Source organism: Paraburkholderia caffeinilytica (assembly GCF_046030355.1).
Lineage (GTDB): Bacteria > Pseudomonadota > Gammaproteobacteria > Burkholderiales > Burkholderiaceae > Paraburkholderia > Paraburkholderia caffeinilytica_B.
Map to the genome: position 1 here is coordinate 1 of NZ_JAQQCQ010000024.1, position 57671 is coordinate 57671.

Sequence of the window (57671 nt, forward strand, 5' to 3'; positions counted from 1 at the left end):
CCCGCACCCGCACCCGCACCCGCACCCGCACCCGTAAAACCCGCCGCCCCCTTCGCACCCGAGCCGGCCGCCGACAATCCCATCGGATGTTGCTCACCAGCAGCGCGCCGACCCACCTGCGATACGCCGTCACTAGCCGCGGTGACGGTCGTTCCTGATCTCGTTGTCGAACCGGCTGCAGATGCGGCCGCGCGCGACGCCGTTGCCGGCTCACGCAGCCATCCGGCCGGCGCAACCGGCTCGGTCGGCATCCATGCAGCCCTGTCGGCGTTCAGCGAGGGTGTCGGCGTCTGCGTCTGCATCGGCACTTGTGGCCGTGACATTTGGCGCGGCGGCGCCGAGGCGGACGTGCGCAACACCGGCTCCGCCTGTGCGGGTTGACTGCGCGTCTTCACCGTACCCGCGCGCCAGCCAGCCCCAGCGCCACGCGCCGCTGCGTCCCTAGTCGCTGTCGCACCGGCAGCACTGGCCGCACCAACAGCGCCGGCACCCGCAGCCGTCCCGCGGCCGTTCGCCGGCGGCCGCCAGACGGTCGGACGCGCATAACGTCCGTGACTTCTGGGCGCCATCGTATTAGTGGAAGGCGACATGTGCGACGGCAAACCTTCATCGACGCTGCGATGACGGCGCGCTTCCTCGTCGCGTTTGGCGAGGCCGCGTGACAGACCCAGGCCGAATGCACCATCGGCCCATACGGCGACGTCGCGCCAGCGGAAGTCGATCAACCAGGGCAAGCTGATCACGAGCAGGGCAAGCGCCGCGAGCGGTGTACCAATGTGCCCGAGCAGATGACCGAAGCCCGCCGCCAGCGCATGGCCGAAGCCCGCCGCCAGCGCATGGCCGAAGCCATTCACACCAGCCGCGCCGATCAACGACGCCTCCAGCGTGCAGCTTGCCACCATCGCACAGACGAAGCCCAGCCAAAGGCGGATCGTGCCGGGGCCGCGCAAACCTGCGCCGCCTGGCAGCACCGACTTGACGAGGCGCCACAAAAGAGGAATGAACCAGACGGCCGACCCGCCGAACCAGCCGAAAACTACCGTGTGCATACTAGACATCAACGAATGACGGACGCGCAAAAACGCAATCCGTCGAGTTTAACCGGCGAAGCCCGATACTCGATACTTCGACGGCCGACGCAAGTATGCCTGCGTCAAATGGGAAAACAATCAGCCTTACCGCCGCACTGACCAATCCGGCCGATCCGCGCACCAATCACTTGGCGCTGCGGTCGAACGTGAGCGTGTCGCCGTTATCGAGCACCAGTTGCATCTGCTGTGGCGCGCGCATCTGCACGCCGGTTCGGTCGATATGGTTCAGCGCGTCGAGATACGAGTTTTCGATCTGTCCGCCCGGCGTCATGCACGCCATGCGTGTGCTGCCCAACGTGCCGAAGCTCAGCTTGCCGTCCTTCAGCGCATACGAGCCCATGTAGCGATTGCAGCCGGAAAAGCCGCTGGCGTGGCGCTGGCCTTTGTCGGTGGAGAGCACGAGCGTGATCGGCGCGCCCTGATCCGCGGCCGGAATCGCGCGGGCCGTGCCGTCGGCCTGTTTCCAGCCGGTGAGTACCCAGCTTGTATCGTCGAGCAACTGGGTGGCGGCTGGATTGAACGGGTCGGGCGGTGCCGCTTCCGAGTCGGGATGCTTTGGGATGGCGCACGCGCTGCATAGCGCGGCGACGCTCAACGCGGCGATGGCGGTGCGCATATAAGGGATGAAGCGCGCAACACGTCGCGCGGAGGAGCTTTGGAGCATGACGTCGTTCCTCTTCAAACTGGCGAAGGCGTAAGGGTAACGCACTCGGCACGCTGCACGCGAGCGCAACGGCGGTTCGGGGCGCGCATGTTAACATCGTGTTCTACCCAATCCCACCCTCATCCGACTTTTATCTGGAGACCCCATGCAGATCGGCCAACGGATCGGCACGCCCCTTTCTGAATCCGCCACGCGCGTCATGCTGCTTGGCGCCGGCGAGCTCGGCAAGGAAGTGATCATCGCGCTGCAACGGCTGGGCGTCGAAGTGATCGCCGTCGACCGTTATCCGAATGCGCCAGGTCATCAGGTCGCACACCGCGCGCACGTGATCGACATGACCGACCACGCCGCGTTGCGCGCGCTGGTTGAACAGGAGCGCCCGCACCTGATCGTCCCCGAGATCGAAGCGATTGCAACCGACGCACTCGCCGCGATCGAAACCGATGGCCTCGCCGAAGTCATCCCGACCGCGCGCGCCACGCAACTCACGATGAACCGCGAAGGTATCCGCCGTCTGGCCGCTGAAGAACTCGGTCTGCCGACTTCGCCGTATGCATTCGCCGATTCGCTCGAGGAACTGCGCGCGGGCATCGCCAAGGTCGGCTATCCGTGCGTCGTGAAACCGGTGATGTCGTCGTCGGGCAAGGGGCAGTCGGTGCTGAAGAGCGACGCGGATGTCGAAGCCGCCTGGCAATACGCGATGGCGGGCGGCCGCGTGAATCATGGTCGCGTGATCGTCGAAGGCTTTATCGACTTCGAATACGAAATCACGCAACTGACCGTGCGCGCGATCGATCCGGCGAGCGGCGAAGTCAGCACCTATTTCTGCGACCCGATCGGGCACGTGCAGGTCGCGGGCGATTACGTCGAATCGTGGCAGCCACAGCCCATGAGCCCGCTCGCGCTGGAACGTTCGCGTGAAGTGGCGCACAAGGTGACCGCGGCGTTGGGCGGCAGGGGCCTGTTCGGCGTGGAACTTTTCGTGCGTGGCGATGACGTATGGTTCTCGGAAGTGAGTCCGCGTCCGCACGATACGGGTCTGGTCACGCTGTGCTCGCAACGCTTCTCGGAGTTCGAATTGCATGCGCGCGCGATCCTCGGTTTGCCGGTGGATACGGCGCTGCGGGCGCCGGGGGCGTCGGCGGTGATTTACGGTGGTCTGGACGAAACGGCTATCGCTTTCGAAGGTGTCGCGGCGGCCCTGGCCGTGCCGAATGCGGATCTGCGGCTTTTCGGCAAGCCGGAGAGCTTCGTCAAGCGCCGCATGGGCGTGGCGCTGGCGACCGGCGAGAGCATCGAGGAGGCGCGCTCGCGCGCGAAGCAGGCCGCGACGGCGGTGCGGCCTGCTTCCACGAAGTAACGCGCGTTGGCGGGTGCCGCGGATGGCCGCAGCACGTTGCCAGGCGATGCGAATCCGTCAGGCAGTCACCGCGCGTTTCGCAAGCTCGTTGCGCGCGGAATCTGATTCATTGAAGCTCATTGAAGTAGAGGGATGTATGACCCTGGAATCCCGCAAGAACACGCGGCTTGGAAGGCTGGGCCGTCTTGGCGCACTCGGCGTACTGTTCGCGCTGTGTGCGGGGATGACGGGGTGCGGCCTTGCCGCTGCGCCGTGCCGGGTTGCGTCGGCCGGGTTGAAGATCGTGCCGCTGGTCGGGCACGTGGCCGCCGCGCCGACCGACGCGTGCGCCGACGTGATCGATCCATAAGCCATCCACGACCGATTCACGATGGAGTCCGTCAGCGCTCCGGAGCGCGACACAGCCGCAGCCGCAATCACGGCCGCAATCGCAGCGAAAGGCGCGCGGCCCATGCTTGATGTGCAACAACGATCGAGGCATCGAATGAAGAAATGGCTTGTTGCAGTCACGGCCGCCGCAGGTCTTGCAGCGCTTTACGGCAATGCGTGGGCGGCGCCATTGAACCTCGCCGAAATTCAGGCGAAGAATCGCCAGACGCACAAATACACCTGCGCGACCGGCAAGATTCTGCAAGTGACCTACTGGAACACCGCGAACGGCCAAAGCTTCGCGCTCGTGCCTGTAAAAGGCCAGCAACTGCTGTTCGTCAACACCATCTCGGCGTCCGGCGCGAAGTATCAGGCCGGCAGCTATACCTGGTGGACCAAGGGCCCGCGCGCCGACCTGTACGACGCGACAGACGGTGAAAACGCCCCGCCGATGCTGTCCGACTGCGTCACCATCAATCGCTGAGCATGATGCGGCGGCTTTCTTCAAACACGCCGCCTGCCTCATCCGGTCTTTGTTTTTGCCTCTGCCTTGCGGCGCTGCCCGCCTGCGCACATCCTTTCCGTTCGAGTAGTAAGCTGTCCGGCGTGGCATCCGCTGCGTCGGCATGCCATGCCGTGCGCCGCATGCATCGCGTAGGTTGCCTTTGCCGTCGTCTTCGATCGTCCGATACCGGACTTCAACGGGCGGGCTCATGGCCCGTGTCCGTTTCATCAAGCGAGACCCTCCATGAAAGCATCGGACCTGTTCGTCAAATCGCTGGAAGCCGAAGGTGTCGAGTATGTGTTCGGCATTCCTGGTGAAGAAAATCTCGATCTCCTCGAATCGCTGCGCCGCTCGAAAATTCGTCTGATTCTGACGCGTCACGAACAGGCGGCCGGCTTCATGGCCGCCACGTATGGCCGACTTACCGGCCGTACCGGTGTGTGTCTGGCCACCCTCGGGCCGGGCGCGACTAACTTCGTGACCGCTGCGGCGTATGCCCAACTAGGCGGCATGCCAATGTTGATGGTGACCGGGCAAAAGCCGATCAAATCGAGCAAGCAGGGGCATTTTCAGATCGTCGACGTGGTGCGGATGATGGAGCCGCTCACCAAGTACACGCGGCAGATCGTGTCGATCGCCAACATTCCCGCCGCGGTGCGCGAAGCGGTCCGTCAGGCAGAGGAAGAGCGGCCCGGCGCCGTACACCTCGAATTGCCCGAAGACGTTGCTCACGAAGAAGGCGACGGCCATCCGATTCCGAAGAGCTTCAGCCGCCGTCCCGTCGCTGAGGAAAAGGCCGTGGCGCGCGCGGTGGAGGCGATTACGAAGGCCAAGCACCCTTTGCTGATGATCGGCGCGGGCGGCAACCGCAAGACCACCACCAAGATGCTGCGGGAATTCGTCGACCAGATCGGCATTCCCTTTTTTACGACGCAGATGGGCAAGGGCGTGATCGACGAATCGCACCCGATGTGGCTAGGCAATGCCACCTTGTCCGACGGCGACTTCGTGCATCGCGCGATCGACCACGCGGATTGCATCATCAATGTCGGCCACGACGTGATCGAGAAGCCGCCGTTTTTTATGCGTAGCGGCGATGCGGGCGAGAAGACGGTGATTCACGTCAATTTTCTCGGCGCGGAAGTCGATACGGTGTATTTCCCACAGATCGAAGTGGTCGGCGACATCGCCAACGCGGTGTGGCAGCTCAAGGAAAGTCTCAAGGAGCGTCAGGAGCATTGGGATTTCACGCGCTTCAAGGAGATCAAGCAGCACTTCGAAGCGCATCTGGTCAAAGGCCAGCACGACGACCGTTTCCCGATGTACCCGGTGCGGATCGTCAACGACGTCTACGAAACCACGCCGGTGGACGGCATCGTGTGTCTGGACAACGGCATGTACAAGATCTGGTTCGCGCGCTACTACCGCGCGCACGAGCCGAATTCGCTGTTGCTCGATAACGCGTTGGCGTCGATGGGCGCCGGCGTGCCGTCGGCGATCGCGACTAAAATCGTGCACCCGGACCGCAAGGTCATGGCAGTGTGTGGCGATGGCGGCTTCATGATGAATTCGCAGGAACTGGAAACGGCCGTGCGGCTGAAGCTCGATCTGGTGATCCTGATTTTGCGCGACGACGCGTTCGGCATGATCCGCTGGAAGCAGGAAAACATGAACTTCCCGGACTACGGCATGACGCTGAGCAATCCGGATTTCGTCTCATATGCGGAGAGTTACGGCGCGAAGGGGCATCGTATCGAATCGGCTGCGGAATTCGCGCCGTTGTTGCGCGAATGTTTCACGACGCCGGGTGTGCATGTGATCGATCTGCCGATCGATTACTCGGACAACGAGCGCGTGCTGAATCGTGAGATCAAGCGGCTGAGCGCTCAACTATGAATGAATAGTGCGGCTGTAGGCAGCAACGGGGCATAGCCCTTGCTGACTGCGTGGCTGATGTCAGACTTTGGATCAAGGAGAACGCGTCATGTTGAACAAGACTTACCCGTACTACCTCGCCAATGTTGCGGTAGCCGCCAACACCGACCTCGAAGTCACGGATAAATTCAGCGGTGAAGTGGCGACCCGCGTGGCGATGGCGGACGCGGCGGCAATCGACAAAGCGATCGGCTATGCGGTCGACGCCATGCCGGCCTTGCGCGCGTTTCCGCCGTTCAAGCGCCAGGCCGTGCTCGAACACTGCGTGAAGCGGTTTCGCGAGCGTTACGACGAGTTGGCGCTCGCGCTGTGTATCGAAGCCGGCAAGCCGATCAACGACTCGAAAGGCGAGGTCACGCGTCTGATCGACACGTTCAAGGTGGCGGCGGAAGAATCGGTGCGCATCGACGGCGAGATTATCAATCTGGAGATTTCGCCACGGGCGAAGGGCTATCACGGCTACGTGAAGCGTGTGCCGATCGGTCCGTGCTCGTTTATCTCGCCGTTTAATTTTCCGCTCAACCTGACCGCGCATAAGGTCGCGCCGGCGATTGCGGCCGGCGTGCCGTTCGTGTTGAAACCGGCGAGCCGCACGCCGGTCGGGGCGCTCATCATGGGCGAAATCCTGGCGGAAACCGACCTGCCGAAAGGCGCATTCTCGATTCTTCCGGCGCATCGCGACGGTGCCGATCTGTTCACCACCGACGAACGTTTCAAGCTGCTTTCCTTCACCGGCTCGCCCGCGGTGGGCTGGGAACTGAAGAAAAAGGCCGGCAAGAAGAAGGTGATTCTGGAGTTGGGCGGCAACGCGGCCGCGATCGTCGACGGCGATCAGGGTGAGAAGCTCGACTACGTGGTCGACCGGCTCGCGTTCGGCGCGTTCTATCAGTCGGGGCAGAGTTGCATCGGCGTGCAGCGGATTCTGGTGCACGCGAAGCTTTACGACGCGCTGCGCGAGAAGCTGATCGCCAAGACGAAGTCGCTGGTGATGGGCGATCCGAAAGACGAAAAGACCTTTGTTGGGCCGATGATCTCCGAATCCGAGTCCAGACGTCTCGCCGGCTGGATGGACAGTGCGGTGCAGGCGGGCGCGAAGATCGTCGCGGGCGGCAAGGTGGAGGGTGCGATGTTCGAAGCCACGCTGCTCGAACACGTGAAGCGCGACACCGATCTGTATCGTAAGGAAGCCTTCGGCCCGGTGGCGATTCTGGAGCGTTTCGACGATTTCGACGCCGCGCTGGCTACCGTCAACGACAGCGACTTCGGCCTGCAAGCCGGTGTGTTTACCGACTCGCTCGCTCACGCGCATCGCGCGTGGGATGTGCTCGACGTGGGCGGCGTGGTGATCAACGACGTGCCGTCGTTCCGGGTCGACAACATGCCTTATGGCGGCGTGAAAGATTCCGGGCTTGGGCGCGAAGGCGTGCGCTACGCGATCGAAGATATGACCGAGATGCGCTTGATGGTGATGCGCGAAACCTGGTGACGGGCGGTGCGACGGCGCATGACAGGGATGGGGGCGCGTTCTGGGCCTCTTTCAGATCTTCGGGGCCCGGCGCGGTGTTCGGTGTCCGGGCGCCTGCATCGGACGCCCCGCTGCAGGGTTGGGGCGAACCGGACTGTCATGCATCTGTCGCATGCACGGACTACGCTCGCCTGCGAAGCGTTCCGACCCTCGGGGGCGGTCTTGCGGGTGCCGGCGCGGACGGCCCCGTGAGCGGCTCACCGTCCGGCTTTCGCCGACGTAAGCAGAAAGCCGGCAGATGCGCCATGAGTGTTTTTGCTGAAGTGCTACAATACCGGCCTTTCCGGCGGGTGTTTCCGCCGGCCGGAGCCGGCCGCATTTTTCCCGTGATACTGACGGGTCCCGTGCGGAACGCCGTGGCTCCGCCTTCATCCTGATGCCCTCTGCGGTTCCGACCGCTGCCGCGCGCACCGCGCCAAGCGCATTTTTAGCGAAAGCCACCATGTCCGACACAGCCGTCACGCCCAGTACTGCGACTTTTGATCAATTCGGTCTCGCGCCCGACATCCTGAAAGCCGTCAAAGAATCGGGCTACACCATCCCTACGCCGATCCAGGCGCAGGCGATTCCCGTCGTGCTGGCCGGCCGTGACATGATGGGCGCCGCGCAAACGGGCACCGGCAAGACCGCGAGCTTCTCGCTGCCGATCATCCAGCGCTTGCTGCCGCAGGCCAGCACGAGTGCCTCGCCCGCCCGCCATCCGGTGCGCGCGCTGATCCTCACGCCGACCCGCGAACTCGCCGACCAGGTGGCGGCGAACGTGCAGTCGTACGCGAAGCACACCGCGCTGCGCAGCGCCGTGGTGTTCGGCGGTGTCGACATGAATCCGCAATCCGAGCAGCTGCGCCGCGGCGTCGAAATTCTGATCGCCACGCCGGGCCGTCTGCTCGATCACGTGCAACAGAAAACCGCCAATCTCGGCCAGGTGCAGATCCTCGTGCTCGACGAAGCCGACCGGATGCTCGATATGGGCTTCCTGCCGGATTTGCAGCGCATCCTGAATCTGCTGCCGAAGGAACGTCAGACGCTGCTGTTTTCGGCCACGTTCTCGGGCGAAATCAAGAAACTGGCCGCCACGTATCTGCGCGACCCGCAGACGATCGAAGTCGCGCGCAGCAATTCGACTGCGACCAACGTGACGCAGATCGTTTATGAGGTCGCCGAGGGTGACAAGACCGGCGCGGTCGTCAAACTGATTCGTGACCGCAGCCTCAAGCAGGTGATCGTGTTCTGTAACAGCAAGATCGGCGCGAGCCGTCTGGCGCGAAGTCTGGAGCGCGACGGCGTGGTCGCCACGGCGATTCACGGCGACCGGACCCAGAATGAACGTATGCAGGCTCTGGACGCGTTCAAACGTGGCGAGATCGAGGCTTTGGTGGCGACCGACGTCGCCGCGCGCGGTCTGGATATTGCCGAGTTGCCCGCCGTGATCAATTTCGATCTGCCGTTCAATGCGGAAGATTATGTGCACCGGATTGGACGTACCGGGCGCGCTGGCGCTTCCGGTGATGCGTTGTCGCTGTGCAGCCCGAATGAGCGTAAGCAGCTTGCCGACATCGAGAAGCTGATCAAGCGGCCTTTGGAAGTGCAGCATCTGACTGTCGATACGCCGGTGCGGCATCACCACGAAGAGCGTGCGCCGCGGCGTGAGCGTGTTGAAGGCCGTGCAGAGGGGCGCGACGAGCGAGGCGGCCGCCGGCGTTCGGGCGCATCGTCTTCAGGTTCGTTCGACCGTCCGCATCACCATCGCGCCCAGCCTGTGGATGATTTCTTCCTCAAGCCTTATGAGCCTTCGGCGGCTTCTGTGAGGAAGGTTGAGGAGGCGGCTGCTTCGTCTGCTGCTGCTCCGCAGAAGTCTTCTTCCAAGCAGCCGTTGGCTGCGTTGCTCGGCGGGTTTGGGATGCCGAGAAAGTCTTCGTCGTCTACCTGATTCCCGGTTTTTTGCCGTGTTGTTTTTAGCGTTTCTTTTCTGAGCGGTTTACAGGCGCTGCCTCTGTTCGGGGCGGCCACTACGCCTCGCCGCCATCACACTCGCAGGCCCGTGCGCTGCGCCCATGCTGCCGTCGCGGCAGCATAAAAGCGCTCTAGCGTCGTAAGCGCAGTCCCGTCCAGTTCAAGATCCAGATGACGCGCGGCTGCGTTCAGCGCTTCAAGCGATTTGTCATTGTCCAGCGCGGTCGCGCCGTTCTGCTTGCTGAGCTTTTCGCCCTGATCGTTCGTGACCACCGGTACGTGCAAATACGCCGGCGTTGGTACGCCCAGACAACGCTGCAGATAGATCTGTCGAGCCGTTGAATCCATCAAGTCCGCACCTCGCACGATGTGCGTAATGCCCGCGTCCGCATCGTCGACCACCACCGCCAGTTGGTATGCCCACTGGTCGTCGGCGCGCTTCAGGACGAAGTCGCCGACTTCGGTGGCGAGGTTCTGTGTCTGCTTGCCCTGCCAGCGGTCCTCGAATGTGATCACCGCAGCGTTGCCGTCCGGGACGCGCAGGCGCCAAGCGCGTGCTGGTTTGCCATGCAGCCCGTCGCGGCAGGTGCCAGGGTAGGCGAGCGTGGTATTGCGCGCGTGCGCATGCAGCAGCGAGTCGGCAATCTCCTTGCGCGTGCAGCCGCATGGATAGACGAGGCCGGTCGCCTTCAATTGCTCCAGCGCTTCCTGATAGCGCGCCATGCGATGGCTTTGCCAGACGGGCGGCTCATCTGCCTGCATGCCGAAACGTTCGAGGGTCGACAGGATGTCCTCGGCGGCGCCCGGGACGGTGCGAGGTCCGTCGATGTCTTCGATGCGCACAAGCCACGCGCCACCGTGCGCGCGGGCGTCAAGCCAGCTTGCGAGCGCGCTCACCAGTGAGCCGAAATGCAAGGGCCCGGTAGGCGACGGTGCAAAGCGTCCACGATAGGTCATGGGTTTGGTCGCCGCGATCGCGCAAAGGCGCTTGCGCTTATCACGCGGCGTGAGCAGCCTTGCTGTCCGGATGGCATTCCGGACACGTCTTGCCCGCCACGTACATCGGCGATTGTTGTGCCTCGGGCGTCACCACCGCGCGGCAGCCGAAGCATTGCACGGTTGCGGTGGGTTCCAGTTGGGGATTGAGTGCGGTACGGTAATCGAAGACGAAGCAGTCGCCGTGATAATGTGCGCCGCCGACTTCCTCGAAATACTTCAGGATGCCGCCTTCAAGCTGGTACACATTTTCGATGCCGACTTCCTTCATGTGGATCGCCGCCTTCTCGCAGCGAATCCCGCCGGTGCAGAACGACACCACTGTCTTGCCTTCCAGATCGGCGCGGTTCTGCTCGATCACTTCCGGAAACTCGCTGAATTTTGCAATGCGGTAGTCGAGCGCGTTATCGAACGTGCCGACGTCTACTTCGAATGCATTGCGCGTGTCGAGCATGACAACGGGGCGGCCTTCATCGTCATGGCCGCGATCGAGCCAGCCTTTCAGCGTGGGCGCGTCGACGAACGGCGCGCGGCCGAGCTCCGGCCGGATCGCCGGCTTTTTCATGGTGATGATTTCGCGCTTGAGCTTGACCAGCATGCGGGTGAACGGCTGCTTGTCCGACAGGCTTTCCTTGAACTGCAGATTGGCGAACTTGCCTTCGAACAGCGCGTCATGACGGATGTAGTCGATGAACGCATTCGTGGCTTCGCGCGTGCCGGCGACGAACAGGTTGATGCCTTCCGGCGCCAGCAGGACGGTGCCGCGCAAGCCGAGCGCATGACAGCGCTCCGTAACGAGCGGGCGCCATGCGGCGGTGTCTTCGATGGTCGCGAAATGATACGCGGCGAGATTGACGATACTCATGTGTGTCCAGCGGTAACAGCGGTAAGAAGCGGCCAGGGGCGTGGAAAATGGGGCGCATTGAATGGCCCGCATCGGGCTCCATGCGGCATGGCCACGTCGAAAAGGGCGAAACCCGTATTATCCCTCAACCTGACGCTTCGTCCGACTCGGCCGAATGGCCAGTCTGTTGCGGTAGCGCAAGTTGCCCGCAAAACACCGGTGTATGGCGCTCCCGCGTTTCGCTCCTAAGCCGAACGGCTAACGCGCGGTTTTGGCCTGAAAACTCCGGAAGGGTGGAGTTACAATGTCGCCCATGTCAGATCCCCGCTTCGTTCATCTCCGCGTCCACTCCGAATTCTCGATTGCCGACGGCATCGTGCGTCTTGACGACATCGTCAAGGCCGCAGCCAAAGACGGTCAGGGCGCGCTCGCCCTGACCGACCTCGGCAACGCGTTCGGCCTCGTCCGTTTCTACAAGGAAGCCCGTGGCAAAGGGGTCAAACCCATTGCCGGCTGCGACGTCTGGATTACCAATCCGGACGACCGCGAGAAGCCTTCCCGTTTGCTGCTGCTGGTCAAGAACCGGCGCGGCTATCTGAATCTGTGCGAGCTGCTCAGCAAGGCATCGCTCACCAACCAGTATCGCGGCCGCGCGGAAGTCGAAGCCGGCTGGCTTGAATCCGGTCTGGGTGAAGGGCTGCTCGCGTTGTCGGGTGCGCAACAGGGCGACATTGGCCTCGCGTTCGCCGCCGGTAATGAAGAAGCGGCCAAACGCAACGCGTTGCATTGGGCGAAGGTGTTTCCTGGCGGTTTCTATATCGAACTGCAACGCAGTGGTCAGCCGGGCGGCGAGCAGTACGTGCAGCAGGCGGTGGCGCTCGCGGCGTCGCTGAAATTGCCGGTGGTGGCCACCCATCCCATGCAGTTCATGACGCCGGACGATTTCACCGCGCACGAGGCGCGCGTGTGTATTTCCGAGGGCGACATCCTCGCGAATCCGCGTCGCTCGAAGCGTTTTACGTCTGAGCAGTATTTCCGCACGCAAGAAGAGATGGCGGCTCTGTTCGCGGACATTCCGTCGGCGCTCGCCAACAGTGTCGAAATCGCCAGGCGCTGCAACCTGACGCTCGAACTCGGCAAGCCGAAGCTGCCGCTCTTCCCGACGCCCGACGGTATGTCGCTCGACGACTACCTCGTGCAATTGTCAAAAGAGGGTCTCGAGAAGCGTCTCGAACAGCTGTATCCGGACGAAGCGGAGCGCGAGGCGCAGCGCGAAACGTACTACCAGCGCCTCGAATTCGAGTGCGGCACGATCATCAAGATGGGCTTTCCCGGCTACTTCCTGATCGTTGCGGACTTTATCAACTGGGCGAAGAACAACGGCGTGCCGGTCGGACCGGGCCGGGGTTCGGGTGCCGGTTCGCTGGTCGCGTATGCGCTCGGCGTGACCGACCTCGACCCGCTGCGCTACAACCTGCTGTTCGAACGGTTCCTGAATCCGGAACGGGTCTCGATGCCCGACTTCGACATCGACTTCTGCCAGCACGGCCGCGACCGCGTGATTCAGTACGTGAAGGAGAAGTACGGCGCAGAGGCGGTATCGCAGATCGCCACCTTCGGCACGATGGCGGCGAAAGCAGCGGTGCGCGACATCGGCCGTGTGCTCGATCTCGGCTATATGTTCACGGACGGCATCGCCAAGCTGATTCCGTTCAAGCCGGGCAAGCACGTCACCATTGCCGACGCGATGAAGGAAGAGCCGCTCTTGCAGGAGCGCTTCGATAACGAAGACGAAGTGCATCAGCTGCTCGAACTCGCGCAGCGCGTGGAAGGCCTGACGCGTAACGTCGGTATGCACGCCGGCGGCGTGCTGATCGCGCCCGGCAAGCTGACCGATTTCTGCCCGCTCTATACGCAGGGCGACGAAAGCGGCGTCGTGAGCCAGTACGACAAGGACGACGTCGAAGCCGTCGGCCTCGTGAAGTTCGACTTTTTGGGCCTCACCACGCTGACGATTCTCGATTGGGCCGAGCGCTATATCCGCCGCCTCGATCCGTCGAAGAAAGACTGGTCGCTCGCGCAAGTGCCGCTCGACGATGCGCCATCGTTTTCGGTCCTGAAGAAAGCGAATACGGTCGCCGTGTTCCAGCTGGAAAGCCGCGGCATGCAGGGCATGCTGAAAGACGCCCAGCCTGACCGCTTCGAGGACATCATCGCGCTCGTGGCGTTGTACCGTCCGGGCCCGATGGACCTGATCCCGAGCTTCTGTGCGCGTAAGCACGGCCGCGAAGTGGTCGAGTATCCCGATCCGCGCGTCGAGCCCATCCTGAAAGAGACCTACGGCATCATGGTCTATCAGGAGCAGGTGATGCAGATGGCGCAGATTATCGGCGGTTACTCGCTCGGTGGCGCTGACTTGCTGCGTCGCGCGATGGGTAAGAAGAAGGCCGAGGAAATGGCCGAGCACCGCGCATTGTTCCGCGAGGGTGCGGCAAAAAATGGCCTGACGGCCGAGAAAGCCGACGAAATCTTCGACTTGATGGAGAAGTTCGCGGGCTACGGCTTCAACAAGTCGCACGCGGCGGCGTATGCGCTGCTGGCGTACTACACCGCCTGGCTGAAGGCGCACCATCCGGCCGAATTCATGGCGGCGAATATGTCGCTCGCCATGGACGACACGGACAAGGTCAAGATCCTGTTCGAGGACTGCCTCACGAACAAGATGGCCGTGCTGCCGCCGGACGTCAATCTGTCTGCGTACCGCTTCGAGCCGGTCGCGGAAGCGGACGGCAAGCGGTCGAAAACGATACGCTACGGTCTCGGTGCGATCAAGGGCAGCGGCCAGAACGCGATCGAAGAAATCATCCGCGCGCGTGAAGAAGGTCCGTTCATCGACATTTTCGACTTCTGCAACCGGATCGACCGCCGGATCGTCAATCGCCGGACCGTGGAAGCATTGATTCGCGCCGGTGCGTTCGACACGCTGCACGCGAATCGCGCACAGTTGATCGCCTCGGTCTCGCTGGCCATGGAAGCCGCCGAGCAGGCCAGCGCCAACGCGATGCAGGCGGGCCTGTTCGACATGGGCGACGCGCCGTCTCAAGGGCACGAACTGGTCGACGAACCGGAATGGCCGGAAAAGAAGAAACTGCAGGAAGAGAAGGCCGCGCTCGGTTTCTACCTGTCGGGCCATCTGTTCGATGCCTACAAGGACGAAGTGCGCCGTTTCGTGCGCCAGAAGATCGGCGAACTGAAAGAAGGGCGCGACAAGCTGGTCGCGGGTGTGATCGCATCGCTGCGTACGCAGATGACCCAGCGCGGCAAGATGCTGATCGCGTTGCTCGACGATGGTACCGGCCAATGCGAAGTGACCGTCTTCAACGAGACCTTTGAAGCGCACAAACAACTGTTCAAGGAAGACGAACTGCTGGTGGTGCAGGGTCAGGCGAGAAATGACGCGTTCACGGGCGGCATCCGCTTCACGGTCGATACGGTGATGGATCTCGGCCGCGCGCGCTGCCGCTATGCGGAAGCCGTGAAGGTGCAGATGAACGGCAATGCGGACGCGTTGGCGTTGCGGCGCGTCCTCGAAGCGCATAGCGCGGGTAAGGACGAGCCACCAGCTGCGCCGGCGCCGGCGGCGTCATCGCGGGGGGGCAATGGAGGCGGCGGTCGCAATGGCGGTGGTTATGGCGGCGGTGGCCAGCGTCAGGCTGTGCAGATTCCGAACGGCCTCGCGGTGCAGGTGGTTTACCGCAGCGAAAATGCGCAAGGCGAAATGCGTCTGGGCGACGCGTGGCGCGTGAAGCCGACTGACGAGCTGCTCGCGGCATTGCGTGGCGAGTTTGCCGGAAGCTCGATCGAGATCGTTTATTGACCGAGGACTCGCCCGCGCTGCGCGCGTGGGCAAATCCGTGGGTCAACCGGGGGCCAACCTGGGCCAACTGCGAGTCAGCCGCGACTCAACCGCGAGTCGCCCATTCGCGAGCCCTGACTGCTACCGGCGCGTCTGCTCCCCCAGTCGCGCCAGCTTCAGAAACCGGTAGTACACCGTTTCCGCGTTGAAGACGGCGATCATGAAGCCCGCGCGACCGTCGAGAAATCCACGCCGCAGCATATAGGTTCGCACGAACGCCCAGGCGCCGCGGCCGAGCGCCTTGCCAAAACTGCCGCGCTTGCCCGCTGCGTGACGTTGCTGCGCACCGGCCGTCGAATACGCGTCGAGCTTGCGCAATACGCCCTCGAAGTCCTCGTAGGAGTAGTGCATCAGCTTGCCGGTCAGGCGCTGCGACGGCGCGTCGAACACCAGGCGCTCGTGCACGAGATCGTCGGAGAAGCGCGCGGCGCCACGTTTGAACAGGCGCGGAATCCAGTCCGGATACCAGCCGCTGTGATGAATCCAGTGGCCGCAAAAGCTCGATAGCCGGTCCACCGCGTACACATCTGCAGTGGGCGTGGCCAGCGCTGCGCGGATTGCCGCCGCCAGTTCGGGGGAGACGATCTCATCGGCGTCGAGCGAGAGAATCCAGCTGGTGGTGAGCGCATCCACGGCACGGTTCTTTTGCGGGCCGAAACCCGGCCAGTCGGTTTGCTCGAGCACGCGCGCACCGTGTGCCCGGGCGATGTCTGCGGTACCGTCGGTGCTGCCGCCGTCGATCACGACGATCTGATCGGCGAAGGCCACGGCCTGCAGGCATTCGGCCAGTCGCGCCGCCGCGTTTTTGGTGATGATGGCGACGCCGAGGGTGGTTTCTTGCATACCTGAATTGCGTGGAGGGGGCAGGGTGACGGAATAGGTCGCGCAAGTATACACAGCGCGCGGTGGCCGTGGCCGGACACGTCCGCCGGCCGCTATCGGCCCGTGAATCCGGCCCGTGAATCCGGCCGAATCTGGCCAACTCGTTGCTACCGGCCGCGCAATCCGCAACCGTTTACAATGCCGTATTTAATTTTACGTGCAGCAGGCATTCCGCCCGCTGTGCGGATGCTGTCCCGCATTCTCAGAGGATTCCTTGAGCGCGAAGCCAACGTTAAGCAAACCCATCGGTTCAGGTGAGGCATCGTCGCCTGCCGTCGTCTTCCGGCGTTTGTGGCCATATATCAAGCCGCTGCTGTGGGTGTTGATCGGCGCGATCGTTGCCATGGCCGTGAGCGCCGGCACTGACGCGGCGATCCCCGCACTGCTCAAACCGCTGCTGGACAAGGGTTTCGGCGCGCATGCCAGCGACAACGCCAAGTGGTTCGTACCGGTCGCCGTGATCGGCCTCGCGCTGATTCGCGGCGTGTCGCAATACGCGTCCGGTTATCTGCTCGCCTACGTGTCGAACAAGATCCTGCTCGATCTGCGCCTGAAGATGTTCGAGCGCATGATCCACACGAGCGTGGCGTTCTTCCAGCGCGAAACCGCGAGCACGGTGATCAACGCGATCGTTTTCGAGGTGAACCAGATTCTCAACGTGTTGTTGAGCGTGATGGTCACGCTGGTGCGCGATTCGCTGACAGTCATCTTCCTGCTCGGCTATCTGTTCTATCTTAACTGGCGCCTGACGCTGATCGTCGCCGTGCTGCTGCCGGGGATCGGTTGGCTGGTGGGCAAGATCAACCGCCGTTTGCGGCGCCTGAACCGCGAGCATCAGCTGCTGACCAACGAACTGTCGTACATCGTCGAAGAGACGGTGGGTGGCTACAAGGTCGTCAAGGTGCACAACGGCGAGCAGTACGAGACGGACCGCTTCACGGCGATGAGCAAGCGTCTGCGCGGCTACGCCATGCGCATGACCGTCTCCGGCGGTCTCGCGCAACCGTTGACGCAGTTCCTTGCGTCGATTGCGCTCGCGGTGGTGATTACGATCGCGGTGGTGCAATCGTCATCGGATCAGACTACCGTTGGTGGCTTTGTGGCGTTCGTCACGTCGATGCTGCTGATCATCTCGCCGCTGAAGCACCTGATGGACGTGAACCAGCCGCTGCAACGCGGCATGACGGCGTGCGAACTGATTTTCGGCCTGATCGACGAGCCCTCCGAACCGGAGGGCGGCGGCAAGCCGCTCGAGCGCGCCCGCGGCGAAGTGGAATTCCGCGAGGTATCGTTCAGCTACGGCAGCAACGCCACGCATAGCCGCCACACGCTCGACCACGTGTCGTTCAAGGTGGCGCCGGGCGAAATGGTGGCGCTCGCGGGCCCGTCGGGCAGCGGCAAGACCACGCTGGTGAATTTGCTGCCGCGCTTTTTCGATCCGACCGGCGGCGAGATTCTGGTCGACGGTGTCGCGCTGCCGGAATACGGGCTGCACGCGCTGCGTAGCCAGATTGCGATGGTGAGCCAGGACGTGGTGCTGTTCAACGACACCGTGGCCAACAACGTCGCGTATGGCCAGCCGGCCGATCCGGACAAGGTCAAGGCGGCGCTGCGCGCGGCGAACCTGTGGGACACCGTCGAGGCGATGCCCAATGGCATCGATACGCTGGTCGGCGACAACGGCATGATGCTCTCGGGCGGCCAACGCCAGCGTCTGGCGATTGCGCGCGCGATCTACAAGGACGCGCCGATCCTGATTCTCGACGAAGCCACTTCGGCACTGGATTCGGAATCCGAACGCCACGTGCAGGCGGCGCTGGAAACCTTGATGAAGGGGCGGACCACGCTCGTGATCGCACACCGGTTGTCGACCATCGAGCGCGCCGACCGGATTCTGGTGATGGAAGCAGGGCGGATCGTCGAGCGCGGCAGCCATCGCGAGTTGCTGGCGCAGGGCGGGTTGTACGCGCATCTGCACCGCATTCAGTTCCAGCAGGACGCAGCCTGATCAGGCTGCGTTGGGTCTGACTCGACCCGGTCGGGCCGATTCGGTCTGCTTTGGCTTGGCCCGTGCCTGTTTGGCACGGCCCAATTCGACCGGATTTGCCGGAATTCAGTTTGATTCAGCCCGGATTCAGCCCAACTTGGCCCGATTCGGCTTAACTTGCCAGAATCAGACGGAATCTATCCAATCTCGTGTATGCCAACATGACCGGCCGAACAGCGCCTCCAACAGGCGCTTGCCAGCCCGCCGCCGATAAAGACGGCCGGTAAACACGGCCAATAAACCCAGCCGCCACCTCAGCGCCCCTTCTTCCGCACGATTCGCTTGAGCCAGATTCCCGGCGCGTAGATCGCCGGACATGTCGCGTACAGAAACATGCGGATGCGCAGCCCAAGCTTTACGTTGGACCCGCGCGTGAGCAGCCCGATCCGTTCTCCGAGGCCGCCGGCTTCGAACATCGCGTGAATGAATTGCTCGCGTGCGAGCTTGGGCGCCATCGCCGCGCGCATGCGTTCGCCCACCCCGCCGATTTCTGCGTCGCGCTGCAACTGCGCGAGTTCCGCCAGCCCATAGCGATTGCTCTGGCGCATGCGCGCAATCAACTCATCCACCGATCCATAGCGCCGTTTGCGTGACAGTCCGCCGCGCCGGTAGCGCACCAGGGGCTCGCGAAGACTCGCGGCGCCGCCTGACAGAATCGCCCGCAGCACCATGATCTGATCTTCCGCGGCGGCGCCCGGCAGCATGGGTCCGAAGCGCTCGAACAGCCGTCGCGACCAGGTGTGCGCGGCGCCGATGAGCCACGGCCGGCCGGCGAGCCAGTCGTCGAAACTACGGTAGGTGTCGAGTTCGGTCGGTGTCATCCGTTCGTGGACGTTGCCGGCTTCGTCCATGTCCGCGAGGTCGGTGGCGATCAGGTCGGGGCGGCGATCGTGAGCGAGCCAGAAATCGACCACCCGCTCGCAGCGATTCGGCGCGGACATGTCGTCGCCAGCGGCAACGAACAGCAGGTCTCCCTGAGCCATTTGCGCGATTTGCGACAAATGCGCGCTGATGCCCTGATTGACCGCGTTTCGGCGCGCGATCACGGTGTGCGGTCCACGGTAGCCGGCGATCGCGGCTTCGATCGCGGCGAACGTGGCGTCGCTGGAGGCGTCGTCCGAGATGATGATTTCGAGCGGCGTATAGGTTTGTGCCAGCGCGCTGCGCACGGCGTCGGCGATCTGTTTTTCCTGGTTGTAGGCGATCAGCAGGATTGATACCAGCGGGTGGCGGGTGTCCGGCGCGGCGGGGGCAGGAATGGTCGACTGGCTATCGGTCATGGAATAGGGTGGGATGCGGTTCGGCTAGATTCTAATCGGTGACGGGAGGGCTGCGTCATGTAGCGCCCCAAGGCCATCCTTTACAATTGCCGCTGTCCCGGAAACCAGACCGCATGGCCCTCCGCCGCGCGGGCGCCTCACAGAGAACCGATCCTTGTCCGACCCGACCCGGCATCCTGTCACCGACATCGCCCTGACCGCCCAGGCGCTGAAAAACAGCGGCGGCGCCGAACGCTACACGCGTGACGTGATTGCCGGCTTGCATCGGATGGGTCTGCGTCCGACGCTGTTTGCCCGCGAGATCGACCGCGCGCTGCCGGAAGCGGCGTGGATCGACGCCCAACCGCTCAATGTTCGCTGGGCGCCGCGCAAGCTGCGCAATCTGGCGTTCGACTGGCGGCTCAAGCAGCGGCTGAAACGGCACCGTCCGGCGTGCGTCTTTTCAATCAATCACTCCACCCATGCCGATGTCGCATTGTGCGGCGGTACGCATCCGGGATCGCTCGAGGCCGCCGGCCGCGCCACGCGCCGCAGCGACGAATGGCAGATCGACATGGAGCGGCGCGTCTATTCACACGCGCGATCGATCGTTGCGCATTCGCAATTGATGAGCCGCGAGTTGCAACGCTTTTACGGCGTGCCGGCCGAACGTATCGACGTGCTCTATCCACCGGTCGACACAACGCGCTTCCAGCCGCTGAACGATGCTGAACGAGCGGCGGTGCGCCGCCAGTACGATCTGCCTGAAGACCGCGTGATCTTCGTGTTTTCGTCGACCAGTCATGAACGCAAAGGCTATCCCTTGCTGGAGGCGTTTTTTGCGCGGACCACACTGCCGGTGTGCCTGGTGGTGGCCGGCCGGCCGGTGCCGAAAACCAGCGACACGATTCGCTATGTGGGGTACTGCAAAGAAATCGAAAAGCTGTTCGCGGCCGCCGATTTCACCGTGGTGGCGTCGGCGTACGAACCGTTCGGTCTGGTGGGGGTCGAGTCGGTGATGTGCGGCACGCCGCTTGTGATTGCCGACAACGTCGGCTCGGCGGAGACGGTCACCGGCGCCGCAAAGATCGAGTTCTCGCGGCAGTCGGCGGGGAGTTTCGAGCGCGCCATTCAGGCCGCGGTGGAGCGGGTGCAGGGCGGCAATGCGCGCATCGCCGAGCCGCTGCGCAGCCTGGTCTACGACCCGAGCGTCGACGCTCACGTCGCCGCGCTCTACCAGTTGTTTACGCGTTGAACTCGCCGCGCCGCGTGCAGTTGCCGGCCGCAGCCAGTTCACGCTTGCGCGCATCGATCACCGCGAGAAACGTTGCGATCAGCAGCGCGAGCAGCACCGTCACCATGATCGGCACGAGGACGTCGATGGTCAGCCCGAAAATCACCGTGCTGGTGGCGACCGCCAGACCCGCATAGGACGCCGCGCGAATCGCCGGGTCGCTGGACAGCCTGTGACGCCAGAAGTACACCGAGATGCCGTAGTAGAACAGCAACAGGCACATCACGCCGACTGCGCCCATCTCGGCGAGGGTCGAGAAAAAGTCGCTATGGGCGCGCTCGTTGACGATCTCGGTCTTCACTTCGCCACGCTTGGCCAGCAGCGCCAGTTCGTCCACCAGACGCCCCTTGCCGACGCCATATACCGGATGATGCATAAAGATCAGCCCCGATGCATTCCACAACTGAAAGCGCAGGCCCACCGACGTGTAGTCTTCGCCCTGATGCATCATCGAAACATCGTTCGTCACTTCGCCGAGACGCTTCTGAACCCGCTCGGTCGACAGGAGCGCACCCGCGCCGATCACGATCGCCAGCGTCGTGATCAGGAGACGCTTCTTGTGCGCGTACCAGTGATACTGCAAGCCGAGCAGCACGACGAACACGGGCACGGCCAGCCAGCCGCCGCGGCTGCCCGATAGATAGGACGCATAGCCGCCGCCCGCCAGCGCCAGCAGTCGAAGCCCCAGCACGCGCCAGTCACGCGGTTTGTCCCAGCCCATAGTGAAGACCGACAGGAAACCGAGCAGCAGCGCGGTATCGCCAAACGGAATCGCATTCGTATAGGAATTGTTCAGACGATTTGCATCCGTCCAACCGCCGGCGGGTTGATCGACGAGTGCCCAGATGCCGACCGCCAGCGCGCCGGCGGCGCACCCCCAGCCGATGATGCGCAAATGCCGGGACGGCAATTGCCGCAGCAGCAGGAAGACCGGCAGGGCCAGCACGAAGCGCGACAACGCGTCGAACTGACGCGGCAGCCAATAACCGAACAGGGCTTGCTGGACGGCGATGGCGACGACAAAAGCCAGCATGCCGATCGTGTACCAGCGGTAGGTGCGCAGGCCGGAGAAGTATCCTGGCGTGCGCCGGTTGGCCACGGCGGCGCCGAGTGCCAACGCGAGAATGGCGAAGAAGCAGTAGCCTGTGCCGCCGCGCCATACGAGATTGACAGCGGGTGCGAAAAACAGCAGGGCTGTGCTGAGCCAGACCAGACTGGGAGCAAAAATCATAGGCAACAATATTGTAAGAACACTACCGTTCCGGTGGTGGAGTGGCCTTGGCCGGACCCTTGGGTACATTTTTTAAGACGGTAGAGCGATCGCGATTATAACCGTGCGCCTCCTTGCAAAATGCTTGCCGAAACACACGGCAAGTTGACCGTCGACGGGATGCGGCAATCGGCGTCATCTTGCGCGGAGAAAGTGGCGTGGGGACGGCCGCCCTGGTTTTCGAACCGTGGTAGCCGCCGCATTTGTCGTATGAGCGGGCGGCGGCGGTACAATCCCCGGCGAACTGACAGGCGATGCTGTTTGGGCCACCCGGGCGGCGCCAGGTTCCCACGGCGCCAGCAGATACACGCCGCGCCAGCGATTCTCCGACGCCGCCTGCGGATGATCTCGCCGGGACGGCAGCCATTTAATTGCATTGCACTGCACCATGCCGGACTGCCAATGCGGGATTGAACCGCGCCAGCGCCGGCGGCAAGCTCAACGGACCGAATCGATGTTCTCAATCATCATCCCGACCTGGAACAATCTGCCTTATCTGCGGCTCGTGATCGAGAGCCTGCGGCGGCATTCCACACATACGCATCAGATCATCGTGCACGTGAACGACGGCTCGGACGGCACCCTGGCCTGGGTGCGCAACGAGGGGATCGAACACACCGCGTCGCCCGGCAATATCGGCATCTGTCACGCGGTCAATATCGCGGCGGCGCGCGCCACGCAGGACTACATCGTCTACATGAACGACGACATGTACTGCTGCCCCGGCTGGGACGACGCGCTCGTCAAGCGTCTCGCGCAGATGCCGGCCGACAATCTGTTCATGCTCTCCGGCACGATGATCGAACCGGTCGACTCCGGCAATCCGTGCGTCGTGGTGCAGAACTTCGGCCGCGACGTGGAGAATTTCCGCGCCGACGAACTGGTGGCCGCCACGCCGAAACTCGTGCGCGCCGACTGGCGTGGCGCCACATGGCCGCCGACACTCGTGCATCGCGACTGGTGGTACAAGGTCGGCGGCTACAGCAGCGAATTGAGCCCTGGCATGAGCAGCGATAACGATTTCTCGATGAAGCTGTGGGACGCCGGCTGCCGGGTGTTTCTAGGCGTCGGCGATAGTCTGGTGTACCACTTCCAGCAGAAGAGCACCGGCAAGGTCGTCAAGAACGATGGGCGTCGCCAGTTCCTGAACAAGTGGGGCATGACGCAAGCCACCTTCGATCGTTATTTTCTGCGGCGCGGCACAGCGGTGGAGGGCGCTCAGGCGGTCAGCGAACCCGAGCGGACCGTCCGCTTGCGGCGTGCGTTGCTCAAGTCGCGTATCAAGCGGGCGTTCAGCTGAAGTCTGAGCGCGTGCTTGCGTGCGTCTCCTCGCTGTCCTTTCCAGCATGTAGCCGCTGAAACCCACCGGCGGCCTTGCGCGTGCCCAAGAGAGGAGGGCTTCGAAGCATCGTCGCTGTCCGGCTCGGGCAAGCTGGCCTGTGCGTCGCGTTAGACGCCGCCCGTCACCAGCGGTAGCACCGTCAAATCCGGGTGCGTACCGTCGACAATGCTGCGCCCCACATGCACGCCTTCGTAGAGCGCTTCGTCTTTGCCGGCGAAGCTCTCTTCGCCGTCCGCATGGAACGGCACCGCGTGTCCAGGGATGGCCGGATCGGCACCCGGATGGCACACATAACCGACGTACGTATAGCGGTTATCCGGCATGGCTGACGGCCTCGTTTCGTCGGGCGGATTTTTCGGGAAGGGTGCCACGTGAATTTCGAAACCCTCGTACTCCACCATCTGCCAGGGTGCGGTTTCATCGGCCATGGCCGCCTCCGTCTTTGTCGTGCGATTCTAAAAAAGAATAGGTGATTTGAGCGCCGAGTGCGCTCAAAGACCCGGGTTTTATTTGAAAACGACCATGACGATGGCGCCGTTCAACGCTGGGCGTGCGAGTACGCGCCCGCCCGCGTCATCTTCGCCATGTCAGATAGAATGACGCGCTTTGCCCATACAAGACCCCGCCAATGTGGTTCAAAAACCTTCAGTTGCACCGTCTTCCCGCTCCGTGGTCCGTCACCCCTGAACACATGGAGAAATGGCTCGCGCCGCACGCGTTCGCACCCGGCAACAGCGTCGAGATGCAAAGCCACGGCTGGGCGTCGCCGCGCGACAACGACTCGCTGGTGTATTCGCTCAATGGCCAGATGCTGCTGGTGTTTCGCGCCGAGAAAAAACTGCTGCCCGCTTCGGTCGTCACGCAGGTGACCAAGGCGCGTGCGCTCGAACTCGAAGAGCAGCAGGGTTTCAAACCAGGCCGTAAGCAGATGCGCGAACTCAAGGAGCAGGTGACCGACGAACTGCTGCCGCGCGCCTTCAGCATCCGCCGCGATACGCGCGTGTGGATCGATACCCGGAACGGCTGGCTCGTGATCGACGCGGGATCGCAAGCGGTCGCCGACGAAGTGCGCGGCCTGCTGGTGAAATCGATCGATCAACTGCCGCTCGGCACCGTGCGCGTCACGCAATCGCCGGTTGCCGCGATGACTGAATGGCTGCTTTCCGGCGAAGGTCCCGCAGGCTTCACGCTCGACCAGGACACCGAATTGCGCTCGCCGTCGGAAGGCAACGCGACGGTGCGCTACGTGGGACATACTTTGGATGCCGAAGATATGCGCCGCCATATCGAAGCCGGCAAACAATGCATGCGGCTCGCGATGACGTGGAACGATCGCGTGTCGTTCGTGCTGACGCCTTCGCTCACGATCAAGCGGATCGCTCCGCTCGACGTGCTCAAGGAAGCGAGCGATCCCACCGCTCAGAACGACGACGAGCGCTTCGATTCCGACGTCACGCTGATGACCGCCGAACTCGACCGCATGCTATGCGATCTGCTCGACGCATTGGGCGGCGAGCAGGGTATGGAATTGCCGCAAGCCGCGGCTGCCTGAGTGACATTTGCCTGAGCTGGGTTATCCGTTGTAGGCCGGCGCGTCGAGAACGCTGCGCGCCGGCGCCGTGAATATGGTTAAGATTGCGCTGAAAGGCGTATCGATCACGGAGGGCTTGCAATGGTTCGACTGGTTATGATCCTGCTGGGTGTCGATTACCTGCGCACGCGCTGGCGCTCGTTGCAGCTTGCCGGATGGATAAGCCTGGTACTCGGCGTGGTGGTGTTCATCGACGCACTCGACAGCGCGCTCTATTTTCCGATCACGCCATTTGCATTACTGCTGCTGCTCGAAGGGCTCGCCACGCTGGCCGTCGCCTGGACCGGCATGGGCGGGCAACGCACGCTGCGCTATGTCAAGGGCCTCGCGTTCTGCGTTGCGGCGGCGCTGATTCTCGCCGGCCATCATCACGGCAACTTCATTCTGTCGATGATCTTCGGCACGCTCTTTCTGGCCGACGGCCTGCTGCAGATCGTTTCCGCGAAAGTCGTTCGTTATCGCACGTGGCGGCTCGCGATGATCGGCGGGGGCGTTGAAATCGCGCTGGCGATTTTCTTCTATCAGCCTTATCCGACGCACTATGTGGGCACCGTGCCGTACTGTCTCGGCCTCGGCCTGATATTCGGCGGCTGGAACATGATTTTGCTGAGCATGCGTGTGCGACGTCTCGCGTCGAATCCCGCAGTTGCCTCGGATGATGCACGCGCCGACGCAGCCAACGCCGCTGCCAGTGCGGTCGCGCCCGGCCGGTTGGGCGCGGTGGAGTGGGACGGCCCGCCTTCCGCCGACGAAGACGCGTTGACCGTGCATGTGTGGACGCCAGTGGGCTCGTCCAAGGGCGAGGCGCGGCGGCAATTGATTGTCGATCGCTATATTGCGGCGGTGGATCGCAACGGCGTGATATCGACCGGGCATGCCGCGCTCGAATCGCCTGAAGGCATCTATATCAGCTTGTATCCGGGTGTCGAAATCGATCGTTCGCCTGACGATTTCGCACGGCTTCTGCGAGCGACGCGGGAGAACGACGTGCCGGGTCTGTTTCAGCCCGATTACCCGACTGAATCGAAGGCGTGGTGTCCGTCGACGGTTCAGGTGCGAATACGCAATTACGATCCGGTGCGCCTGCGCCGCTTCTGGGACACCTATCGTCAGGACACGACCTACAACCTGACACACCGCAATTGTTCGAGCAGCGTATCGCGTGCGCTGGAAGCGGCGATCGAAGGCGCGTCGGCGCGCGTATGGGGCAGCCTCGGCGGCTGGCGGCCATTTTTGCGTGTGATTACGACGCCGGAATTGTGGGTGGCGGCGCAACTGCGCAAACGTGCCGCGACGATGGCGTGGACACCGGGTCTTACGCTCGACTATGCCCGCGCACTCAGCATGCTCGCCGACCCGCGTCCGTCGGGCTGGGTGAAGATGGCGCGCCTCGCCGTGCGCCGCATGGTCCACTCGCGGCAGCAATGGCGTGAAGAAGAGCGCGGCGCGCCGGCTTCACAGGAAGCCGGACGCGGGCAAGCCACGGGCGCGGTGCGTGATTGATGCTGGGTGCCGCAGGACCTGCCCAACTTCGACATAGCGGTAAAAATGGCAGACATATCAAGCGCTTGTCGATTTTGCCGGATAGTTATGCACAGATTTGCGAACAGATTCTGTTGATAACTCACACATGCAATTGCACCCCCGGCCAAATGAGTGATTTCAACCAATATGGCGGGTGTATGCTCAAAGCAAACGCGGGTCGATGACAGCACCTCACCACGCCGAACCTTGGCCGTGGCCTTTTCAGGATCAAACCGTGCTAGGTGCCCAGCGCCTGCTGCGGCAGCGGGTCTTACCAGCGTGTACGTGATGCTCAGGACGAATCCAGTTGCATCCATCGGCCTGTCAGATGACTGAGCCACAGCGTTTCACCGTGCGTCACGTCAGCGTCTACCGTTACTCGGAACCGGTGCGGTTCGGCGAACACCGGATGATGTTCCGCCCACGTGCCAGCCATGACTTGCGCCTCGTCACGAACCGGTTGGTGATTACGCCGACGCCGTCGAGGCTGCACTGGCTGCACGACGTGTTCGACAACTCCGTGGCGGTCGCGAGTTTCGCGGGCAAGGCGAGCGAATTGCGCTTCGACAGCGAAGCGACGCTCGAACATTTCGAAACGCCGTTACCCGACTATGCGCTCGAGCCGTATGCGGTGAACTGGCCTTTCGCGTACACCAACGAAGAAGCGTCCGATCTCGTCAACGCGCGCAGCCGCCAGTATCCCGACCGCGATGTCGACGAATGGGCACAGCGCTTCGTTCCTCTGCCGGGCAGCGGCGGCACGAGCGGCAAGAACGGCAGCGGCGGCACGATGGCGTTGCTGCGCGCCATGACGCTCGAGATAAAAAGCACGTTTTTCTATGTGCGCCGCACGGAGAAGGGCGTGCATCGTCCCGGCGACACCTTGCGCAGCCGCAGCGGCAGTTGTCGCGATTTCGCGGTGCTGATGATGGACGCGGTGCGCTCGCTTGGCCTCGCGGCGCGCTTTGTGAGCGGTTATCTGTTCGTACCCGACGTGCCCGGGCATGACGCGGTACAAGGCGGTGGTGCGACGCACGCATGGCTGCAAATCTATTTGCCCGGCGCCGGCTGGGTGGATTTCGATCCGACCAATAGCATCGTCGGCAATCGCCATCTGATTCGGGTGGCGGTGGCGTGGAATTACTACCAGGCGTTGCCGTTGTGGGGCACATGGCACGGCGCGCCGCATTCGTTTCGCGGTTTGCAGGTCGATGTGAGCGTGACCGAGGGTAAATGAGGGGCGCGCCGGATGACTGGGATTGCGCAAATCGAACGTGTTAACCGGGCGTGTCAACGCAGGTTGCTTACCGGGCGCGTCAACTGAATGTTTTCACTGGAAAAGGGCGTCACGATGAAATTGCGCGTTGGCTACGAGCTGGTCTATGAGTGCGTGCAACCGACGCCGATGATGTTGATGTTGAACACGCACTATTCGCATGCGAAGGACGTGCTGAGTCCGGATTTGCTGGCGGTCAATCCGCCGGTGCCGATCAGCCAGTATCGCGACGGTTTCGGCAATCTGTGCAGCCGGATCGTGGCGCCGCAAGGACTGATTGCACTGTCGACGAGCGCCGTGCTCGAGGTGTCGTCCGAACCTGAGCGGCGGCCGCCGTTGACCGAACAGCATCCGGTCGAGGCGTTGCCTGATGATACGCTGGTGTTTCTGCTGGGCAGCCGGTATTGCGAAACTGATCTGCTCTCCGAATTTGCGTGGCAGACGTTCGGCAAGATGCCGCTCGGCCGCGGTCGGGTGGATGCGATTTGCAACTACGTCCACGAGCACATTGTGTTTGGCTACGACTTCGCCCGGCCGACCAAAACTGCGTGGCAGGCGTGGCAGGAGAGAAAGGGCGTATGCCGGGATTTCGCGCATCTGGCCGTGACGCTGTGCCGGGCGATGAATATCCCGGCGCGGTATTGCACGGGCTATATCAGCGACGTCGGCACGCCGCCGCCATATGCGACGATGGATTTCGCCGCATGGTTCGAAGCGTACGTTGGCGGCTGCTGGCAGACCTTCGATCCGCGGAACAATGTGCCCCGTACGGGACGGATTTTGATGGCTCGCGGGCGAGATGCCGCCGACGTTGCGATCAGCAATGCGTTTGGGGCCACGCAGTTGATGAAGTTCGATGTGGTCTGTGAGGCGATATAGGATTCATTCGCCATCTGGTGGCGGCTGTGTGGCGACGGCAGCGTGCGCAAAACACGCAATTTCGGCCGACCAGCCGTGCGCGGCCTTATTCCCCAAGCGCCAGCGAGCGTCTGCGCCGCCGCGACAGCGCCGAGCCGATCGACACTGCCACGCCGATAGAGCCCATTGCCGCCGAAAGAGCCACGATCAGCAAGCCGGTTTGTGCCCGTGCCGAAAACACGCCGACCAGCAAACCGGCGAGCGGTTGTGTCATGTTGTTCAGCAGGATCACCACGCCGGTCGTCTTGCCGTAGTCCTCGGGTGGAATGATTTTCTGCCGTGCGCTGCGGATGTAGACATTGAACATCTTGTCGAAGCCGACAATCAGCAGGAAGCCGAGCGTATAGCCCCAGGGCGCCGCACTCGCACCGGCGATCACGCCACCGGCGCAGATCGACACGAACGCGACCCGGCCGAGTGTCTGCGCAGGCCAGGCGTTACGCGCGATCGTCAGGAGAATCAGCACCGTGGCCACCGCGCCGGCGGTCTGCAGGCCGGCATAGTAGTGGTTCGATTGCGCGTGCAAGCCGGTCACCATCGCGGCGGATGTCGCGAGCGTCACGCCGATTACCAGATTTTCGGCGGCGGCGAGCAGGACGACTTTTTTCAGACCGGGTAGCACCAGCACATGGCGCAGCGCGATGCGCAGCGGCATCGCCCAGTGACCCGGTGCAGCAGGCGGCGGATCGCCAGCGCGGAAACCGCTGGTGCGCTGCCACAGTAGCAGCGCCGCGTCGGCGAGCAGAAACAGCACGCCGGTTGCGCCCACCACCCACTCCCAGCGCCACACGCCGAGCAGCAATGCGGCCAGCATGGGGCCGAGTACGAAACCCAACTGGTCGGCCAACTGCGAGTAGGCGAGCACACGCTGAAACTGCTGCGTGCTGAAGATCTGCGGCAGCATCACTTCGCGGGCGACCAGCCCTTGGCTCGTGAGCACACCGCACACTGCCGATAGCGCGATCAACCAGCCGATACCGCCAACCAGCCCATACGCCAGCACGCCGCCGAAACACACGAGTGCCCGCACGGTCCGGCTCACGCGCATCAGCTTGAGTGGCGAGATGCGGTCGCACAGGGCGCCGAAGAAAGGGAAGACCAGGTAACGCGGCAGGGTTTCGATAAAAAACGCGAGACCCGACCACGAGACCTGGTGTGTCGTCTGAAACACGACGAGCGGCACGAGAAACAGCAGAACCTGATCGGCGAGACGCGCGACAAACAGCGAGCAGAAGAAAGCCTGATGATTGACGCGCACTGATCGTGTCCCGCCGGTTATGGGTCGAGACCGATCCTATCAAAGATCGACGGGCGCGGCCGATGGTCCCGCGGAAGACGCCCGTATCGAGGCGGGCCCGTATCAAAGCGGATGGCTTTCTTCCGCGTTACCGTCGAACCATGGACATGGCGCTGCCTTCTGCTTGCGACCTCATCGTCATGGATGACTCATGGATGACCCAGGCGGCTTATTGCGCGCCGCACTCCGCGCCTTGCATACCCTGCATGCCTTGCTGAATCTGTTCCGGGGTCAGGTCGCGCTTGTGCGTGGCGAGCGACCAGCTGTGGCCGAACGGGTCCTTCAACTGGCCGTAGCGGTCGCCCCAGAACATGTCGGCAACCGGCATCGCGACGGTTGCGCCGGCCTCGACGGCCTGCTTGAAACTGGCGTCGACGTCTTCGACGTAGTAGTGAATCGTGACCGGCGTGCCTTTCAGCGCGTTCGGGCCGAACGCGTTGTGGTCGGGCCATTCGTCGGTCAGCATCAGCATGGAGTCGCCGATCTTCAGGCAGGCGTGCATCACTTTGCCACCCGGCCCGGGCAGACGGTATTGCTCGACGGCGTTGAAAGCCTTGGTGTAGAACGCGATGGCTTCCGCGGCATTGGCGCAAATCAGATACGGAGTAAGCGAGTGCATCCCGTCCGGGATCGGTTTGACAGCGGGGCTGGACATGACGGCGACTCCTTGAAGTAACAGGTTCGTGAGTTGAAAGACCGGCTGCGTGAGCTAGGCCTTCAACGTTACGACGAGTGCATCACCGTTGAATCGACACTCCGGGAAAAATATTTTTTAAGCACGGCCGTGCGATGCGGGAGCAGGCGCGGACGTTTGCGTGGCGCGAGCACGGGTATGGACCTGCGGCACAGGGGCGTGGCGCAGGCCCAATCGGCTGGATCGTCTTGCGACCCTATGTCAACCGGCCGGATTGTCGTCGTCGGGCGGCGCGGCGGGCGCGGACGGTGTTGATGGCGTCGCCGCACCGCCGCCCGGCGCGCCGAGGATGCTGATCTGGAACGTCGGGGTTGCCGCGAGCGATTGCAACGTCGCGTCTTCCGGAATGTGTTCGAACAGCGGCAGGATCACCGAGCCGCCGATCACCGCGCGCCGGCTATTGTCGGCCGGACGCAAGCCCCACACGTCCTGGTAGACCACCGGCACCGCGACGCCGTTGCGGGTCGTGTTGCCGATATACAGCATCACGTGGCCGCCGATGTAGATCAGCGTGCGCAACGGTTCGCCATGCTGGGCGAGGTAGTCGAGCCGTTGCGCCGGCGTCGACGCGGACAGATCGATCATGCGGCCGGCACTCATCTGCGTCGACGAATGGCGTGGCAGCCACACGCCGAACGTCGCGAAGATGCTTTGCAGCTCAGACGAACAGTCGTTGTACAGGCCGCTATTGCCCCAGCCATATGGCCGGCCGATCAGCGTTTTCATCAGCATCGCGAGATGCCGCGGGGTGGCGGCGAGCGGCATCGGGGCGATCTGCGCGTCGCTCAGCCGGGCGATGCGGATGATCGCCTGGCCGTCCGCATCGCGGGCCGGAACGAAGAGTTTGCGGGAGGCGAGGGCGTCGGCGGCTTCGCTTGCCGTTTTATGGGGCTGTGATGCGGGCCGCGTGGCGGTGTCCGGGCCGAGCGGCAGCAACGTGCCGGCGGGCGCGTCAAAGCGGAACACGCCGCGGCTGTCGCGCACCGGCGCCGATGCGACCGTCACCGCGCCTAGCGACTTTGCGGTGGCGGCGCGCCATGTGTCGACGAAGGCGTCGTCGGTCAGGCCGACGCCTTCGCTGCGCACCCAGCCTTGCACGTCGGGCGTCTGCACGTAGCGCCACCCGCCATCGACGCTGCTGCCCAGCACATACAGCGGCGTGCCTGGACGGACTGCGGAGATCTGCAGGTTGTCGAACGGATAGCCTTCGCCGGCGAGGTGGTGATCGTAGAACGACGGGTCCGTGGTCGGCAGTTCGCGCACCATCAGGTTGCTGGTGGCAATCGCGCGGCGCTCGGGCTTGTAGACGGCCTCCTGCGTGAACTGGCCGACCGCCATGTTTTGCGCGATGGCGTCGATCCATGCCTTGTCGTGCGGCCGGAAGTTCTCGCCGTAGCCGATCGCCGCGCCGCGCTTGCCGGTGTTGTCGAACTTGTCGAGGCGGCGCTGCTGCAGCGCGGCAATGTCCGCGCCTTGCTGGCGATAGACGCGCATCGCCACGTAAGCCGAATTCCACGGCGACGGCGCGGTCGTGCCGGTGCCGAAATAGCGCGCGTAGAGGGCGCTGAACTGCGCCTGTTGATCCGCGGGGCTCAGGAACGGCTGGTCGTAGCCGGGGCTGTCCGGTTCGAGCCAGTGGTCGACGTTCTGGTCGTAATTGGCGATCGGGAACAGCGTGACCGTGTCGACGCTCGCATGGGCCTCGTGGGTCGGCGATGGATTGCTGCAGCCGGCGAGGACCACGGCCGCGAGGGCAGCGCATAACGCGGCGGCACGGCAGCGGGCGTGCGGCGATCGGGCTGCGAAGTGTGTGGCGACGCGTGCGGCAAGGCGGGGCAGGACGGCGACAGGCATGGAGTTCGACGGTGATGGTCCAAGGGCACGATGATACGGTGTCGCGTGGTGGGGCGGCCAGTGGATGCCCGTTGCACCGCCGCGTAACGAGCCGGCGGCGGGGTTTCTCACGCTGATACGCCGCGCAGGCCCGAGGGCAACGTTTCGCGACATGGCGGGATATGAAGCCAATCGAGGCCAATCGAAGCCAGCCACCCACGCCATGCCTTTGCCGCGTTATGAGTGTATTTACACAACGTTTATGTGGTTTCATTGGGGTTCGAATCGTTCATAGCGGCTGTGCCATACCGCACTTCACGCGCAAGTGGCCGCAGCGGCGAAGCGTTTCTTTACACTCGACACATCGCCTCGAAGCGCCTTTCACGAGGCTCCACAACAAGGAGAACACCATGCAAACCAGCGCACGCAATCAATTCGCCGGCGAAGTCGCCGAAGTCAAACACGGTGCCGTGAACGACGAAGTCACGTTGCGCACCCAGGACGGTCTCGAGATCGTCGCGATCATCACGCACGGCAGCGCGACGTCGCTCGGCCTCGCCGCCGGCAAGAAGGCCTTCGCGCTGGTCAAGGCGTCGTCGGTGATCGTAATGGTCGACGTGGCGAAGAGCCAGGTGTCGGCACGCAATTGCATCGCCGGTACGGTGTCGGCGGTCACCAAGGGCGCGGTGAATTCGGAAGTGACGATCAGCGCGGGCAGCGCGCAAATCGCCGCGATCATCACCAACGAGAGCGTCGACCGCCTCGGCCTCGCGAACGGTAAGGCGGCGACGGCGATTTTCAAGGCATCGAGCGTGATCATCGGCGTCGAATAACGATCGATGCATGGCGTTGTTCGCCGGCTCGACGTCTGGACAACGCCATCAGGCCGCACATGGAGCGGACGGAAACAGGGCGGCGCGCGCAGCGGGGCGTGCCGTGAAGGAAACGGCGGCTTGATTTACACTGCATGCCTCGCCGTTTTCCTTTCCGCTTTCATTACGGACGCCGTCATGTTCGAAGTTTCCTCCGCCTCGCATCTTCCCAAAGCCGCGCAATACGAAGAACTGGTCGCCCAGGCCCGTTCGCTGCTCGCCGGTGAAACAGACTGGATCGCCAACGCCGCGAATTTTTCCGCGTTCGTGTTTCATTCGCTGAGCGATCTGAACTGGGCCGGTTTCTATTTCCACGATGGCCGCGAACTGGTGGTCGGGCCCTTCCAGGGCAAGCCCGCATGCGTGCGCATCGCGCTCGGCAAGGGCGTGTGCGGTACCGCTGCGCAAACCCGTCAGACGCAGGTGGTGCGCGACGTGCATGAATTCCCGGGCCATATCGCCTGCGATTCGGCCTCGCAATCGGAAATCGTCGTGCCGCTCGTCGCACCGGACGGCACGCTGATCGGCGTGTGGGATGTCGATAGCCCGGTTGTCGCACGCTTCGACGAAGAAGACGCGAAGGGCATGGAAGCACTGTGCGCGGTGTTTATCGAAGCCGCATTGCCGCGCGCATCGTAGGCGTTTCCGAAAGCGCTGATCCAGCGCCGCGGTGGCACCCTATGCTTTTTCGTACATAGACTAGATGCATTTCAGGGGATGGGTCGGCGGACCTCATCCCGCTATCGTTCTCTCCACGCGCTCAGGAAAACACAGGAGCGCGACGAACCCCCACCAGGTTTTGGAGACATGCATGAGTTCCGCCACCGCAACGGCCACCGCTGCCCCGCTGACATTTCAACGTTTCCCCGCTTTACCCCGTAATTGCACCTTCGATAGCCACGATTGGGAGATTCTCAGCCGCTACTGGCATCCGGTGGCGTTCGCCGCCGACGTGACCGACAAACCCATCAGCGTGACGCTGCTCGACGAGCCTTTGGTCGTATTCCGCTCGAACGGCCAACTGGTGAGCGCGCGCGATATCTGTCCGCATCGCGGCGCGCCGCTCAGCCAGGGATGGGTCGATAACGGCAACATCGTGTGCCCGTATCACGGCCTCGCATACGGCAGCGACGGAAAGTGCAAACACATTCCGTCGCAAACGGGCGGCCCGATCCCTGAGCGCCTGCATCTCGTCACGTATGCGACGCAGGAGGCTTACGGCCTCGTGTGGGTCTCGCTGGGTGGCGGCACCGAAGCGTTGCCCGCGTTTCCCAACTGGGACGATCCCGACTTCCAGCAGATCCTGCCGCCCTCGATCGACATCAACGCTTCGGCGGGCCGTCAGACCGAAGGCTTTATCGACGTCGCGCATTTCGCGTGGATTCACCACGAAAGCTTTGCCGATCGCCAGAACCAGGTGGTGCCGCAGTATTCGGTTGAACGGCGCGAACGCGGCATGCACGCGGAGTATGTGAGCACGGTCAGCAACTTTCCGAAGTCGATGCAGCATCGCGCGCCGGAGGGTTATCTGTGGCACCGCTTCTTCGACGTGGACGTGCCGTTCTTTGCACGCCTGACCGTGCATTTTCCCGATAACGGCCGCCTGTCGATCCTGAACGCCGCGAGCCCGGTGTCCGCGCGCAAGACGCGTCTGTTCGTGCCGATCGTGCGCAACTTCGATAAGGATTTGCCGCTCGAGGACGTCTACGCATTCAACCGTCAGGTGTTCGAAGAAGATCGCGCGATCGTCGAGCAGCAGCGTCCGGAAGATCTGCCGATCGACCGTACGGCGGAAGCACCGATTCTTGCCGACCGTTCGTCGGGTGCCTACCGTCGGGCGTTGGCTGAGATCGGTCTCGGCCAGGCGTATGTGCGCTAGTTCGCGGCGCGGGTTCGGAATGGGTGATGGGTGATTCGGAGAGAAGCCATGAAAGTATGGGAATGCGTGATCTGCGGCTTTCGCTATGACGAAGCGCTGGGTCTGCCGGAAGCGGGTATTGCGCCCGGCACGCGCTGGGAAGATGTACCGGACGACTGGTTGTGCCCGGACTGCGCGACCGGTAAACACGACTTTGAAATGCAGGTGATTGCATGACGGCCGCTCAGCAAGAGGACAAAGAACAACCGGTCGTGATCGTCGGCACGGGCATGGCGGGCTATACGGTCGCGCGTGAATTGCGCAAGCTCGATAGCACCGTGCCGATCGTGATGATCAGCCGCGACGACGGCAGTTTCTATTCGAAGCCGATGTTGTCGAATGCCCTGGCGATGAAGAAAGAGCCGCAGGCGTTGGCGAGTTTCGACGCCATGGCGATGGCGGCGCAACTGGGCGCGTGGATTCGTGTCAATCAGCGTGTGGAGCGCATTTTGCCGGCCGAGCACGCGCTGGTTGTCGACAATGCGTTGCTCGGCTACAGCAAGCTGGTGCTGGCCACGGGCGCGGACCCACGGCGTCTGAAGGTAGCGGGTGACGGCGCGGCCGACGTGATGTCGATCAACGACCTCGGCGACTATGCGCGCTTCAGGTTGGCGCTCACGCGTTGCCGCTCGGTGGCGATTCTGGGTGCGGGTCTGATCGGCTGCGAGTTCGCCGACGATCTGGCGGCCGCCGGTTATGCGGTCAATCTGATCGATCCGGCTTCGACGCCGCTGGCGCGTTTGCTTCCGCAAGACGTGGGCGAGATTTTCGCTCGCGCGCTGGACGATGGCGGCATCCGTTTTCATCCGGGCCGCAGTGTGGATCGGATCGACCGTTTGTCCGACGGTTATCGGCTGAGCTTCGCCGAAGGTGACCCGATCGTTGCGGACCTGGTCGTGTCAGCGGTCGGTCTTGCGCCGCGTACGGCGCTTGCGGCTGCTGCGGGTCTCGAGATCGATCAGGGTATTCGAACCGATGCGTGGTGTCGGACCAGCGCGCCGGATATTTACGCACTCGGCGATTGCGCCGCGATCGACGGCAAAGTGCAGCCGTATGTCCTGCCGATCATGCACGCCGCGCGGGCGCTCGCGCGCACGCTGGCCGGGCAGCCGACGCGCGTCGCCTTCCCGGTGATGCCGATTACCGTGAAGACGCCCGCGAGTCCCGCTGTCGTTGTGACACCCGAGGGCGAGGGCGCGTGGTCGATCGAAACTGCCGCCGATGCGGCGAAACACGCGGCGCGCGCTGTGTGCCGGCACGCCACCAGCGAGCGTCCATTGGGTTTCGCTCTGCTCGGCGCGGCGATCGATGGCAAGGCCGCGCTGATCAAGGCCATGACAGAGGGGGCCGCTAGCTAACCCATAACAATCTTCCGTCTGACCGACCTCACTTTGTGATCGCTCGGTGTTTTAAGGGCCTGTCACCTGCAACACATCCGATGATCGCATTCGCGCCGCAAGCTTTGCTTGCGGCGTTTTTTTATCGGCGGGGAAAAAGTGCGCGGCGGTGGCGAGTGTTCAGGAAGAACGCTTAGGAAGCCAGATCTTTCGCGACGTTGGCGATCAGCCTGCGCAGCCAGATCGCGGCGACGCTGCGATGCGTGCGGTCGTGCCAGAGTTGATAGTAGGTGAGCGCCTGCGGCTCGCCGGGAAGCGGCTCGATACGCAGCGGCAACAGCTTGGTGTAGTGCGTGGCGAGCGCGCGGGTAGTCGTGAACAGCAAATTGGAACGCGCCAGCACGTAAGGCGCCATGCCGAAGTAGGGCAGCGTCGTGGTAACGGTGCGCGACAGGCCGTTGCGTGCGAGTTCGATATCGACCGTGCCCCACGACGTCGTGTTGTACGTCATCACCGCCAGATGTTCCGCTTCTTCATAGACCGGTTTGCTAAGCCGTCCCGGCTTGATGGGATGGCCGTTGCGCATCAGGCACACCAGTTCGTCCTTGCACAGCGGCTGCAAATGCAGATGCTCCGGCGGCGTGCGCCAGTTGCCGATCACCAGATCGAGAAAGCCGCTTTCGAGTCCATGCTCGTAGCCGCCGTCCACCATCATCAGATGCCTGAACTCGAGCTTCGCGCCGGGCGCCTCGCGATGAAACGCATCGACCACAGCGGGCACGAAGAACGCATCGAGATAATCCGGCGAGCCGATCCGGAAGGTCTGGCTGGTGGTGGCCGGATTGAACGACGTGGTGGGATGCAGAATGGCCGCGATACTGTTCAGCGCTTGCGCGGTGGGTTCGATCAGCGTGAGTGCGTGTGCGGTGAGAACCATCCGGCTGCCGCTGCGCACCAGCAGCGGATCGCCGGTCATGTCGCGCAATTTGCGCAGCGCCACGCTGACAGTCGGCTGCGATTGTCCGAGCAACGTTGCCGTGCGCGACACGCTCGATTCGGTCAGAAGCGTGTGCAGCACCTTGAGAAGGTGCGAATCGATGACTTCCTTGGACATGAAAAGCGGGACCCTGTTTCGTGCGGATCCATGCAATGGGGTGGTGGCTTTTGATCGAAGGATCGCGAGCAAAATATATCGGCGGATATAACGGTCGTCAATCCGGCGAAGCCCTGTGTGAAGGCTTCCAGGGCCGGTGCGCGTTGAGTCATGAGGCGCGGAGTATCCCGGCAATAGCGAGTGCTTTATGATGTGCGCGACGACGGGCGGGGTGTCGCTGGAATCGGAGGAATGCACCGGAGGAAACGGTTGCTGCGAGGAATGCGCGGCCGGTGCGGTCGATCCGGCCAGGAAAGCCGCTATCATACGGACATAAATGCGCACATGACCCGGCGGATCGGACCGAAGCAGCCGGGTTTGGCGGTTGCGCCGTACGCACCAGGAAAAACGCTCAGCCGCTTTCCTCATTCGCTTTTAATACCCAGGAAATTCAAGGCCGGCGCGATGCAAGCTCACCCCTACGCCGATGCGCGCACACGCGACGCCGCGCTTGCGGCGGCGCCCTACGGCATGTTCATCTGCGCAGCCGATGGCACGTTCGACTCGGTCAACGCGGCTTTCGAAAAATTGACCGGCTTCACCGCCGAGGAATTGATCGGCCGTCGCACCTTTGAGTCTTTGCTCGATCCGGCCGAACTGGCGAGGCGGCGCGCCGAATTGCCGCCGCTGTCGGCGTTGGGCTCGCGTTATGAAGGCGAATGGACCTATGTGCGGCGCAACAGCAGCCCGATCCGCGTAGTGTTCGCGTTGGCGCCGCTCGCCGCCGAGCCGGCGCATCCCGGCGGTTTAGCGACAGGACCCGCGCGCTATGTCGGCATCGCCATCGACATGACGCGCTACGCGCAGTCCGAGGCGCGCTTGTGGTACGTCTCGCATCACGACGGCGTGACCCGCCTGCCCAATCAGACACTGTTCACCGAACGCCTTGAATTGACGATCGCGCGCTGCCAGCGGAATGGCACGGGCTTTACCGTGCTGATCGCCGAACTCGATCATTTGCGCAAACTGCGTGATGCCCTCGGTTTGCATGCGGCCGAACTGGTGCTGCAGATCGTCGGCGAACGGTTGCGTGGTCTGTTCCCCAACGACGGTACGATCGCCTCGATCGGCGGCACGCAATTCGCGCTGCTGATCAATGAAACCGGCGCGGCGGCCGATGCTTTCGCTGCCGAGGCACTGGGCCGCATCGCCGAATCGATCGACTATGCCGGTACGCCGCTGAACATCACGGCGAGTATCGGCGTCGTCGCCTATCCCGCCGACGGCGCCGATGCGCCGACGCTGATGCGCCGCGCGGGCGTGGCGCTGTCGGCGGCTTCGGCGGTGAGCGGCAATGCGGTGCGGCGTTTTTCCACCGCGCTCGAAGGTCAGGCGGCGCGCCGCTTCGAACTGGAGACGATGCTGCGCGAAGCGCTCGAGCGTCAGCAATTGCATCTCGTGTATCAGCCGCAGGTGACGCTCTCCAATGGCCGCATCGCGCAGGTGGAGACGCTGCTGCGCTGGAATCATCCGCAGCGTGGATTGATCAGTCCGGTCGAGTTCGTGCCGGTCGCGGAAGAGTCGGGCCTGATCGAGCAGATCGGCGAGTGGGTGATCCGGACCGCGTGCCGCGACGCCGGCAAATTGCTGCGGCTCACCGGCACCTTGCCGCGGGTCGCGGTGAATGTGTCGCCGCAGCAGTTCCAGCGGCAAAATCTGTTCGAGACGATCCGCGAAGCGCTCGAAGATGCCGCGCTCGACCCCTCGTACCTTGAGGTGGAAATCACCGAGGGCGTGTTGCTGGGCGACACCGAGCAGGCATTGCAGACGCTGCATGCATTGCGCGAATTGGGCGTTGAAGTCGCGGTGGATGACTTCGGCACCGGCTATTCGAGTCTCGCTTATCTCACGCGCTTTCCGCTGAATCGCCTGAAAATCGATCGCTCGTTTGTGATGCGTATGAGTACCGATCCGCAGTGCGCGGCGCTCGTCGGCGCCATTATCGCCATGGCCCATGCGCTGAAACTGCGTGTGACGGCTGAAGGTGTGGAGACCGCCGAACAGGCCGCGCAACTCGAAGCGCTTGGCTGCGACGAGGCGCAGGGATTCTGGTTCTCACGGCCCATCACCATCACGGCGTTGCGCAATTTGCTGAAGCCTTTAGGCGCGGGTTGATTGTCCGGTTGATGCCGGACATCCCGCTACCGACTTGGAATCGCAGTCTTTCAGTCGCTGCAGCGTGTCGTACCCGCGGGAGGCGTATGTATTCCACCTGCGTTGAAAAAAGAAAGGGGCCGATTGGCCCCTTTCTGTCTGCTCGCGTTACGACGCGAGACTTATTGCGCTGCTTCGTTCGCGTGGGCGATCGCCGTGCCGGACGCACGCTTGATGCTGTCCTGCACCACATTGCCCGAATGAATCATCGAAGCCATTACGGATTGCATCGCACCGAATGCGCTATCCGAGCTGAACGGCGTGGTCTGGCCGAAGCCCGAACCGAGTTGCGCCACGTTGGCGCCGAACTCTTCGCGTAGTGATTCGCCCGCCTTGGTCAGCGCCGCGGTGAATTGCGCGTCAATTTCCTTGACGTGCTGCGCGTATGACAAGGTGCGTTGAACCAGTTGCTGTTGCAAATCGGACGCGCCTGCGAACGGTGCCGCATTGAATTGCCCGGCCGACAGTGCGCTCTTGCTTTCGATGACGGTTGCCTTCATTGCCGCGAGATTGAGCTCGCCGAGCTTCTGCAGACACGCCAGCCCTTCGAGTTGCAGGTTGGTGAAGATGTTGAAAGTACGTTGGCCAAAGGCGGCGCCAGATTCGATCGCGGGGCTATGCATGATGATCTCCAAAGTGACCCAGCGCAGGCGCCCAAAGGATTTCGGAGGCCAGGTCTCAGGTGAGACGGCAGGTCGACGCGGCGCAGCGATTTTGCTGCGCTGCAACATGGATCACTCTATACCTTTGCAGCAGGATGTACAGCGTTTTCGTCAAGATGATTTGTCAGTCGAAAGGCATTGGGTGTGGGTCTGACGCGCGGGGATGCGCGAGGAAGAAGCGCAGCATTTCGGCGGTCGCGTCGGGGCCGGATGGGTCCGTGTACGTGCCGCGCTGACTGCCGCCTGCCCACGCGTGGCCCGCGCCGTGAATCGACCAGTACTCGGCTTCGACACCATTCGCCGCGACGAGCTTTCGCACCGTGCAACCACGCTGGCCGTTCACCGTGCCTGCAGTGTGCTGCGGCGGCTTGAGTGTCGTTGCGCCGGTGTCGAAATCCGCTACGAGCGCTGCGGCGTTCGAGGGATGCACCGTCGTGTCCGCATCGCCATGAAACACGATAAGCGGGCGCTGCGGTTCAACCCGTGAGTGGCTGCGATGCGCTTTGCCGCCTTTCATTGCGGCGAGCGCCGAAGGTAGATCCTTCGCGCTTCCATAGGCGAGGCCGGAATGCACGCAGGCCGCCGCGTACAAGTCGGGCGAGGTCTTCAGCATGATGTCCGCCATGGCGCCCCCTGCCGACAGACCCGCCACGTACACCCGCGCCGGATCGACGCGATAGCGCGCCATCACCTCGCGCGTGATGCCCGCGATCAACGCCGGTTCGCCCTGATCGCGCTGCTGGTCGGCAGGCTTGAACCAGTTCCAGCAGCCCGAATGATTAGCCGCTTGCGACTGATTCGGATACACGACGATGAAGCCATGACGCTCGGCCATTTCGTTCATGCGCGTGCCGGCCGCGAAGTCGTCGGCGTTTTGCGTGCAGCCGTGCAGCATCACGATGAGAGGCAACGGTTCGCTGCTGTAGACGGCGGGTACGTAGAGCTTGTATTGACGTTGACCCGCGCTGTTGCTGAATGTGTGAGTGCTGAAGGTGCCAGGCGTGTCGGCGTCGAAAGTGCGTTCGGCAGGGGCGTGTGGTGTGGCGTTGGCGTGGGATTGGGTGTAGCCCGGTGTTTGAGTTTGTGCCTGCTTCCAGGCTTGCGTCCATTCGTCGACGCTTTGCGGCATGTGCGGCGTTTGTGCATTGCCTGCGTTGGCCTTGTTGCCCGCGAGTGCGCGCTGAACCGCAGCGGTCGCTTCCTTCGGCCCCTTCGTGCGCAGCAGGTCGAAGGCTTCTTTCATCGACCTCAGGAAATTTTCATTCATGTTCATGATCGTAGGCGGTTAGGTTGGCTTGCGTAGGGCGTGGCTGGGTCAGGCGATGAGCGTCGCGGGTTCGACCGCGAGTTCAACTGCATGCGCAACCGTAGGATCAGCGACGCCAGGCCCGGTTACCTGATGCGGCCGGAGAGCGCAGCCTTGACCGCGGGCGACGCGTGAAATGCACCGAGCACCATCACCGACGCGATCGTGGCTGTGGCGAGTTCCGGCGGCACATCGGCTGCGATGCTGGCGAGACCGAGCACATGAATGTCCAGTCGTTCGTTCGCGGCTTGAGCGGCTTCGAGTTCCTGCCTTGAGAAGTGTTGCAGGCCGAGCACCAGCGCGCGCCGGGTTACCGTCTCCGTGACGACCTGCGCGTGGACGGCAAGCTGATTGCGGATCGCGGTGCGGATCAGGTCGGTGCGGTTCGAGTAAAAGCCTTCTTCGACGAGTAAGTCGATCTGGCCCAGATCGATGGGGCCGAGATTGATGGTGATTTTTTCGGTCTCGCCGCCTTTGGGGCGCGAGGTATCGATGAGTTTGAGGTTGGCCATTTCAGCTCCATTCGGCGTATGGGTGGCATCCATATGCCATCCAAATAACATCCAGTGGGATGGTTATACGCGAGTCGTTCGAAGAGCGTCAAGGACGAAATTGAGGGCCGGGAGAGATACAGGAACGGAAATCCGAGGCTGTTTGAGCGGCAGGGGCCGTTGGTGGAAAGGCGTGAGCAAACTATGTCAACACCTAACAACCCGAGGCAACTGCCGGCTTCGAAGTGGCGTGCGAACTCTTTCCACTCACTTCACTTACTCAAGCAAAGTCAACGAGCGGCTGCTTTTGTGGGTCGGGTGGACCTCTAAACGGCAGATCCCGGGGGAGCGGTTTTGTGGGCGGCTCCAGCGGCGGTTCTGGGGGCGTACTCGCCCTGGGCTTGACAGGCGAATCGTTCTTGACCGGATTGGACCTTGCTTGCATGGCAACCTCCGTATGGACTGGAACGTTCAGAACGCTCAAAGGCGTTTATTTACTATGCCTCTTGCTGGTCCGTGTTCCGTGAACGTATTCCGTGGGCGGAAACCAGAAGAAACATTGATTCTGCTGGGTAGAAGGCATGCTGCGTATATCGATCGGTGCTGTTATTTTTATATCCTGGGTTTTCGGGAGGTCGGCCTTATTCAGCCCGCCTAAATAGAAAATCGAGAAAGCCGCGGCGGTGAGCAGGGCTTCAACTACGACCAGGAGATTGATGTTGGAGATATTTTTTGCACGCTCATCGTTGATTTTTGCGTTGGTTTCCTGGCGCTCGAGATAATTTTCTATTAGAAATTTCTTAACCTCGGCTTCCGAAGTTATTCCTTGTGCGAGCGCAGCCTGGGGCGATTTTGCTATTGCTGCGTCCCACCCGCGCTTATATCTGTCCAGCTCCGTCGATACAGGAAGGGTTTTGTATGTATTTCTATGGAAGAGTGAACCTACTGAGGATCTGAAAAAGTAAAATCCGGATAAGAACAGCAAGGCAAAAGTGATCCCCAGAAGCGCAAAAAACAAATAATCCACGAGGCCATGCCGATGCTGGATATCGACGTTAGTCAGCAGAAAACTCAGCGCGCCAATAATCGCAGTAACCAGCGTGAGCGATGATTGCAGCCGTGCGTCGATCTTGTCGCGCAAGTCGAGTTCACGCCAGTGCTGGCTTTCGTAGAGATCTTCCGAGGTCAACATGCTGCGCCTCCTCAATCCGGCGAGTTATGAAGTTCTTTCCAGACATCCAAGCGGCACAGCACTGTTCATTGTAGTGAGGCGTTTTCCATTTTGAATCGATCAAAACCCGGATGAGGTAGCCGGTGTAATAAACGTCAGAGTGGTGCTACGTCCCGCGAGACCCCGAAATGAATGAGGGCGCCAAGGCGCCCTCATTTGATTGCCCAACGTCAGGCCGCGAGTAGCTCGAACCTGAATTTCTTGCCTAGCGCAGTGGCGGCGCTCGCAAGCGTCGTCAACGTCAAGCTGGTATCGGTCTCATCCAGCAGACGGTTAAGAGCCGCTCTGCTCGTCTTCATCCTCGCAGCCATCACGGACTTGGTGATGTGCTGCGCTTTCATTTCCTGCTCGATTTGCCACGCGATCACCCGTTTCATTGCGGTCGCTGTAGTTTCCTCAAGGATCGCTTCTTCGGCGAGGAACTCATCGAAGTCGCTTCCGATGTGCCTATTTGCCATGATGCACTCCATTGCTTTCTAAACTTTCTGGGCTACGTCAGCCTCGGCGTTTCGCTTTCTGTCTCTCTGCCTGCTTCAGCAGCTTCAATCTTGCGCCTGCTACATCCAGATCGTCTTTTGGCGTTTCCTGGGATTTCTTGATGAAGCCATGCAACAACACCATCTGGCTTCCAATCACAGTGAACAGGACCCGCGCAATCCGATTCGATAATGTAATCCGCACTTCATAAAGGTCCGTTCCCATTTTCCGGACCAGCGGCATACCCAACGGCCATCCAATCTGCACTGTCTTGATATCTTCGCCGATGGTCTTCTTGTCACGTGCGCCGAGCTCTTTTAGCCATTCGCGCACCGGTTCGTTGCCAACTTCAGAAGCAAAAAAACGAACAGTAAGAACCACCGTAACGGGACGGACCATGCAGGTTTCTAGCGGTAAGGAGATAAGACAAGTGTACCAAGTTTGGTACGTTTTTCAAGGACTAATATTAGCCTCTAGTACTTCCTGGGTAAGAATGGCGTCTAAGAGAGGTGGCATGGTTCCGAGCCACGCACCGACTCATTTGCTCCGCCGACGCCTCGAGAGGTGCGGCTGAACGCCCGCCCAGCCAGGCGGCCCGTTTGGCGATTGTCTCGTTTCCAGCAACAGTAATTTCATGTATTAGGCGTTTACCCTAATCAGCGACACTCCTAGACTGTGTTCATGGGTTGCAGACAAACGTGTTTGTAGCACCACAGAAAACAAATCTCTGGAGGTAGTAATCATGAAATCGCTCATCAAGGCAGTTGCTGTCGCACTCGTTCTCGCTGCTCCGGTTGCCTCGTTTGCCCAATCGAACCAGCCCCTGACCCGCGCCGAAGTCCGCGCTCAACTGATTCAACTCGAACAGGCTGGCTTCCACCCGGGCATTTCAGACCCGTACTACCCGGCCAACATTCAGGCTGCTGAAGCGCGCGTTGCTGCACAAAATGCCGACACGTCTGGCGTGGGTGGAGTGGTTAGCGGCTCGTCCGCAGCTGGCGCCCATGTCTATAAAAGCGAAGCCGAACGCACCGGTTCGCACTCGGTTTACTTCGGTCAATAACCGAACAGGTTGGCCCGGTCGGCGAGTCGTCTGCTGACCGGCGTCGACTTTGGCGCGCATGTCTTTTGCCCGCCGTCTTACACGATTGGCTCGCGAGCGGGGATGTCCTCGATCGCGAGCCAATTTCGTATCAATACCTCCGCCGCCAGGTTTGCTGGTGGCTTTGCCCAGCTCTACTGTCTGGGCCTTTTTCCCTTTACTGTCGCCTCGGGAAATAAGGTCATGACATCGACTTCGAAGTCCAATGCAACGGCTCGCTTCGTATTGAAAAGAGAGGGGTGGAGACCCGATCAGCGGATCCTAGGGGCAGGGGCGTCGACGGCCTCACAAACAGTCCGGACGTATGGTGTGCGCAATCCCATCCCATCTGCCCCATCGTTCACGAAGGTCCGGCAAAACGGACGCGTCCATGTGCGTGGCAGAGGCATGGTCGTATGGCCGTCTCTCTATGTCGCTATTTCCGGGTGCGGTCTCCTGGATTTGTCCCGGATCTCCTGAGCCGTCACTGTTGAAAATGTTGGGAGATTGCCCGGCTTGCGTCATGGCGCCCGACCGAAGTCGTGCGCCGGTTGGCGTGCACGAAAATCGAGAACGACAGTCATGGTCCGCTTACGTCTCTGACTTTATTTGCAGCTAGCGCTTGCATCAGAAAACTTTTTAGCCATACAATCTAATCACTGTTTAGATTGAAGGGTAGATCATGACTCGCACTTCATCGTCCGTTGGTACGGCACCCCTTCACGGGGCCGGGTTCCAGACGCTCAACTCCGAGGTGGTTATCGAAAACGTTCCGACAGAGGGCCGGTTTCCGGACTGGCTGTCAGGAAGCCTTTTGCGCAACGGGCCAGCGATGTTTGAGGCCGGCAGCGATCTGTTCAACCATCACTTTGACGGCTTCGCGATGCTCCATCGCTTTGGCTTTCGCGACGGCGAGGTGAGCTACCGCAACCGGTTCTTGCATAGCAGGGCGTATCAGTACGCGGTCGCGCACGGCAAGCCGGGTTACCCGGTATTTGCGACCCGGCTGGACCCAAGCCGTATTGACGAGATAACGGAGGAACTGAAGCGGGGCGAAACTCCCGACGTGAATGCCGGTGTTGCATTCGCGCGCTTTGCGGGCCAGCACGTCGCGCTAACTGATGGCAGCACGATTCCGATGGCGTTCGACGTCGAAACACTGGAGACGAAGGGGCCGATCGTCTGGGCCGATGTTCTTCAGCAACAGGACTGCGCCGGTAACAAGGTCGACTGGTTTCGGCGCTCAACGACAGCTCACTGCCAACTCGCACCCAACGGCGACGTCATCAACTATTTCACGCAGCCGGGAATGGGGCAGCAGGTGAATGCGTACAACTTCTACCGCATTCGCCCGGGCATGCTGATTCGCGAGCCGATCGGCGTTGTCCAGACTGATGCCCTCGCGTATGTCCACGCTTTCTGCGTGACCGAGCGTCATATCGTGTTCCCGGAAAGCCCGCTGCGATCAGACATGATGGTGCTTCGGGATGGCGGCTCTTACTTCGAGTCGCTGTCATGGCGCAAGGGGATCGCAATGAAGCTTCACGTTCTCGATCAGGCGACCGGACGCCTGGCAGGATGTTTCGAGGTGCGTCCATCGTACGTCATGCATACCATCAACGCCTACGATGAGGGTAACGAAATCGTCCTCGACGTCGCTGCGTACGACAATGGCGACCATGTCGCCGAACTGTGCCTCAATCCGGGGATGCGGCCGCCCGGCGGCCGCCTGACGCATGAGCGTATGCCCGAGCTTCGCTCTCATGCACGTCCCGTTCGGTTCCGGCTAAATCTGGTGACGGGAAAGGTAACGGAAGAAGAACTGGCGCCGCTGACTGTGGAACTGCCGACAATTGACTATTCGGCGCGAAATGGCCGTGGTTACAGCCGGTTTTACAGTACCGGCATCAACAACGATCCGGAAGCCATTTTCTATAATCAACTGGCTTCGGTCGACACGAAGTCGGGGAAATACGCTACGTGGTCGGAGGCCGGGCACTTTCCCGGCGAAGCGGTTTTCGTGAAGCGGCCGGGAGGGGAACGGGAAGACGATGGCGTGCTGCTTTCCGTCGTGCTGGATGGAAACGTCGGCAGGTCCTACCTGATGGCGCTCGATCCAATAACCCTGGAGCCAACCGCGAAAGCGTTTTTACCTCATCACATGCCCTGCGGGTTCCACGGTCAATTCGTATCGGAAGACGGCGCATGAGGCATGTCATTTCGGGGACCGGGTCCCTGCGTGATCGCTGTCCAGTGGCGGGAAAATGAGGGGCGGGCAACGCAGTTCGCGAAAATCGGGCAGAAGTGTCGTATGTGGCATGGTTTCTTTCGCGGTTCGCTGCAACAGGGCAAGCGCGTTTGCGAACGCTCAGGGAATTTCAGTGCGTGATTGATGTTCTGCTGCTGACGATAGCATTGCAGCATGTCGGGCGCTCTATGCGATAAAACCTGAACGTCGCCAACGTTGCCTCATGCGCCAGGCTGGCCAGCGGTACGCTCCGCATACTATGATGCGCGGAACACATGCAATGGTTCCCGTATATGTCTTCCGCATCCAATAAAGCTACAGCAGTCAGCGAGCGAAGCTACCACCATGGCGATCTACGACGGACCCTGCTTGAACACGGATGGGATACCGTCGTCGAGGGCGGTGGAAAGGACATAAGCCTGCGCGAGGTTGCGCGTAGAGCCGGTGTATCGCCGGGTGCAGCGTTTCACCATTTTCGGAACAAGGATGCGTTGCTCGCGGCGGTTTCGGTGGAAGGGTTCGCGCGGTTGACACAGATTCGGCAGAAACGGACCCGCTCTGTCAGCGACCCCAGAGAGAAGTTAAGAATTGTTCTGCACGCGTATGTTGAGTTCGCAATTCAATACCCTGCGATCTTTTTCCTGATGTTCCGGTACATCACAACTGCGCCTGATGACAGCGGGGAAGTCCGGATGGCGGCTCTCGCATCTTTTGACGTTGTACGTTCTGCGATCTCGGACGCCACTGGGGACGAGCGGGCCGAGTCGACGTTGACCGTCGACGCATGGGCAGCATGGGCCGCCATGCATGGCGCAGCAAGCCTGTTGGCCACTGCTGGACCGCGTGCCAGGGTGGACCCGGAAATCTCTACTGGCAGGCTTCTCGAACGTACCGTGAATATGGTCCTGGATGGTCTGGCGTGCACATATTGACAAGGCGTTGGCGATCCGTTTCGAATCGGAGATTTCTGTTCGTCGCACCAGATGTCTGCCGTGGCCTGTTGGCGTGAGTCGCTGTTAAATGACGGCAATTCCATTGGCGAGGCTACACCGCAAGACGATGGTTTCGAATTTATTGAAATTAAGTTGTCGACTTGTAAATATTTTTATATTTACATCAACACGATATCGTACTGCTCCTGGCTCAAATTCGACTCCACCTGCAACGACACCGGCTTGCCGATGAAGTCCATCAGCATGGCCAGATGCTGCGACTCTTCCTCCAGGAAAAGATCGATCACCTGCTGCGACGCCACCACGCGGAACTCGCGCGGATTGAACTGCCGCGACTCACGCAGAATTTCGCGCAGCACGTCGTAGCACACCGTGCGCGACGTCTTGACCTGCCCCTTGCCCTGGCAAACCGGGCAGGGCTCGCACAACACATGCGCCAACGATTCACGCGTACGCTTGCGTGTCATCTCCACGAGCCCGAGCTGCGAGAAACCATTCACCGTCACGCGTGTGCGATCGCGCGACAACGCCTTCTTCAACTCGCCGAGCACCTGATCGCGATGTTCGACGTTCTCCATATCGATGAAGTCGATGATGATCACGCCGCCCAGATTGCGCAGCCGCAATTGCCGCGCGATGGTGTGCGCGGCTTCGAGGTTGGTCTTGAAGATCGTATCGTCGAAGTTGCGTGCGCCGACGTAACCGCCGGTGTTCACGTCGATGGTGGTCATCGCTTCGGTCTGGTCGATCACCAGATAGCCGCCCGACTTCAGATCGACGCGGCGTGACAAGGCGCGCTGGATTTCCGCCTCGATGTTGTACAGATCGAAGAGCGGCCGCTCGCCGGTGTAATGATGCAGCTTTGACGACACGGCCGGCGTGAACTCCGCCGCGAAGTCGGCGAGCATCTGATAAGTCTCGCGCGAGTCGACCTGAATGCGCGAGGTCTCGTCATTCACGAAATCGCGCAGCACCCGTTGCGCGAGATTCAGGTCCTGATACAGCAGGCTGGTCGGCGGCATGCGCTGACCTTGCGAGATGATCGTCGCCCACGTCTTGCGCAGATACGCGACGTCTCCGGCCAACTCTTCGCTGGTCGCATCTTCAGCAATGGTGCGGACGATGTAGCCGCCCTTTTCATCAGCGGGCAGCACGGCGGTCAAACGCGCGCGCACGGCTTCGCGTTCGGCTTCGCTCTCGATCTTTTGCGAGATGCCGATGTGCGGCTCCTGCGGCAGATACACGAGCGTGCGCCCGGCGATACTCACCTGCGTGGACAGCCTCGCACCCTTGGTGCCGATCGGATCCTTCACGACCTGCACCATCAGCGTCTGACCTTCGAAGACGATCTTCTCGATCGGCTGATGCGGCGTCTGATGCTGCGGCTCACCCGCAATGCGCGGATGCCAGATATCCGCTATGTGCAGGAACGCGGCGCGTTCCAGACCGATGTCGATGAAGGCGGATTGCATGCCCGGCAACACGCGGACGACTTTGCCGAGATAGACATTGCCCACGCGTCCCCGCGACAGCGTTCGTTCGACGTGAAGTTCCTGGACGGCGCCTTGCTGGACGAGCGCGACGCGCGTTTCCTGCGGCGTGACATTGATCAGGATTTCTTCATTCATAGTGTTGTTTTAGAAGTCGATGCGCGCTGCGCGCAGAAGGGCAGCGGTTTCAAAAAGCGGCAAACCCATGATACCTGAATAGGACCCGTCGATATGTTCGATAAACTCCGCGGCGCGTCCCTGCACACCGTACGCGCCCGCCTTGCCGAGCGGCTCGCCGCTCGCGGCGTAGCGGCGCACGGCGTCCGCTTGCAGTGCAGCAAAACGCACTTTCGATACCGATAGTGCTGCCGGCAGTAAAGTGCCTTCCGCGTCGATCGTCGCGACGGCCGTCAGCACTTCGTGATCGCGGCCCGCGAGGCGCGTGAGCATCGCGATGGCGTCGTTGGCGTCGACGGGCTTGCCGAGAATCGCGTCGTCGATCGTGACGGTGGTGTCGGCCACCAGGATCGGCCGGGCGGCATGTCCACCTGCCACGAGACGCGCGCGCGCAGCGTGCGCCTTGGCGATACACACGCGCTGCACGTAGTCGCGCGCACGCTCGCCGGGTAACTCGACTTCGAGCGCTTCGGCATCTTCATCGGGACGCGGCAGCAGCAATTCAAAACGCACGCCGAGCTGTTGCAACAGCTCCTGACGGCGCGGACTCTGGGACGCGAGGTAAACGAATGGATGCAGCGAAGCGGCGGACGTGGGCATGAACGGGTCTCGATAAGGCGGGTTGCGTCGATGCGCGAGGAGCGCGCGACGCGCTTGTCAGTTAAGCGTCGATTAGCGTGTCAAAGGACGCAACACAAAGCGCGTCGCTAAGCGCGCCGACAGACGGGTCTGCAGCGTATCTGCAAACGCGTCGATCAGCGCAGCCAACGAGACAGAAAACGCGCGATCTGTCAGCCGCCTGATTCGCTCACACGCGATGATAGGGGTGATTTTGCGTGATGGTCCACGCGCGGTAAAGCTGTTCGGCGAGCAGCACGCGCACCATGGCGTGCGGCAGTGTCAGGCTTGAGACACGCAGCAGCATATCGGCGCGCGCTTTCAGATCGGGATCGAGCCCGTCGGCGCCCCCGATCAGAAACGCCACGTCGCGGCCGTCCTGCTGCCAGCCGGGCAGGGCGCCGGCGAGCTGCATGGTGGTCCAGTCCTTGCCGCGCTCGTCGAGCGCGACGATGCGCGCGTTCTTCGGCAACGCAGCTTCGATTTTCTGCCGTTCGGCTGCCATCACGCTTTCGGCCGGCCGTCCCGACGAACGCTGCTCGGGCTTGATCTCGCGCAGCTCGATGCGCAGCTCGGGCGGCATGCGTTTCGCGTATTCGTCGAAGCCGGTAGCGATCCAGTCCGGCATCTTGTGGCCGACGGCGAGGATGTGCAGTTTCATGAGTGCTGTTATCGAGGAGGCAATCGCTGCAATCGCGGACGCAATAGTGGACGCAAGCGCGGACTACGCGTTCGCAGACGCAGGCGGTTTGCCAGCCGGCTGCTTACTTGCGGCGTGCCGGCGTCTTGCGGGCGGTTTTCTTCGCGGCCGGCGCTTCGTCCTCTTCGTCCTCGTCGTCGGATTCGCTCGCGCTGGCGCCGCCGAACGGATCCGGCGTGGACAGCTTGATGCGCACCGGCTTGTCACCCCAGATTTCTTCGAGGTTGTAGTACTGGCGCAGCGCCGGTTGCAGGATGTGCACGATTGCGTCGCCGCAATCGACCAGCACCCATTCGCCGACGTCGTCACCTTCGGTGCTGATGACGTCGCCGCCGTTTTCCTTGACGCTCTCGCGCACGCTGGAAGCGAGTGCCTTGGTCTGGCGGTTCGAGGTGCCGGAGGCGACGATCACGCGATCGAACAGCGCGGTCAGGTGGCTGGTGTTGAACACCTTGATGTCTTGCGCTTTGACGTCTTCGAGAGCGTCGACGATCACGCGTTGCAGTTTGCGAATATCCATGGGGTTACCGGTGGTACAGATGATGTTGAAGAATATAGTCCCACACCGCAGTGGGGACATGGCTCGCGGCGGCCTGGTCTTGCGGTTCGCCGCCCACGTGGGCGAGTCGTTGGCTCACCTGTTCGCGCAGATGCGCGCGAATGTCGGTGGCCGAGACGTTGAACGCAAGCGTCGTATCGATCAGCAAGTGGCCGCAGGGCGTGGCTTGCAGAACGTCGGCGCGGGCACGGCGCGCGTCGATTTCTTTCGCGACCACGGACGGAATCGACGCAAGGTCGAAACCGGGGCGCGTGGCCGCGCAGATGTGAGCGAAGTCGAACAGGCGCCGCCAGTCGCGCCATGTATCGAGATGCACCAGTTGATCCGCGCCGATCAGCAGCGCGATCGATGCATCCGGACCTTCGCGTTCACGCCACAACTGCAGCGTGTTGATCGTGTATGTCGGGCCGTCGTGCTCGATCTCGTCGGTCGCCACCCGCACGGTCACGCCCGGCAGCACCAACGCTGTAGCGGCGGCGCGGGTCATGGCCAGCCTGTGAACAGCCGCTGACACGTCCGTTTTCTGCCACGGCTGGCCGGCCGGCAGCAGCACCAGCTCGGTCAGATTCAGCACCTCGGCGAAACGCCGTGCGAGCGCGAGATGGCCGTCGTGGATCGGATCGAAAGTGCCGCCGAGCAGTCCGATCCGGCGAGGCAGGGCGACAGGATGAGCGTTCGGCTTCAGGTGAAGATCCTTTGTCGTGGTCACGTGGCGTGCGGTGCGGGCTTAACCGGGCCCAAACGGGCCCAAACGGGCCTAAGCGGGCCTAAAGCCTCACACCCACTCGCGCGGCACGAGAAAATCGCTGTAAAGACGCGCTTCCGGCGTGCCCGGTTCGGGCTGCCAGTTGTAGCGCCAGTTCACCACAGGCGGCATCGACATCAGAATCGATTCGGTGCGTCCGCCGCTCTGCAGCCCGAACAGTGTGCCACGGTCGAAGACCAGATTGAACTCGACGTAGCGGCCGCGCCGGTATGCCTGGAAGTCCCGCTCGGCTTCACCGTACGGAATGTTGCGGCGCTTTTCGATGATCGGCATATACGCTTTGAGGAATCCTTCGCCGACGCTTTTCAGCATCGCGAACGATTGATCGAAGCCCGGCGCCGAGAAATCGTCGAAGAAAATCCCGCCGATGCCACGTGGTTCGTTGCGGTGCTTGAGGAAGAAATACTCGTCGCACCAGCGCTTGAAACTCGGGTAGAGGTCGGCGCCATAAGGCTGCAGCGCGTCGCGGCAGACGCGATGGAAATGCTGCGCGTCTTCTTCGTAACCGTAGTACGGCGTCAGATCCATGCCGCCGCCGAACCAGAACACCGGTTCTTCGCCGGGCTTGGTCGCGATCAGCAGACGCACGTTCATATGCACGGTCGGGCAGTGCGGATTGTGCGGGTGCAGCACGAGCGAAACGCCCATGGCTTCAAAACCACGGCCGGCCAGTTGCGGACGCGCGGCGCTCGCCGAAGCGGGCAACGCGTCGCCTGCTACGTCCGAAAAGCCGATACCGGCTCGCTCGAAGAAGTTGCCGCCTTCCAGAATCCGCGTGTAGCCGCCGCCGCGCAGCTTTTCGCCGGGGGCGCGTTGCCATGCGTCGGTCGCGAACGGCTTACCGTCGAACGCGCCGAGCGTGTCCGCGATATGCGTTTGCAGGCCTTGCAGCCAGCTGCGCACGGCCTGTGCGTCATAGCTCGAATCGGTCATGAATGCAGATGCTGAGGGCGGCACGCTCGTCGTGCCGCGGGTTCTTCGTGAAGGGCGACGGCCGGGCCTTCGTCGGGATATTCCCGCGAAGGCGCGGCGCGACGGTGGTTCGCGCCGGGTGAAATGCCGATCAGCCGGGGTGAGCCCACATGGTGCGGTGGGCGCCGCAACGGTCGCGAAAACCCGCAGTGTAGCGCCGTTGGCGCCGCACGCGGGTGAGTGGGGCGGGCTTAGTGCTTGCCTTCGGTCTTGGCGTCGTGCTTGCGGTTCAATGCGCGGTAGCCGATATCGCGGCGATATTGCATGCCGTCGAACGAGATCTGGTTGATCGTCTCATACGCGACCGATTGCGCGCTGCGCACGGAATCCGCCAGACCGACCACACACAACACGCGGCCGCCCGAAGTGGTGAGCTTGCCGTCCGTCAGTGTGGTGCCGGCGTGGAACGTGACCGAATCATCGGTCTCAGCCGGGATATCGCTGATCCGGTCGCCCTTGCGCGGCGTGTCCGGATAGTTGTGCGCCGCGAGCACGACGCCCAGCGCGGTGCGGCGGTCCCATTCCAGTTCGATCGTGTTCAGCGTGCCGGCAATCGCCTGCTCGACCACCTTCGAAAAATCGCCTTTCAGACGCGCCATGATCGGCTGCGTTTCCGGGTCGCCCATCCGGCAGTTGAATTCGAGCGTTTTCGGGTTGCCTTGCGCGTCGATCATCAGGCCGGCGTACAGAAAGCCGGTGAAGCGGATGCCTTCTTTCTCCATGCCACGCACGGTCGGCTGGATGATTTCGCGCATCACGCGCGCATGCAGTTGCGGCGTGACGATCGGCGCGGGCGAATAAGCGCCCATGCCGCCGGTGTTCGGGCCCTGGTCGGCGTCGAGCAGGCGCTTGTGATCCTGGCTCGATGCGAGCGCCAGCACATGCTTGCCGTCCACCATCACGATGAAGCTGGCTTCTTCGCCGGCGAGGAATTCCTCGATCACGACGCGCGCGCCGGCATCGCCCAGCTTGTTGTCCGACAGCATCATGTCGACGGCGGCGTGCGCTTCTTCCAGCGTTTGCGCAACCACGACACCCTTGCCGGCAGCGAGGCCGTCGGCCTTGATCACGATCGGCGCGCCCTTGGCGTCCAGATACGCGTGCGCGGCGGCGACGTCGGCGAAGGTTTCGTACTCGGCCGTCGGGATCGCGTGACGCTTCATGAACGCCTTGGCGAAATCTTTCGAGCTTTCGAGCTGCGCGGCTTCCTTGCTCGGCCCGAAAATCTTCAGACCGCGCGAGCGGAACAGATTGACGATACCTGCAGCGAGCGGACCTTCCGGGCCGACCAGCGTGAAGGCGATCTGTTCTTTCTCGACGAAATCGGCGAGTTCGGCCGGATCGGTGATGTCGATGTTGCGCAGACGCTCGTCCTGGGCGGTGCCGCCATTGCCGGGCGCAACGTAGACGAGCTGAACCCGCGGCGATTGCGCGAGCTTCCATGCCAGCGCATGTTCGCGACCGCCGGAACCGACGACGAGTAACTTCATGTGAATCCCCGAGACTTAAAAACCATAAACGGCTGAAGCATGACGCTCAGCCGTGGAATAACAGCGAGGTTTGCAATGGGCCCGCAGCCAGGTAGCGGCGCAGGGCACATAGCGAACCCGGGTGGCGGCGGTGCGGACAGGCCTGAACCAATCTCCGACCCACGCCCGCTCAGCAGCAACGCGAGGATGACCGGCGCAGCGTTGCATATATGGCGTGGGGTTCGGTGCCGACCCACGCGTTACATATGCGACGCCATGCAACGCCCCGCCGCGACACGCTCACTCGTCGGCGATCGCGGCGTTTGTATAGACTTCCTGCACGTCGTCCAGATTTTCCAGCGCGTCGAGCAATTTCTGCATTTTCACCGCGTCGTCGCCCGTGAATTCGACTTCCGTCTGAGGTTTCATCGTCACCTCGGCCACTTCGGCCTTGAAGCCCGCGGCTTCGAGCGCGGTCTTCACCTTCGGGAAATCGTTCGGCGGGCACAGCACCTCGATACTGCCGTCTTCGTTCGTGACGACGTCGTCGGCGCCGGCTTCGAGCGCGGCTTCCATCAGCTTGTCTTCCGGCGTGCCGGGCGCGAACAGGAACTGGCCGACGTGATCGAACATGAACGACACCGAGCCGTCTGTGCCCATGTTGCCGCCGTTCTTCGAGAACGCGTGACGCACGTCCGCCACCGTGCGGGTGCGGTTGTCGGTCATGGTGTCCACGATCACCGCCGCGCCGCCGATGCCGTAGCCTTCGTAGCGGATTTCTTCGTAGTTTGCACCGTCGACACCGCCCACGCCGCGCTGGATCGCACGGTTGACGTTATCTTTCGGCATGTTGGCGTCGTATGCCTTTTCGACGGCGAGCCGCAGGCGCGGGTTCGAGTCGATGTCGCCGCCACCCATGCGGGCCGCCACCTGAATTTCCTTGATGAGCCGCGTCCAGACCTTGCCGCGCTTGGCGTCTGCCGCAGCTTTCTTATGCTTGATGTTGGCCCATTTGCTATGACCCGCCATACTTTTCTCCGTCGCGCGCGCCAGTGGGGCGCACGCATAGTGCAATTGTCGTTGCGATGCCGGGCGCGCCGCGCTGCTGATTGCGGCCTTGCGCCTCGATGTCAAACCGCTCGGCGCCGGACCGCCCGGTGTCGGACTTTCCTCAGCTTGATCGCGCCCGGCCAGGTCCGGCTAGCGGGACCGAAGGCCGGCAGCGCGGTGGGGGCGGGGCAGTGTGGTCAGCGGGCGGCACAGCGGCGCCTCAACCGTGCCGGTCCCGGCAGACGCCGCGTCAAGGCGCGATGCGCCGGGTGGCAGTGCAAGTTGAGTCGCTCTTTGAGCGGATCCGAATTTTATCACGCCGCGAGGGCGCGGCAGAGAGGGGCGTAGCTGGAAACTGCCCGGAAATTAAGCGACGGCAGCGTTTTGCGCGCGCAGCCGCCGCCGCTTTCTTCAGGCCGCGGTCAGTTTTTCGTGCCGAACAGGCGGTCGCCGGCGTCGCCGAGGCCCGGCACGATGTACGCGTGCTCGTTCAGGTGCGAATCGAGCGAGGCCACGTACAGCTTGACGTCCGGATGCGCGTCCTGGAACACCTGGACGCCTTCCGGCGCGGCCACCAGCGCGAGGAACATGATGTTCTCGCCGGCCACGTTGCGGCGCTTGAGCACGTCCACCGCGTGCACGGCCGAGTAGCCGGTCGCGACCATCGGATCGCACAGAATGAACACGCGGTCTTCCAGATCCGGCAGGCGCACCAGATACTCGACCGGGCGATGGTCCTCGGCGCGATACACGCCGATGTGGCCCACGCGCGCCGACGGCACCAGTTCCAGCAGGCCGTCCGACATGCCGATGCCGGCCCGCAGCACCGGCACGATCGCCAGTTTCTTGCCGGCGATCACCGGCGCGTCGATCTCGACCAGCGGTGTGGTGAGGCGGCGCGTGGTCATCGGCAGGTTGCGGGTGATTTCGTAGCCCATCAGCAGCGTGATCTCGCGCAGCAGTTCGCGGAACGTGCGGGTCGAGGTGTCCCGATCGCGCATATGCGACAGCTTGTGCTGGATCAGCGGGTGATCGAGGATGAAAAGATTGGGAAAACGGCTGTCCTGGGTCATGGCGGGGGCGCAAGCGGCGGCTAGAGGGATCGGTTCGGCGCTCCGCTCGGCTTGAAACCGGCAGCGGACACGCCACGGCGCAAGTTTACCGAAAGAGTGGCGCCGGAAGATACCGGAGATTGCAGTGACCTGGCACAGTCCGGCACCGATTCTTCTAGAATCGGGGGAAACTTTGCAACGACGGGGCAACTGCGGGACCGTCCCCGCGCCACGGCTTCGCCACGAGGATACACACATGGACATGGGAATCGCAGGACGCACCGCGCTGGTTTGCGCGGCCAGCAAGGGTCTGGGGCGCGGCTGCGCGGAAGCGCTGGCCGCCGAAGGCGTCAACCTGACCATCGTCGCGCGCACGGCGGAGACGCTGGAGGCGACCGCCGCCGAGATCCGCAGGCAGAGCGGCGTGGACGTGAAAACAGTGGCGTGCGACATCACCACGCCCGAAGGACGCGCCGCGGCGCTTGCAGCCTGTCCGCAGCCGGATATTCTGGTCAACAACGCCGGCGGCCCGCCGCCGGGCGACTTCCGC

51 protein-coding genes (1 of these 51 running past the window's edge) are annotated in these 57671 nt (G+C 62.4%); 24 read left to right on the top strand and 27 right to left on the bottom strand.

The genetic code is table 11. From position 1 onward, the window contains the following. A partial coding sequence (locus PQQ95_RS28830; RefSeq protein ID WP_459251996.1) for a DNA translocase FtsK 4TM domain-containing protein occupies positions 1-1049 on the bottom strand: 1049 nt, incomplete at its 3' end. Between the two features lie 166 nt (positions 1050-1215). Next, positions 1216-1755, bottom strand: a complete 540-nt coding sequence (locus tag PQQ95_RS28835; protein ID WP_408443707.1) for an META domain-containing protein — start codon at positions 1753-1755, stop codon at positions 1216-1218. A 145-nt stretch (positions 1756-1900) separates the two neighbouring features. Here PQQ95_RS28835 and purT point away from each other — a divergent pair, with 145 nt between their 5' ends. From purT to PQQ95_RS28865, 6 genes are all read left to right on the top strand, one after another. After that, the gene (purT, locus tag PQQ95_RS28840; protein ID WP_408443710.1) at positions 1901-3115 is read left to right on the top strand and encodes a formate-dependent phosphoribosylglycinamide formyltransferase; all 1215 of its coding nucleotides are present in this window, start codon (positions 1901-1903) and stop codon (positions 3113-3115) included. A 136-nt stretch (positions 3116-3251) separates the two neighbouring features. Then, the gene (locus tag PQQ95_RS28845) at positions 3252-3464 is read left to right on the top strand and encodes a DUF6726 family protein (RefSeq protein WP_408443711.1); all 213 of its coding nucleotides are present in this window, start codon (positions 3252-3254) and stop codon (positions 3462-3464) included. Between the two features lie 135 nt (positions 3465-3599). Then, a complete protein-coding gene (locus PQQ95_RS28850) occupies positions 3600-3968 on the top strand; it encodes an MliC family protein (protein WP_408443714.1) in 369 nt (122 codons plus the stop codon). Positions 3969-4232: 264 nt separating this feature from the next. Next, positions 4233-5885, top strand: a complete 1653-nt coding sequence (locus tag PQQ95_RS28855) for an acetolactate synthase large subunit (protein WP_408443716.1) — start codon at positions 4233-4235, stop codon at positions 5883-5885. Between the two features lie 88 nt (positions 5886-5973). Further along, positions 5974-7410: an aldehyde dehydrogenase family protein gene (locus PQQ95_RS28860; RefSeq protein WP_408443718.1), complete on the top strand. Its 1437-nt coding sequence runs from the start codon at positions 5974-5976 to the stop codon at positions 7408-7410. 481 nt (positions 7411-7891) lie between these two features. Next, positions 7892-9379, top strand: a complete 1488-nt coding sequence (locus PQQ95_RS28865; protein ID WP_408443721.1) for a DEAD/DEAH box helicase — start codon at positions 7892-7894, stop codon at positions 9377-9379. A gap of 95 nt (positions 9380-9474) precedes the next feature. Here PQQ95_RS28865 and gluQRS read toward each other — a convergent pair whose 3' ends face one another. Together gluQRS and PQQ95_RS28875 are read right to left on the bottom strand one after the other, a co-directional pair. Beyond that, positions 9475-10359: a tRNA glutamyl-Q(34) synthetase GluQRS gene (gluQRS, locus tag PQQ95_RS28870; protein WP_408443724.1), complete on the bottom strand. Its 885-nt coding sequence runs from the start codon at positions 10357-10359 to the stop codon at positions 9475-9477. A 40-nt stretch (positions 10360-10399) separates the two neighbouring features. Next, positions 10400-11263 (bottom strand): sulfurtransferase, encoded by an 864-nt coding sequence (locus PQQ95_RS28875; protein WP_408443727.1) that lies wholly within the window; start codon positions 11261-11263, stop codon positions 10400-10402. Between the two features lie 283 nt (positions 11264-11546). On the opposite strand from PQQ95_RS28875, the gene dnaE reads away from it, so the two are divergent. Next, a complete protein-coding gene (dnaE, locus tag PQQ95_RS28880; RefSeq protein ID WP_408443730.1) occupies positions 11547-15119 on the top strand; it encodes a DNA polymerase III subunit alpha in 3573 nt (1190 codons plus the stop codon). A 120-nt stretch (positions 15120-15239) separates the two neighbouring features. Here dnaE and PQQ95_RS28885 read toward each other — a convergent pair whose 3' ends face one another. Beyond that, a complete protein-coding gene (locus PQQ95_RS28885; protein WP_408443732.1) occupies positions 15240-16001 on the bottom strand; it encodes a glycosyltransferase family 2 protein in 762 nt (253 codons plus the stop codon). Between the two features lie 253 nt (positions 16002-16254). Between PQQ95_RS28885 and msbA the strand changes: the two genes are divergently transcribed. Next, positions 16255-18048 carry a lipid A export permease/ATP-binding protein MsbA gene (gene msbA, locus PQQ95_RS28890; RefSeq protein ID WP_408443735.1) on the top strand — a complete coding sequence of 598 codons (1794 nt, stop codon included), beginning with the start codon at positions 16255-16257 and terminating at the stop codon, positions 18046-18048. Positions 18049-18341: 293 nt separating this feature from the next. Here the strand turns inward: msbA and PQQ95_RS28895 are convergent, their stop codons facing one another. Then, positions 18342-19367 carry a glycosyltransferase gene (locus PQQ95_RS28895; protein WP_408443737.1) on the bottom strand — a complete coding sequence of 342 codons (1026 nt, stop codon included), beginning with the start codon at positions 19365-19367 and terminating at the stop codon, positions 18342-18344. 154 nt (positions 19368-19521) lie between these two features. On the opposite strand from PQQ95_RS28895, the gene PQQ95_RS28900 reads away from it, so the two are divergent. Further along, positions 19522-20601, top strand: a complete 1080-nt coding sequence (locus PQQ95_RS28900) for a glycosyltransferase family 4 protein (RefSeq protein ID WP_408443740.1) — start codon at positions 19522-19524, stop codon at positions 20599-20601. Here the strand turns inward: PQQ95_RS28900 and PQQ95_RS28905 are convergent. Next, positions 20591-21871, bottom strand: a complete 1281-nt coding sequence (locus PQQ95_RS28905) for an O-antigen ligase family protein (RefSeq protein WP_408443743.1) — start codon at positions 21869-21871, stop codon at positions 20591-20593. The two genes, PQQ95_RS28900 and PQQ95_RS28905, sit on opposite strands and share 11 nt — an antisense overlap. Before the next feature lie 493 nt (positions 21872-22364). On the opposite strand from PQQ95_RS28905, the gene PQQ95_RS28910 reads away from it, so the two are divergent. Further along, on the top strand, positions 22365-23210 hold the full coding sequence (locus PQQ95_RS28910) for a glycosyltransferase family 2 protein (RefSeq protein ID WP_408443744.1): 846 nt from the start codon (positions 22365-22367) through the stop codon (positions 23208-23210). A gap of 149 nt (positions 23211-23359) precedes the next feature. Here the strand turns inward: PQQ95_RS28910 and PQQ95_RS28915 are convergent, their stop codons facing one another. Then, entirely contained in the window at positions 23360-23680 is a 321-nt protein-coding gene (locus PQQ95_RS28915; protein ID WP_408443747.1) for a hypothetical protein, read from the bottom strand. Positions 23681-23880: 200 nt separating this feature from the next. Here PQQ95_RS28915 and PQQ95_RS28920 point away from each other — a divergent pair, with 200 nt between their 5' ends. The 4 genes from PQQ95_RS28920 (at position 23881) to PQQ95_RS28935 (ending at position 28522) form a co-directional block, all read left to right on the top strand. Further along, on the top strand, positions 23881-24804 hold the full coding sequence (locus PQQ95_RS28920) for a recombination-associated protein RdgC (RefSeq protein WP_408443750.1): 924 nt from the start codon (positions 23881-23883) through the stop codon (positions 24802-24804). 120 nt (positions 24805-24924) lie between these two features. Further along, a complete protein-coding gene (locus PQQ95_RS28925; RefSeq protein WP_408443753.1) occupies positions 24925-26346 on the top strand; it encodes an HdeD family acid-resistance protein in 1422 nt (473 codons plus the stop codon). Between the two features lie 349 nt (positions 26347-26695). Continuing rightward, positions 26696-27604, top strand: coding sequence for a transglutaminase family protein (locus PQQ95_RS28930; protein WP_408443756.1), 909 nt, complete (start codon positions 26696-26698; stop codon positions 27602-27604). Between the two features lie 114 nt (positions 27605-27718). Then, on the top strand, positions 27719-28522 hold the full coding sequence (locus PQQ95_RS28935; RefSeq protein WP_408443758.1) for a transglutaminase-like domain-containing protein: 804 nt from the start codon (positions 27719-27721) through the stop codon (positions 28520-28522). An 85-nt stretch (positions 28523-28607) separates the two neighbouring features. On the opposite strand, the gene PQQ95_RS28940 is transcribed toward PQQ95_RS28935, so the two are convergent. The 3 genes from PQQ95_RS28940 to PQQ95_RS28950 all read right to left on the bottom strand — a co-directional run bounded on the left by PQQ95_RS28940 (position 28608) and on the right by PQQ95_RS28950 (position 32406). Then, the gene (locus PQQ95_RS28940) at positions 28608-29819 is read right to left on the bottom strand and encodes an MFS transporter (RefSeq protein ID WP_408443761.1); all 1212 of its coding nucleotides are present in this window, start codon (positions 29817-29819) and stop codon (positions 28608-28610) included. Between the two features lie 208 nt (positions 29820-30027). After that, positions 30028-30513, bottom strand: coding sequence for a VOC family protein (locus PQQ95_RS28945; RefSeq protein WP_408443764.1), 486 nt, complete (start codon positions 30511-30513; stop codon positions 30028-30030). 240 nt (positions 30514-30753) lie between these two features. Further along, positions 30754-32406, bottom strand: coding sequence for an SH3 domain-containing protein (locus tag PQQ95_RS28950; protein WP_408443767.1), 1653 nt, complete (start codon positions 32404-32406; stop codon positions 30754-30756). 389 nt (positions 32407-32795) lie between these two features. Between PQQ95_RS28950 and PQQ95_RS28955 the strand changes: the two genes are divergently transcribed. The 5 genes from PQQ95_RS28955 (at position 32796) to PQQ95_RS28975 (ending at position 36533) form a co-directional block, all read left to right on the top strand. After that, the gene (locus PQQ95_RS28955) at positions 32796-33218 is read left to right on the top strand and encodes a TOBE domain-containing protein (RefSeq protein WP_408443769.1); all 423 of its coding nucleotides are present in this window, start codon (positions 32796-32798) and stop codon (positions 33216-33218) included. A gap of 177 nt (positions 33219-33395) precedes the next feature. Further along, positions 33396-33896, top strand: coding sequence for a free L-methionine (R)-S-oxide reductase MsrC (gene msrC / locus PQQ95_RS28960; RefSeq protein WP_408200794.1), 501 nt, complete (start codon positions 33396-33398; stop codon positions 33894-33896). A 172-nt stretch (positions 33897-34068) separates the two neighbouring features. After that, a complete protein-coding gene (locus tag PQQ95_RS28965) occupies positions 34069-35136 on the top strand; it encodes a Rieske 2Fe-2S domain-containing protein (protein ID WP_408443771.1) in 1068 nt (355 codons plus the stop codon). Positions 35137-35184: 48 nt separating this feature from the next. Beyond that, positions 35185-35352, top strand: coding sequence for a rubredoxin (locus tag PQQ95_RS28970; RefSeq protein WP_093639504.1), 168 nt, complete (start codon positions 35185-35187; stop codon positions 35350-35352). Further along, positions 35349-36533 (top strand): NAD(P)/FAD-dependent oxidoreductase, encoded by a 1185-nt coding sequence (locus tag PQQ95_RS28975; RefSeq protein ID WP_408443773.1) that lies wholly within the window; start codon positions 35349-35351, stop codon positions 36531-36533. The genes PQQ95_RS28970 and PQQ95_RS28975 overlap by 4 nt, the downstream gene beginning before the upstream one ends. 172 nt (positions 36534-36705) lie before the next feature. Here PQQ95_RS28975 and PQQ95_RS28980 read toward each other — a convergent pair whose 3' ends face one another. Further along, positions 36706-37626, bottom strand: a complete 921-nt coding sequence (locus tag PQQ95_RS28980; RefSeq protein WP_408443776.1) for a LysR family transcriptional regulator — start codon at positions 37624-37626, stop codon at positions 36706-36708. A 444-nt stretch (positions 37627-38070) separates the two neighbouring features. On the opposite strand from PQQ95_RS28980, the gene PQQ95_RS28985 reads away from it, so the two are divergent. Further along, on the top strand, positions 38071-39780 hold the full coding sequence (locus tag PQQ95_RS28985) for a putative bifunctional diguanylate cyclase/phosphodiesterase (protein WP_408443779.1): 1710 nt from the start codon (positions 38071-38073) through the stop codon (positions 39778-39780). 161 nt (positions 39781-39941) lie between these two features. Here PQQ95_RS28985 and PQQ95_RS28990 read toward each other — a convergent pair whose 3' ends face one another. The 6 genes from PQQ95_RS28990 to PQQ95_RS29015 form a co-directional block, all read right to left on the bottom strand. Beyond that, on the bottom strand, positions 39942-40442 hold the full coding sequence (locus PQQ95_RS28990) for a phasin family protein (protein WP_408443782.1): 501 nt from the start codon (positions 40440-40442) through the stop codon (positions 39942-39944). 163 nt (positions 40443-40605) lie between these two features. Continuing rightward, positions 40606-41754: an extracellular catalytic domain type 1 short-chain-length polyhydroxyalkanoate depolymerase gene (locus PQQ95_RS28995; protein ID WP_408443784.1), complete on the bottom strand. Its 1149-nt coding sequence runs from the start codon at positions 41752-41754 to the stop codon at positions 40606-40608. A gap of 119 nt (positions 41755-41873) precedes the next feature. Then, positions 41874-42299, bottom strand: a complete 426-nt coding sequence (locus PQQ95_RS29000) for a ribbon-helix-helix domain-containing protein (protein ID WP_408443786.1) — start codon at positions 42297-42299, stop codon at positions 41874-41876. A 469-nt stretch (positions 42300-42768) separates the two neighbouring features. Further along, complete coding sequence (locus PQQ95_RS29005) at positions 42769-43470, bottom strand: hypothetical protein (RefSeq protein WP_408443789.1); 702 nt, start codon at positions 43468-43470, stop codon at positions 42769-42771. Positions 43471-43679: 209 nt separating this feature from the next. Continuing rightward, the gene (locus tag PQQ95_RS29010; RefSeq protein WP_408443791.1) at positions 43680-43967 is read right to left on the bottom strand and encodes a Fis family transcriptional regulator; all 288 of its coding nucleotides are present in this window, start codon (positions 43965-43967) and stop codon (positions 43680-43682) included. Positions 43968-44004: 37 nt separating this feature from the next. After that, a complete protein-coding gene (locus PQQ95_RS29015) occupies positions 44005-44385 on the bottom strand; it encodes a type II toxin-antitoxin system RelE/ParE family toxin (RefSeq protein ID WP_408443794.1) in 381 nt (126 codons plus the stop codon). Positions 44386-44728: 343 nt separating this feature from the next. Between PQQ95_RS29015 and PQQ95_RS29020 the strand changes: the two genes are divergently transcribed. The 3 genes from PQQ95_RS29020 (at position 44729) to PQQ95_RS29030 (ending at position 48247) form a co-directional block, all read left to right on the top strand. Then, positions 44729-45049 carry a DUF4148 domain-containing protein gene (locus PQQ95_RS29020; protein WP_408443796.1) on the top strand — a complete coding sequence of 107 codons (321 nt, stop codon included), beginning with the start codon at positions 44729-44731 and terminating at the stop codon, positions 45047-45049. A 700-nt stretch (positions 45050-45749) separates the two neighbouring features. After that, positions 45750-47276: a carotenoid oxygenase family protein gene (locus PQQ95_RS29025; protein WP_408443797.1), complete on the top strand. Its 1527-nt coding sequence runs from the start codon at positions 45750-45752 to the stop codon at positions 47274-47276. Positions 47277-47590: 314 nt separating this feature from the next. Next, positions 47591-48247, top strand: coding sequence for a TetR/AcrR family transcriptional regulator (locus PQQ95_RS29030; RefSeq protein ID WP_408443800.1), 657 nt, complete (start codon positions 47591-47593; stop codon positions 48245-48247). A gap of 179 nt (positions 48248-48426) precedes the next feature. On the opposite strand, the gene rng is transcribed toward PQQ95_RS29030, so the two are convergent. The 9 genes from rng to upp form a co-directional block, all read right to left on the bottom strand. Further along, positions 48427-49896, bottom strand: a complete 1470-nt coding sequence (rng, locus tag PQQ95_RS29035) for a ribonuclease G (protein WP_408443801.1) — start codon at positions 49894-49896, stop codon at positions 48427-48429. A gap of 9 nt (positions 49897-49905) precedes the next feature. After that, positions 49906-50535, bottom strand: a complete 630-nt coding sequence (locus PQQ95_RS29040) for a Maf family protein (RefSeq protein ID WP_408443804.1) — start codon at positions 50533-50535, stop codon at positions 49906-49908. A gap of 208 nt (positions 50536-50743) precedes the next feature. After that, positions 50744-51214: a 23S rRNA (pseudouridine(1915)-N(3))-methyltransferase RlmH gene (gene rlmH / locus PQQ95_RS29045; RefSeq protein WP_093639533.1), complete on the bottom strand. Its 471-nt coding sequence runs from the start codon at positions 51212-51214 to the stop codon at positions 50744-50746. Positions 51215-51317: 103 nt separating this feature from the next. Continuing rightward, a complete protein-coding gene (gene rsfS / locus PQQ95_RS29050; RefSeq protein WP_408443807.1) occupies positions 51318-51773 on the bottom strand; it encodes a ribosome silencing factor in 456 nt (151 codons plus the stop codon). Positions 51774-51777: 4 nt separating this feature from the next. Continuing rightward, entirely contained in the window at positions 51778-52521 is a 744-nt protein-coding gene (locus tag PQQ95_RS29055; protein WP_408443810.1) for a nicotinate-nucleotide adenylyltransferase, read from the bottom strand. Positions 52522-52587: 66 nt separating this feature from the next. Next, positions 52588-53511, bottom strand: a complete 924-nt coding sequence (gene hemF, locus PQQ95_RS29060; RefSeq protein WP_408443812.1) for an oxygen-dependent coproporphyrinogen oxidase — start codon at positions 53509-53511, stop codon at positions 52588-52590. Between the two features lie 230 nt (positions 53512-53741). Continuing rightward, positions 53742-55040 carry a phosphoribosylamine--glycine ligase gene (gene purD / locus PQQ95_RS29065; RefSeq protein ID WP_408443814.1) on the bottom strand — a complete coding sequence of 433 codons (1299 nt, stop codon included), beginning with the start codon at positions 55038-55040 and terminating at the stop codon, positions 53742-53744. A 279-nt stretch (positions 55041-55319) separates the two neighbouring features. Continuing rightward, complete coding sequence (locus tag PQQ95_RS29070; RefSeq protein WP_408443816.1) at positions 55320-56048, bottom strand: YebC/PmpR family DNA-binding transcriptional regulator; 729 nt, start codon at positions 56046-56048, stop codon at positions 55320-55322. Positions 56049-56491: 443 nt separating this feature from the next. Beyond that, positions 56492-57142: a uracil phosphoribosyltransferase gene (upp, locus tag PQQ95_RS29075; RefSeq protein ID WP_012432337.1), complete on the bottom strand. Its 651-nt coding sequence runs from the start codon at positions 57140-57142 to the stop codon at positions 56492-56494. A 235-nt stretch (positions 57143-57377) separates the two neighbouring features. Between upp and PQQ95_RS29080 the strand changes: the two genes are divergently transcribed. After that, positions 57378-57671, top strand: partial view of an SDR family oxidoreductase gene (locus PQQ95_RS29080; protein ID WP_408443819.1) — the beginning only. It continues 489 nt past the right edge of the window; only the first 294 of its 783 coding nucleotides appear in the window; its start codon is at positions 57378-57380; its stop codon lies beyond the right edge, outside the window.

Excerpts from the sequence above, each read along its gene's own strand:
- PQQ95_RS28835 (WP_408443707.1), bottom strand. The coding sequence starts at position 1,755 with ATGCTCCAAAGCTCCTCCGCGCGACGTGTTGCGCGCTTCATCCCTTAT.
- purT (WP_408443710.1), top strand. The coding sequence starts at position 1,901 with ATGCAGATCGGCCAACGGATCGGCACGCCCCTTTCTGAATCCGCCACG.
- PQQ95_RS28845 (WP_408443711.1), top strand. The coding sequence starts at position 3,252 with ATGACCCTGGAATCCCGCAAGAACACGCGGCTTGGAAGGCTGGGCCGT.
- PQQ95_RS28850 (WP_408443714.1), top strand. The coding sequence starts at position 3,600 with ATGAAGAAATGGCTTGTTGCAGTCACGGCCGCCGCAGGTCTTGCAGCG.
- PQQ95_RS28855 (WP_408443716.1), top strand. The coding sequence starts at position 4,233 with ATGAAAGCATCGGACCTGTTCGTCAAATCGCTGGAAGCCGAAGGTGTC.
- PQQ95_RS28860 (WP_408443718.1), top strand. The coding sequence starts at position 5,974 with ATGTTGAACAAGACTTACCCGTACTACCTCGCCAATGTTGCGGTAGCC.
- PQQ95_RS28865 (WP_408443721.1), top strand. The coding sequence starts at position 7,892 with ATGTCCGACACAGCCGTCACGCCCAGTACTGCGACTTTTGATCAATTC.
- gluQRS (WP_408443724.1), bottom strand. The coding sequence starts at position 10,359 with ATGACCTATCGTGGACGCTTTGCACCGTCGCCTACCGGGCCCTTGCAT.
- PQQ95_RS28875 (WP_408443727.1), bottom strand. The coding sequence starts at position 11,263 with ATGAGTATCGTCAATCTCGCCGCGTATCATTTCGCGACCATCGAAGAC.
- dnaE (WP_408443730.1), top strand. The coding sequence starts at position 11,547 with ATGTCGCCCATGTCAGATCCCCGCTTCGTTCATCTCCGCGTCCACTCC.
- PQQ95_RS28885 (WP_408443732.1), bottom strand. The coding sequence starts at position 16,001 with ATGCAAGAAACCACCCTCGGCGTCGCCATCATCACCAAAAACGCGGCG.
- PQQ95_RS28895 (WP_408443737.1), bottom strand. The coding sequence starts at position 19,367 with ATGACCGATAGCCAGTCGACCATTCCTGCCCCCGCCGCGCCGGACACC.
- PQQ95_RS28905 (WP_408443743.1), bottom strand. The coding sequence starts at position 21,871 with ATGATTTTTGCTCCCAGTCTGGTCTGGCTCAGCACAGCCCTGCTGTTT.
- PQQ95_RS28910 (WP_408443744.1), top strand. The coding sequence starts at position 22,365 with ATGTTCTCAATCATCATCCCGACCTGGAACAATCTGCCTTATCTGCGG.
- PQQ95_RS28915 (WP_408443747.1), bottom strand. The coding sequence starts at position 23,680 with ATGGCCGATGAAACCGCACCCTGGCAGATGGTGGAGTACGAGGGTTTC.
- PQQ95_RS28920 (WP_408443750.1), top strand. The coding sequence starts at position 23,881 with ATGTGGTTCAAAAACCTTCAGTTGCACCGTCTTCCCGCTCCGTGGTCC.
- PQQ95_RS28925 (WP_408443753.1), top strand. The coding sequence starts at position 24,925 with ATGGTTCGACTGGTTATGATCCTGCTGGGTGTCGATTACCTGCGCACG.
- PQQ95_RS28930 (WP_408443756.1), top strand. The coding sequence starts at position 26,696 with ATGACTGAGCCACAGCGTTTCACCGTGCGTCACGTCAGCGTCTACCGT.
- PQQ95_RS28935 (WP_408443758.1), top strand. The coding sequence starts at position 27,719 with ATGAAATTGCGCGTTGGCTACGAGCTGGTCTATGAGTGCGTGCAACCG.
- PQQ95_RS28945 (WP_408443764.1), bottom strand. The coding sequence starts at position 30,513 with ATGTCCAGCCCCGCTGTCAAACCGATCCCGGACGGGATGCACTCGCTT.
- PQQ95_RS28950 (WP_408443767.1), bottom strand. The coding sequence starts at position 32,406 with ATGCCTGTCGCCGTCCTGCCCCGCCTTGCCGCACGCGTCGCCACACAC.
- PQQ95_RS28955 (WP_408443769.1), top strand. The coding sequence starts at position 32,796 with ATGCAAACCAGCGCACGCAATCAATTCGCCGGCGAAGTCGCCGAAGTC.
- msrC (WP_408200794.1), top strand. The coding sequence starts at position 33,396 with ATGTTCGAAGTTTCCTCCGCCTCGCATCTTCCCAAAGCCGCGCAATAC.
- PQQ95_RS28965 (WP_408443771.1), top strand. The coding sequence starts at position 34,069 with ATGAGTTCCGCCACCGCAACGGCCACCGCTGCCCCGCTGACATTTCAA.
- PQQ95_RS28970 (WP_093639504.1), top strand. The coding sequence starts at position 35,185 with ATGAAAGTATGGGAATGCGTGATCTGCGGCTTTCGCTATGACGAAGCG.
- PQQ95_RS28975 (WP_408443773.1), top strand. The coding sequence starts at position 35,349 with ATGACGGCCGCTCAGCAAGAGGACAAAGAACAACCGGTCGTGATCGTC.
- PQQ95_RS28980 (WP_408443776.1), bottom strand. The coding sequence starts at position 37,626 with ATGTCCAAGGAAGTCATCGATTCGCACCTTCTCAAGGTGCTGCACACG.
- PQQ95_RS28985 (WP_408443779.1), top strand. The coding sequence starts at position 38,071 with ATGCAAGCTCACCCCTACGCCGATGCGCGCACACGCGACGCCGCGCTT.
- PQQ95_RS28990 (WP_408443782.1), bottom strand. The coding sequence starts at position 40,442 with ATGCATAGCCCCGCGATCGAATCTGGCGCCGCCTTTGGCCAACGTACT.
- PQQ95_RS28995 (WP_408443784.1), bottom strand. The coding sequence starts at position 41,754 with ATGAACATGAATGAAAATTTCCTGAGGTCGATGAAAGAAGCCTTCGAC.
- PQQ95_RS29000 (WP_408443786.1), bottom strand. The coding sequence starts at position 42,299 with ATGGCCAACCTCAAACTCATCGATACCTCGCGCCCCAAAGGCGGCGAG.
- PQQ95_RS29005 (WP_408443789.1), bottom strand. The coding sequence starts at position 43,470 with ATGTTGACCTCGGAAGATCTCTACGAAAGCCAGCACTGGCGTGAACTC.
- PQQ95_RS29010 (WP_408443791.1), bottom strand. The coding sequence starts at position 43,967 with ATGGCAAATAGGCACATCGGAAGCGACTTCGATGAGTTCCTCGCCGAA.
- PQQ95_RS29015 (WP_408443794.1), bottom strand. The coding sequence starts at position 44,385 with ATGGTCCGTCCCGTTACGGTGGTTCTTACTGTTCGTTTTTTTGCTTCT.
- PQQ95_RS29020 (WP_408443796.1), top strand. The coding sequence starts at position 44,729 with ATGAAATCGCTCATCAAGGCAGTTGCTGTCGCACTCGTTCTCGCTGCT.
- PQQ95_RS29025 (WP_408443797.1), top strand. The coding sequence starts at position 45,750 with ATGACTCGCACTTCATCGTCCGTTGGTACGGCACCCCTTCACGGGGCC.
- PQQ95_RS29030 (WP_408443800.1), top strand. The coding sequence starts at position 47,591 with ATGCAATGGTTCCCGTATATGTCTTCCGCATCCAATAAAGCTACAGCA.
- rng (WP_408443801.1), bottom strand. The coding sequence starts at position 49,896 with ATGAATGAAGAAATCCTGATCAATGTCACGCCGCAGGAAACGCGCGTC.
- PQQ95_RS29040 (WP_408443804.1), bottom strand. The coding sequence starts at position 50,535 with ATGCCCACGTCCGCCGCTTCGCTGCATCCATTCGTTTACCTCGCGTCC.
- rlmH (WP_093639533.1), bottom strand. The coding sequence starts at position 51,214 with ATGAAACTGCACATCCTCGCCGTCGGCCACAAGATGCCGGACTGGATC.
- rsfS (WP_408443807.1), bottom strand. The coding sequence starts at position 51,773 with ATGGATATTCGCAAACTGCAACGCGTGATCGTCGACGCTCTCGAAGAC.
- hemF (WP_408443812.1), bottom strand. The coding sequence starts at position 53,511 with ATGACCGATTCGAGCTATGACGCACAGGCCGTGCGCAGCTGGCTGCAA.
- purD (WP_408443814.1), bottom strand. The coding sequence starts at position 55,040 with ATGAAGTTACTCGTCGTCGGTTCCGGCGGTCGCGAACATGCGCTGGCA.
- PQQ95_RS29070 (WP_408443816.1), bottom strand. The coding sequence starts at position 56,048 with ATGGCGGGTCATAGCAAATGGGCCAACATCAAGCATAAGAAAGCTGCG.
- upp (WP_012432337.1), bottom strand. The coding sequence starts at position 57,142 with ATGACCCAGGACAGCCGTTTTCCCAATCTTTTCATCCTCGATCACCCG.